Below are 53578 nucleotides of genomic sequence, written 5' to 3' on the forward strand. Positions count from 1 at the left end.
CGAATGGAGGTTGTAATGATTGATAACACAAGAGTATCCGCATTTCATTTTTCTGAATTTCTGGAGTCATTTGAACGCGTCAGTTCTGAGGTTGAAAGGCTTGTCTTTCTAATACAGAACCAATTTATTGATTACCTTAATAAGTCAGGCGATCAGTTCGTGAGAACTGAGGCAGGTGTGTCTTATCATGACATTGATAATGGATACTTAACGAATACTATATGTATATCTTTTGAGCTTATAAAAAAACCAAAAACAAAATGCCCAATCGGTTATCTTACCTTTACTATATCTTTAAGTGGTAAAGGTACTAATCAGTATGAGTCCACCATTCATGAGCCTCTAATTCATGTTGAATTTACAAGCTTTTCACCTGATGCTCTTGACGATACTTTTCACCACCCTGTCAAAAGGGAACGATATTTTGAATTTGTAGACTACTGTGATACCAAAATTTGTAACAATATTATCGTGATGCATGAGAAAGATTGTTTGGATGATAATTATAAAGTCACAGAGCTAATAGCGTTTGTTTTTTCACTGCGTCTGTTTTCAATAAATGGCCAAAATCTTGAAGAAATTCTTTTCAAACCTGCCACAGAAGCGACCTTGAAATATCTTTTAAGCGACCAATCCATCTTGGACGTTACTCTTGATGAATATGCCGTAATAGACATCCCTCCCGTCAAATCTGATTCTAATGAGATTCAACCTTACGACCTCGAACATTTAAAAATGGTCGTTGACTATATTTCGATTAATAAATCGTTTTCTTTTGGTGAGATCCAAAAGTCACTAAGAATAGGAAGACCCAAACTACAACGAATGCTAGAGATACTAATAGGGAAAAAACTGATAACTCAAATTTCTATCGAGCAATTCGAGTTATTAGAAGATATGGGCGGTCAACTAAAAATCTATGGGCTTCAACATAATTTTTATTGAGCATGATGCTAAATAGAGAGAATGTAAAAGGCAGGTGGGTGGCCTGCCTTTGTGAGGGGATCGTGTTGAGAGGGGGTTACGGCTCAGCCGGGCTATCACCTTTTTGTTCGACGGTTTCAGTTTGTTCATTGGTCGCGCCGCTAGCCGCATCTGCATTCTTGCCGTTGTTATCGTTCAGCTCTTCAACGGTGGCAGAGGCATGACGGTCGAGGAGATTGACCATATTGCGAATACTATCGCGCAGACGGGTTTTATAGTCGTCAACTTCATCCTGATTAAACAGGTTATTCAACCACAGGCGATCAAGCAAAGTGATCAGCACGTCAAATTCACGGAACAATCGCACAACACGCATAGCATCTGGTGTTCGCACACGAATATTGTAATCGCGTGGAGCAGTATAGGAGACTTCCTCGATACGAGACGTCCCTGCGGATGTGGCTTTTTCAAGCACTTTATTCAGCGCAGTAATGCCAGAGCTAATCTCTTTCTCTGGTCCTGCCAGAACTTCACCCACGGCTTTCTTCGTGCGCTCAATAGCCCCTTTTACGCCAAGGCGTTCCAGGTTGGTACTGTTAATGGTCAGATTGAACAACGCTTTGGACATTAGGTTGTAATGCCGCTGCTGCATGCGAATACCTTCTTGCGTTTGCAGCTGGAACGGTACCGTGATTTCCGGATTGGAGTATTCACGACGCTCGCGTGCTGGACCCTGCCCTTTGTTTTGCGCGGGCTCGTTATTGCGTGTACGGTTAACGCGGTTGTTCCGTTTGTTTTTATCCTGCTTTACGTTATCAGTCACTTTTGCCTTCTCTGTAGTTGCCATGATTTATCCTCACATTAGTCGCATTTAAGCCTGACTATTTAGTCATATGAAAACGGTCAAGTCATGGGAAAAGGCCAGCGTTTCGCGGAAGAAAAACAGTTCTTGATCTGACTGATTTTCTGAAGTAGGCTTCTTTTACGGCCTAGCTGATGGCTCACTCTCTTCTCAGCACAACTTCCAACGTGAACCCGTAACTTAGGCGTGAACATACCGCCACCCCCAGGTAGCCAAACCGGCTTACCTCACGGGTTTTGCACGCCTGTCATTGGCATGAGCATCTCTGACTTGTTCTTGTTCTTCGAACTTAACAGGTCAACTTGTGGCCCTTTACTAAGGGTATTTTTGGCTCTCAATCCAAACCAAAAAAATTGTTAACTTCCTCTTCTTTTTAACTCCCGCGTTTTGTCTGTGCCCGGACTTCGTTTTTTTAACGATGTCTTTCGCTTTGTTTACATCTAATGAATCCTCACGTTTCAGGATGTTTCTCTGTGGCCGGACTTCGCATATAAATTGATGGTGAATATGATGACTTCTTTCGAATTGCAAGGCTTTGTTTATATTGGCATGTTCCTTTCGCTGTTCTGGCGTCCTAAGAACGTTTCGTTCGTTCTGCCAGCGGGTATTGCTTTTTATCTTTTCACGACCGGATTTGTACAATCCACCATTCCTTTAATCGTCGCATGTGGTTGTCTGACACTGTCTGCTGTTGTTATGGCTGCCCAAATCATGTCTCGTTTCTCTTCTAAAGATGACGAACTTGATGAGTCTGACGATCACGATGAATGCCCTGCCTCAGGAGCTAAACGTCCTTCTCGCACGGTTACCACCGAGCACGAAGGTAAGTTGGTTTCTTTTGGTATGGCTCACTGGAAACACGATCGTGCAAACGATATGTCCTTCTATGTTGAAATTGAAGGTCAAAACAAAGTTTGGGCAATTGGTCTTAAAGATGCAGTCAAAAATTCTGGCGCTCAAATTGGTGACACTGTCGTTTTCTGGAAAGACTCAGAAGTACGCACTAGTAAGGCTCAGGTTCTTGATCGCAATGGTACGGTGACTGGTTATCGTGACCTTTCTACTGATAAACGTCGTGGTCTTTGGATCATGGAAGTTGTTAGCTGATATTCGCTTACCTTTCCTAAATAAGCCCAGTTTCTGGGCTTTTAACTCTTTTAAATCTATTAATTTTTGAGGTTTGCTATGACCATAGTATACGGAAATACAATTGAACCAGGCGGTATGCAACTTAATGATGACGAGTATGAGGATGTCTGCACTGAATGTGGTGCTACATGTTCTCATCGACATTACGAGACTTGTGACGGTTCAATTAATCAACGCTTTTCAATTAACTGTGACCATTGTGGTTTTCATAATTGTAATGCTGAGGTTTGTTCTTCATGTGACGATGTACCTTATCGTTCAGAACAGGATGATGCAGACTACTACTCAGAGTACATGTTGAATGTCACAACACCTATTGGTGCCTGTGCTTTCATTGCTAATGTTGAAGGTGAATTACTTGTCATTAAAGCCAAGGTTGCCCTCGGCATCAGCCATCATACGGACTTTTTCAAGGTCAAAGACCTTGTTGAAGACTGCGAACGTCTCTCATTGACCTCTATCAGAAAAACAGCATTCTATCTCCGAGTCGTACAATCGGTTGAATCGTTGTCTTCTGATCTCGCATTTGCGTTGCCTTGTGCATATGCATAATCACCTCTAATTTCCCACGAAACCCAGCCTATGCTGGGTTTTTTTTCGCCTATTGATTGACCCCACCTCCACTATCGCTTACTCTGTTCTGGCGATGAACTCGCATAACTTCCGGCAATAGCCCTTAACCAAAACACCTAATTTCGGCCACCAGCGCCTCTACGAATGAGTCCCGCATTCATTCTCACGGCTTTTTCATGCCTACAAAACAGAATTCGACAGCCCGGTGCCCTATGGCTTCGGGCTTTTTGCTGTGCGTCGAACCGGTGTTTTTCCTCACGCTGAGGAATATCAATGCGTCCAGTCATCCTACTGGTCAATGCTTTACCCTTAACTTCCTTGTATTTAAAACTTCCTAACTTCTGTCTGCCTATTGGTTTTCCAATTCATGCGACTGGCCTCTCTCGGCCATAAATCATCTAAATCTTTTAAATCATTTAAATCTATTAATTGAGGTACTAATTATGTTCTCTAAAGCTAAAGGTACTGTTGCCATTGATCCTCGTTATACCCCAGCCCGTAACGGTAAAGATTCAGTTATCTTTTTCCGCTTAGGTTGTGAAATGACGATCAATAAACAGAAAGTTACTGAGTTCTACTCTATGAAGGCTTTCGGTAACGTTGCGGACTTCCTCAACGAAACCATCAAGAAAGACTCTGAGATCTCTATCGAAGCTGTTGCTCGTTCTACTCGCTTTGTGAAAGATGGCGTTGATACTCATCGAACTGAGTTTCATGTTTTCTATGTACACGATATTGCAACCAACCTGGTTGTCGATACTCGAATCAATGAAGCAAAACCTCAGTCCTACGTTGAACCTGTAACACCCGCAATACAGCCTCAGCAACCTACTCGTTCTCCAGAAATGCAGAAACGTTTAGATGCCGAGTTGGTTTGGCAGAAAATGACTGACGACGATGTTAAATCTGTCGGCAAGAAATTCCGTGAAACCTATCAAGCTGCACTTGCTAATGCCAAAGCTAAAAGAGCCGTAAATACCCTGCCTGTTGAAGCTGCCGTTCCTGTCTCGAAAGAAACTAAAACTGCACCTCAACCACGTTCGTTTGTTAATCCAACAAGTTCGACGCACCAGCTACTTGCTGCTCGCGCCGCGATCGTAAATGGTAGCTATACGGATATGCGTGGTTAATTGACCACTTTGAAATGCCACTCTTTGAGTGGCTTTTTCATGTCTGTATTACGGAAAAAATTCTATTTAAATCTATTAAAGAGGTATTACCATGTCTTATTCGAACAGCAACCGCCGCGCTTATGACAACAATAACGCGAAAAGAGCCAGCACTGACATCACAGTCAGAGTAGACACCGTGACCCGTCATATGATGACTCTTGGAAGTCAGTTTGAACAAGCTGCAATGCACCCACATATCTCTTTCCAAAGAGAGTGTGTGTTTGCTAAGCACATCATTAACAACAGTGACTATCTCACTGGAATTGCGTTAACTAACCCGCGTTCTTTCGAGACCGCGTTTTTACAGTTAGCCAGTTCTGGTTTGACACTCGACCCTTCGCAGAAACTCGCCTATTTGGTTCCGCGAAACAACCGAGTGATCTTGGATGTCTCTTATCTCGGCCTGATCAAAATGGCTACAGATGAAGGGCTCTGCCAGGACATTGTTGCTGAATTGGTGTTTGAGAAAGACTCTGTATTTAAACCACAAGGCCGACGTAACAGTCCTATTCATGAGTTTGACCCCTTTGCTAGCAAAGGTGATTTGATTCTGACAGTGACTGATAAAGGCTCCTTAGGCGCTCGCGGTAACTTCCGTGGTGTCTATGTGGACTTTCTCATGCGTGATGGACGTAACCTCGTTTACTTCGTAACTGTTGAGGATTTGGCAGCTGCTCGTGCAGTTTCTGAATCCTGGAAAAAAGTAGATAAAAGAGCCTCCTCCCCGTGGACTAACTTCCCTTGGAAAATGGTTCTTAAATCCGCCCTTAAACAAACTGTTCATTTAATCCCAGGCAACCGAACTCGAATCAGCGCAGTGATTGATTATCTTAATACCTACGGTGAAGAAGGGTTCAAATCTTCCGCTCATGTCCCTGTCGAAGCCGCTGCTGCTGAAATGGCTCAACGTCAAGCTGCTCATGCCGCTAACAATGACGTTGCTACATCTCAGGCTAATGCTGCCGATGACAGTGTAATTGAAGGTGAAGTTGTTGCTCGTGATGACGCCGCTGCTCCTGAACAATCGGCTCAGCCCGTTGAGCAGGCATCTCAGCCTGTCACGCCGGAACCTCAGTCTGCTCCCGTTGATGTTCAATCGGAACCTACTGCTGGTGGTACTCAGCCTGAAGAACTTCAAGTTCCGATGTCTGACATTCCAGGTGTTCGTCAAAGCAGTTTCAAACGTATTGCCAAACTCGTTATCCGCGCTGAAAAAACGCTGGCTTACGAAACCATGCTCGCCGAACTGAAAGATGCTTTTTCTTTCAATGACAGCGAACTGGCTTACGCAAAACGTCAACTGGAACAGTCACGCCGTGATTTACTCAGCACGAAAGTTTCTGAGTCTGTTCATATGTGTGATTTTGGGATCGTAAATAACTTTGTTAATCGTCTCGCTGACAGTGAGTTTAAAGCCAGTGCTATTCAGTGGGTTTCTTCTGTTGAAGCTGAAACTAGCTCCATGCAACTGCTTTACTCTCAAGCTCTTCAGTCCGGTCAATTCGACGAACTTGAATCGGCCTTGAATTCCGTTAAACACAAAGGTCTCAAAGAGATGCTGTGTGACCTGATTTCAACGGCTAAAGCGGCATAAAACATAACCGGCAATTTTGCCGGTTTTTTAATTTTATAAATTTATTAATGGTGATCGTATGTCTGATTCAATCTGTGAAATTGTCGATATTGAACAAGGAACTCCTGAGTGGCTCAAATGGCGTAGAACTGGTGTTACGGCAACATGCTCCCCTATTCTTATGGGTGCGCCTGGTGCTATGAAAACGCCTTACAAGTTGTACCTCCAGTATGCGGGCTTGCTTGCCTCTGAAGATCTCTCTGCAATAAAGCAGGTAGATGCCGGTAACAAACTCGAAGCGCTTGCGCGGTCGTACTGTGAAAATGAGTTGGGGCAAATTGCTTCACCTTTTTGCGTTCGACATGCCAAGTACCCGTTCATGATAGCTTCGCTTGATGGACAGCTCGATGACCGTTCTGTTTTGGAAATCAAGAATCTCTCTGAGAAAAAACATTTAGCCATACTTGAACAAGGTTCAGCTTCGCCAGAGTTTAAGTATTACTTCTGGCAGGTTCAGCACCAGTTATTCGTAACAGGTGCCCCACAAGCTTATCTCGTTTTTTGGTCCGCTAAAGATCAGCCGAAGATTTTCCTTATCAAACCTAACCAGGTCGCTTTCAGCCGCTTGTTTGCTGCATGTAAAGCTTTCTGGGAAAGTTTAAATGATAAGGTTGCTCCGGCATTTGATAAACAGCAAGACATCCTGCTGGTCTCTGATGCTGATATATTGGCTCAAACCAGTGAGTTTACTGTTCCTGATGATCTCTCTGCTCGCATTGCTGATATCCGCCGTCAAGTCGCGAATGTCCGCAGCAAAGAAGCTGAATTTGAGGCCATGAAGACCCAGCTGTCTAATCTTGAAGAAACGCTTAAAGCGTCTATTCAAGGCCTGGCTACTGGTTTGGGTTTTAAAAGCACCGACCCTGTCCGTATCGACGGATTCGGTTTTCGCTACCTGGAAAGTAAAGTCAAAGGTCGCACTAACTGGAAAATGATCGCAGAGCGTCTTAATGCTTCTGCCGAACAATATCCGGACTGTGTAACTCAGGACTCTCTGCGCTCCAACTTGACAGTGTATGAATATGAAGCTTCCCCAGAGGACAGTGTTTATATTCCGCCTGAAGCCATTAAGCCTATTGTTGCTGAAGGTGATGGATTGGTTGATGTTGCAGATAGCGCCTTGTTGATGTTTTAACTCTCACCAACCCGACTTCGGTCGGGTTTTTTCTTGTTGACCCGAGACGCTCAATTGATTATTGTAGCGGTGCGGTACACACCGCCTAACTTCTGGCATCTCGCCCCTAAACACCTAATTTCGGCCATATCGCCCCCTTGAATGCGTTAACTCTCATTCACACGGCACACGCATATCTGTACCAAATTCGATAGCCCGTTGCTTTTTAAGCAGCGGGTTTTTTTATGCGTCGAAAACGGTGTTTCGTTCTCATGCTGAGAACTATAAGTGCCTCCAGTCACTCTACTGGAACTTTGCAATACCTTAAATCCCGCTCCTTTTCTTGCGAGCAATTAACTTTATAAATTCTATTAATTTCAGGAGTCTCTCCATGTTCATCGTTAATCTGACTGCATACAAAGCATCCGACGCACAACGCGAAATGGGTGTTATTGATATTGATCGTAACGTTTCACAAGTTATTCGTGAAAAGCTTTCGTTCAATGACTGCCCTACCGTTTCGTTAATGCAACAACGTGCCGACGACCTTGCAGATATCGCTTTGCTGCTGTGTTCCCGTCACCAAGCTGAAGGTGTTTTGGTTTATGCCAAAACATACTTTATGCCTACCCTGATCTCCGCGCTTGCTGAGCGTGGTATCAAAGCGTATGCCACCTATGCACCTAAGTCGATTGTCTGTGAACAAGGGCAAATGAGTAGCCGGTACACGCATTCCAATCTGGTTTGCTGTTCCCCAGCTGCTTAATTCGACGACTCTTCACTTTTTAAATCCCCTAAATATTTTAAATCTATATAAATCTATGAGGTTACTTTCATGACTACTTTTAATACTGCTTTATCTTCAGACGCTTTGGTTCGTAACGTTGCTATCTCTCCGGAGTTGTTCGGCGTTGTCATTCCAGACCATATGAAGGGTAAAGTTAAACCGTATGCCGGTTTCGCTCCGGATAACGCATTTAGTGCGGCTATTCCTGCTCGAAACAATAATTACGTGTTTGAACCGTCCCTGCGCTCTTCTGTCTTGATGTGGATTAATTACCCTCAGGGTCAGTCGCTTTGGATTTCTGGTCCTACAGGTTGCGGTAAAACCAGTATTGTCGAGCAAGTTGCTGCACGACTGAACTGGCCTCTTATGAAAACAACGGCTTCACAGGATTTGGACATTAATAGTCTTGTTGGTGGTCTTCGTCTCGTTTGTGATCAAATGACCGGCGATACCCGTACAGACTTCCTTTATGGTCCTCTAGCACTGGCTTACAAGTTTGGCCTTATCTTCCTTCTGGATGAATACGACCAACTTGACCCAAGTTGTGCTAACGCTTTTAACGCTATTTTGGAAGGTGGGAATCTTGTTATTCCTGAAACCAATGAAGTGATTAAAAAGCATCCTAACTTCCGTTTCGTCGCTACTGCCAACTCCATTGGTCAGGGTGATTTAACGGGTGTCTACGGTGGTGTCAAGGTGTTGAACGTTGCGAACCTCGATCGCTACATGTTCATCAACGCTAACTACATGCCGAAAGACGTTGAAACCTCGTTAATCCAGAAGTTTGTTTCTGATGAAACTCTCGCAGGTAAGTTTGTTGAACTCGCTAATATGATCCGCAAGTTGTTTGTCGGCAGTGATATCGCTGGTGATTTTAATCAGCCCGCTGGTGGCTCTACCATCAACGTACCCACTGTATCGCCTGATACTCGCTTGTCTGTTACCTGTTCTACACGCTCATTGATTGCCTGGGTTGAACGTTTCTTGCTGATGAAACAGGCCCAAATGCCTGAAGCTCTGCAACTCTCATTCGACCTGCAAATCGGTAACCGTGCTGGTGCTGACGATAAGCGTGCGCTGCATGCCATCCTCAAAGCAGTTTTCGGTTAAGCCTCACAAAAGTCTCTCTGAATACAACTCTCTAAATATTGGCCCAATTCCGGGCCTTTTTAATTTCCTAAATTTATTAAATAAGGTAACTACTATGTCTATTAACAATCAATCCAATGCTAATGTTCAAATCCTAGACCAACTGATTTTGGTTTCGCTTGATGGAACGTCGATTACAACGGGCCGTCGTAAACTGAAAAAAGAAGATCTCGGTGTTGGTGCTGATTTGCCACCTGATGTTATGGTGTCTCTCGGCTCGAAAAAGATTATTGACCCTCAGCTGATCAATCCATTCGATCGCTTTAAGAACCAGGCTATTACAGCTTGTTTGAAGGTTGGTATTCGTTTCATGGGTGGCTACGCTATCCCGACCGACAAAGTTAACGAGTTAGTTAGCGAACTGAACATCATTAAGCAAGGATTTTACGGTTACAAACAAGAGTTTTTGAAGGCTGATTTCAACGGCTGGATTAACTCTTTCGAAGAGAAGTATCGCGCTATCCTTCTTCGTGAAGCTGCGATTGACTTGGAGTACTTGGATAAACAAATTCAATTTGGCTTTTCAGTGCTTCACATCACTCCCTTCGGTAACTCCATTGTTAATGAAAACCTTATCGGACAAGTTAAAAGCATGTCTGATGAAATTTTTGAAGAAGTTGCAAGTACTGCGGAAAAATATCTGAAGAACGTTAAGTCTGACGCTATTACTCAGCATACGCTGAATCCGATCCGTGCCATTGCCAACAAACTTCAAACACTGGCTTTCATAGACTCCACAGTCGAAGGTCTCCACAAATACATTTCCGATGTGCTTAATGGTGTTCCAACGACCGGTAAAATTCGTGATAAACACTACAACGACGTTTTGTCATTACTCAATAACCTTCGCAACCCTAAGTCTGCTAAGTCCTTCGTTGAGTTGCTTTCAAATCCGCAAACTGCTTCTGGTTTAGATTCCTCTTTGGTTATCGCCGACTCTTTTGAGTTGTCGTCTACCGATTTGGTTTATTCACCTACGCAACCGGCTTTGGAATCAACACCTGCTGCTCCTGTTGACGTGGTTCCACACACTAACGCATTTGCGGTTGCTGAAACGATTGATGATAACTTCCTGGCCGATCTGCCAACTGACCTGCCTCCGGCTGGTCCTGTTGCAGACCCTGTTATACCAGCGACTGATACATCTGCCTCTGTTGAAGTTATCCAGTCCTCCGGTTCCATCGAAGTTGTTGATGACAGTGCAATGATTGGTTCGTTCATCGACCCAACTACTGAGACTGTTAATCTGAATGCACCAGCTTCTGCTACACCTGACACTCTGGTGTTTGCGGATATCGATTCAGATGATGACGGTATTATGTTGTTCTAAATTCTAAGGCCCTTTCGCGGGCCTTTTTTAATTCCTAAATCCTGGACCTTTCTCGTCCCTTTAAATCTATTAAATCTATTGTGAGGTATGTATGGGTATTTATAACTCTCTGCCTGTCGTTGCGTGTGCCCTGAGTGATCAGTTCGGTGTGAACGTAACGGTTGGTGGTTCTACGGCTTATGCTTCTCAGCAAGGTAATTCATTCACTATCAACATCCCGTTCTACCAGGATGCTGAAAAGTTGTCTGACGTCCTTCTGGGTTATTTGGTTCACGAAGCGGCGCATGTCAAATACACAGAGTTTCCGATTCTGGTAGATGGCATTCCTGCTCGCGCCAAACAAGGCTACAACCCAAGTGTGCTTCATCAATTGGTCAACATAACCGAAGACCTTCGTATTGAACGTGCGATTGGCCGTCGTTTCCCTGGTGTGCCTTCATTTCTCAAAGCGTTAAATCACTTTGTCTTTAATGAGGATACGCAACCAACTGATGATCCTGCTGTAGCGTTTATCAACGGTTTGCTCTTGTGTGGTTTCAAACGTTATCACGCGCTGAACATACCTGTTGAGCAAGCCCAAGCAGACTTCATTCGCTTGTTCGGCCAAAACATGTTTGATACAGCGATGGACATTCTCGGTTTGGCGATTAACGCGCCTTCCATTGCCGACTGTCTGGATATTTCCTGTCGTCTTTACGACCTTGCAGTAGATGCTTTTAACGATAATCAACAAGACCAACAAGATCTGCCTCCAGAGGCCGGTGGCGACTCTCAATCTGAACCAAACAGTGATAACTCACAGCCTGGCGATGATAGCGATAGCTCCAACTCCAGTGCAGATGCTGACGGTGATTCTTCTGACGGCCAACCGTCTCAAGACTCCTCCTCTCAGCCTGGTAATAAGCCTGAAAACGGTAACAACACTGCTTCTGGCAGTGATGCTTCCACCAGCGCTTCTTCCAGCCCAACGTCTTCTAAATCCGGCCATTCGGACCCTTTTGCCAATATCACTGATGATGATCTCAACGAGGTAATTAAAGGTGCAGGTGAACGTTTGAATGACTGCATTAAAGACAACGTTTCTCCAAGTGAACGTACTCCTGCTGCTACCCCATTCGGAATTGCACCGGCTAAGCGTCACGCAACCACTGAGGTTTCGGTTCTCCGAGGTGTTCAGGCTGCTTCTGGCCTTCGTCAGTCAATGCATGGGCTTCTTCAGGGAATGCAACAAACTCGTCGTACACACAAAGAAACAGGTCGCGTAATGGATACGCGTCGTCTGACTTCGGCTCTCTTAGGAGAAACTAAGTTATTTCGTCACAAATCCAAAGCGGTTGAGTTCAATTCTGCCTTTACAGTTCTGCTTGATTCAAGCAGTTCTCTGGGTTCTGACATGGTTGAAGCTGAAGCGGCTGTTGTCTCCTTGCTCTTTGCACTGGACGGCATCAAAGGCGTTACAACTTCTGCTTATCATTTCCCACATGCCACCACGAATAATGTTGGCTTGCTAAAAGCGCGTGAACAAAGCTTCAGGGCTGCGGTTAACGCAAAGCAATTTGGTATTAGCTCAAATGGTTGCACTCCACTGGAACAAGCTTTATGGCCTGCATTCAGTGATTTGTTAAACGCTCGTGCTGATCGCCATGTCATGGTCGTGGTCACTGACGGCAAGCCCGATAACTCGGAGCCGGTCATTCAGATGGTCAAGGACGCGAAAAAAGAAGGTGTGATTGTTATTGGCATTGGCTTTGGCTGTGCTAAAGCAAGCCTCATGACTTCTTTATTCGATGATACTGGTGTTGCTGTAGGTTCTGTCACTGCCCTCCGTGGAAAACTTCTCGAAGTCACCCGCAAAGCTTTAACTCGTTAATTTTAAAACTTTCCTAAACCAACCCTTCGCCTCCTGCCTTGCATGAGGTCGGGTTTTTAAATCCTAAATTTATTTTAAATCTATTAAAGGTGTTCAAAATGACTATGTCCAAAAAAGCTGTTGCTCATGAGAACCAACTGTCCTTCAACGAACTGTTTGAAGCTGATGACCGTACTTATGAAGCAATTTGCGTTGCCAAAGATGACCGCTATGAACTGCGTTATTCGCAACAGATGGCCTACGAAATTATCCGTGACTCTCTGTACATCATGACGGCTCCTAGAAGTAATGTTGAACAGCGTGTTGATGAAATTCTCTGGTTCTTCTCTGATAAAAATCAGTCAGACCTTTGTTCTTTCACCAGCTGCTGCTTCTTCGCCAAACTAGATCCCGAAGAGACTCGTATGAGTGTACTGCACCGCTGGAAGCATGACCTGGCTGAACAAGACCGTTTGATTCAGTCCAAGCACTACGATGCACCATCCAATATGGACTTCGTTGAATCACAGCGTCGCGGTTTCCAAAAATACAAGAAAGCGTTCTATCACTACTACCCGAATGAAGCGGCTCGGAAGTGTGCATAAGTGCTTTAAACATAACGCTGGCAACCGCCAGCGTTCTATTTTCTCTTGGAGATATTCATCATGGCTAAATATATTAATTTTGATACTTCTGTCGTTGAACCACAAAGCAGTTTTACTGTTGAAATGATTGATGATCTTGTTGGGTATGTGCAAGACAATTCACCTTCTGGTCGCAGTATTAGCTTGTTTGATACGCTGCCTGTATTTGAAGAGACTTTCGTGATCAATACGTATCACCCGATGGCTCCGGATTCACTGGAAATACACTTTTTCCGTGATGATGCAGGTAATTGGTGGCCGTACATGACCGTTGACGCGCTGTGTTTAGTGAACAAGTTAACGGCTTATGGTTATGGCCTGATGGACTCTGAGGGTTAAGCTATGCTGATACCTTATGTGTCTTTCACGTCAAACAAGCGTGCTTTTCTCATCCGTGAAACATCAATAGCTCAGTCCTGGCCGGATAGTCGCCACGCTGATGTTGAAACCTTTGTGCTCTCTACCGGCAAAGTGCTTCGCGCCACCGACATTAAACGTTTTAACTTCATTGATATCGCTGCACATCAGGAACCTATTCCTGTTGCAGTAAACGATAATATTAACTTCTGAAAAGCAAGGGCCCCTTAGTGGGCCTTTCGTTTTGGTGAACTGTATGAGTGCTTGTGCATTGATTGAATACAATAATGCCTCCGCAAAACTGCGTGGCGTTGTCGTTCCTGGTGATGAGGTTTGTGTCAAATACGCTTTATCCCGCTGGGCAGTGATTGCATTTCGTATCCGCAATACAGACGACAAATTCACCCGCATACCGGTTGAAGATTGGATTGAAGGCATTCAGGCAACTGTTAACCCTTCACCTTCTCGCGATCGCATCCTGTCCGCTTTGGCTCGTTGCAAGCCCGGTATTTTTTAACTTCCTAAATTTATAAATCTATTAACGAGGTACGTATGTCTCATTCTATCGAACTGAGCAATTACGGTTTTGTGTCTGAAAAAATGTCCCTTTGGCCCGTTTCTGAAATTCAGGAGCGCGCTGATTTGGCATTAATTCATGCAGACATGGTGACAGTAAGCTTGCTTAATGATCGTGGACTTGGCATTGCCAATACTGCGTTTGGTGTTAATCAAAACGAATCCCAGGTGCTAAAGCTTGCGACGCGTTTTGCGTATTGTTGTGCATGTGGCCGTTTTTCCGAACCGAGCCTTGACCATCTCAAAGATGAGATAGTTAAGATTGGCCGGAAATTGTGTTCCAAGTTTTTCGACTCAACGATGGCTGAGGCTATTCGTTTCGTGGCACATGAGCCCGAGTTCATGAAAGAACAACGTGTTTGGTAATCCTTACCCCATCACTTTTATCTACAGGAGTATTTCTCATGCGTTACGTTACCTCTGACAATAGCTACACGACTACCTTCCCTATCGCTGTCCGCAATGTCCTAATGGAAATTGTACCCGTTGATGAGGAGGATTATTCACGCGGTTCCGATTTGCGTGATGGTCATGGTGTAGTCATTAATGAAGAAACCTATATCGACATCAACCATCGTTTTGCTGATCTTGAAGGCGAGGTTCGGACATTGCTCGCAATGAACCGGAATAGTGTTGGTATTGAACAAAGTAATGACCCTGATTTCCCGTGGTTCTCGGTTAATCAAGCTTTATTGATGAACCTAGCCTTTGACCTGAACAGGGTTATTCATACTAGCCTGTACCTGGATTTGTTTAAGAAAAATGCGTTCTGCGCACAAATGCTGGTGAGCATCGTGGAAATGGCTAAAGCTGTTTTTGCTGATGATGGGAATCCCGATGTTTTCAAAGACACTATTTTTGGAGGCATCTACTCTCGTTTCAGTAATGGATTAAAAACTCGGTTGTTTAACTGATTCTTTTTATCTGTCCACAATATCTCTTTTCGGTGATGTATGAAAAACATTTTTAAATTCCTGCCGCTGCTTCCTGCGGTGATCATTGCAGCTTCAACGGTATTTTTCAGCTTTGACGTCATGACAATGGTCGTCATTCTTGTTGTCATATCTGTCATTGCTGCCGGTTGCGTTGCTCTGGCCGCGTATTTCATCGTACTCATCCTTCAGGATGTCTACGGTAAAATTGTGAAACTGTGTCACGCACTATAACTTCCCTTTAACTTCCCCTCCGCGCAGTCTCTTGTCTGTGCATAACTTCCCTCAGTGAGCCTTAAAATGAAACTTAATACCCTTCGCTTCTTCTCTCTTGTTTTTACTGTTGCTATCGCTGTTATGGTGATTGTCTTCGGTGGACATTTTGGACTCAAGATAACTGAAGACTTTGTCATCAAAGTTCTTCTGATTGTCTCAATGCCAATCGCTTTTTCTCGCGATAAGAGAAAGTCTTAATAACCGCTAAGGGTAACTACCCTAAAACCCTATCTTCGGATAGGTTTTTTTTTGCCTTAAAAACTATTATTTAATAAATGAGGTCAAATGTAACTTCAGCTTGATTTGTACGCGTTTCATCCTTTTTCCCATTTTCACCTTTGAAAAGTGTGGATGCATTTATTTCAGCTTTGGTACAGCGACCTGATTCATTCCAGCTTTTGCATGTCGTGATGCTAGTTTCAGTTGTGAAAAGTTCCTGGACAGACGTCACACTTAGATCCCTGCCCTTATCATCGTATGAAAACTCTTCAGTAGTAGATTCAGTTTGGCTTTTAATTAGACGACCATCTTCATCATAAAAATATTTTTTAACGGAATTATCCGTTGGGAGCGTGCCTAACTGGATTGTTTCCGATACCTTTCCATCTTCGTTGACCTTGTATTTAGTTATGGATGACCCTTTAGTTTCCTCGCCACTAACAACAGTATCTGAGCTGTCAATAGCTTTATTGATCTTCCCTTTCTCGTCAGTTAAAAACTGACCTTTGACTTTTTGTTGCACAAGGTCTATCTCTTTACCGTCCTTATCGATAATGGACATTTTAAACCCAAATTCATAATCCCAGTCTTTTCCTGTTTTATTCATACTAACTTGTGAGTCGCTAATCAACACATGGTCATTATTCTTGAATTTTTTTGTTTGATTGCCTTTCATCGAGAGTAGTGCGCCACATTCATCAAACTTCACTGTAGAGTCACCATTTAGATAATCGTCAATTCCTTTTATTCGCACCTTCATTTCTTTTAAAGAGTCATTAGGCCCTATTTCTTCAAATAAAATGAAATTATTAAATGCATTGGTTTGAACTACCTCTTTCATGCAATTGGCCTCATTCGCAAATGAGGTGCAGCTAGAGGTCAATAACAATAGGCATGCAAAATGTATTTTTTTCATTGAGGTTTCCCTCCCCTAAGTAAAAGTAGAAAACTACACTTATAAATAATTATTATTGAATTATGCATTACCTAATCATTTGTTTACCAGAAGAAATAGAAAAGCCCAAAACACTCTCCCACTCCGCCTTAAAAAGTAAACATAACGAACACAACAACTGATTTCATGTAAGCCCTGTATCCACGCCGTTTTTGGCCTCGTTTTGCTGGCCTTTTTTGCCGTATTCCTTTCCTGCGTATGACAAAATGACCGCTCATTGATTCATCAGATGAGGGAATTTGATGAAGCTTTTAGTTTGTGCTCACAACCGCTCGATGCTCATGCCTGTTTTTAAGTTACCTGCCCTGCTCTGCACTGATTCTAACCGACTCAGCCTGCAACGAGAACTGGAGCGCAAGTACGGCGGACGCATGACACTTGATGAAGCCTGTAAGGAGATTGGTATCAAACCTGAAAGCATCATTAAGAAAATCGGGCAGCAAAGATACCGACACTATCAACTGTGCCAACTGCTGGAAAAAGCCCGAGTGTTTAAAGGGAAAAACTCTTTTTTTTGGACAGACAGGATAGCGGAAATTCTTACCAAAGGTAATGAAGATGAAATTCCAAAATTTCAGTAAAAAAGTCATCGCTACCCTGGTGTTTGGGGTGCTCTCTGCTCATGCGGTAGCAGAGAGTGGCAAAGAAAAACCAAAAGCTACTAACGGTCAAGTCACCGCTGGTGGCACCTCATTTATTGATGGAAAAGAAGAAGGTTGGTTCTGGAAAAAGATGCATCCTGAACCACCTGAAGAAATCGAACCTGAGCCTACGGTCGCGAAAGCGGACAAAACCGAAGAACAGGACAAACAAATGCCCGTTCCTGAGCCTTCCGTTGCGATTGCAGCAGAGGAAGGGCCAGAAGCGTTTACTGTGGCCTGGTACCGTGAAAACGTTCAGAAATTGCGTGACCGTGCAATCGATGAGCCCACTCAGGAAAACGTCCGGGCCTATTACCTTGCTCAGCGTATTATGCTGGACAAAGCAAGCCGGTTCACTGATATGGCTCGTTTGGTTACGTCCACAGATCCGCTGATTGATGAAAGTAGTCGTCGCTCTACGTCCACCTTCGGCGCAATGGACCAGTCTGCTGAGGCCGAGAAAAACTCGCGACTGGTCATCAAAGACATTGCTACGCGCGCAGGGGTATTTTTCTTCTTTCGAGGCGAAGATTGCTCAATCTGTGTGAAACAAGCGGCAGTCATGAATACGTTCACCTATATGACAGGAATGAAAGTGATTCCTATTTCGATTGATGGCAAACCAATGCCTGGGAACATCATGGAGAACTGGCGTGCCGATTCTGGGCAAGCTGCTAAGTTGCAGATTACCAATACTCCCGCGCTCGCACTGGCTATTCCACCAGAGGCGACACGCATCCTTTCGTTCGGGCCTCTCAGTGCTGATCAATTGATATCCCGCACCATCATGATTTCGCATGACTCAGGGCTCATCACCAATGAGCAATACAAGAGCACGCTTCCATATAACGACAATGGATATATCGACTCAAACATTCTGAAGGACATGCCGGGCGAGTACCTAGAAAACTCTGACGACTTCATTAAATACATTCAGAAGAAATCTGGATATGCAGCGTCTACTAAGACGAAATAACAGTAGTGGGGGTAAGATCAAAATGGTAACACGTAATACCCAAATGAAAGGATTTAAACGGACAGTCTTAGCATTATCCGTTGCCTTGTCCGGCCTGTTTACGCCGCCCGTCAACGCTGCCGATATCAGTTCTCAACTGGACAGTATGTTCGGGTCGATGTCGAACAATACCAGCGCCGGTGACTATCACAGCATTACTCGGGATGGCTACACAGGTGGTGGTTTTGTACTGCGCAACAAACTGCGTACACTCACTCCTGTGGCGATTGACCTCCCTTCTGCTTCTGGTGGCTGCGGTGGTATCGACCTCTTCGGTGGTTCGTTCTCGTTTATTAACGCCGAGCAATTTGTCCAGATGCTGCGCAACATTGCAGCCAACGCTGCGGGCCTGGCCTTCCAGTTGGCCCTAAACGCGATGGATGCCGTGCTGGATAATGCTATTTCAAAAATGCAGGGTGTGATTCAGCAGATGAACGATCTGACCGTTAACTCTTGCCAGCTAGCGAAAGGTTTGCTGGTCGATACTGCCTCTGCCTTCGGTGAAAATGCCAAAGCGTCTGTTTCTTCTCAACTGTCTTCTGATGGTGTGGTCGATCAGTTTAAAGCTATGTGGGGTAACGCAGGAGGCGGACAAGCGCCTGAAATAAAAAAGCAGGAAGCCGGTCAGCGTAAACCCTGTGGCGATTACGGTAACTTGATGTGGTGCTTGCTGCAAAACGGTCAGTTCTCATCTCAATTCGAAGGCTCTGAGCAACAGCAAAAAGAACTTGTTATGTCATTGACGGGCACCATCATCATCGGCCAAGGTCTCGGTACTGATAAAGATGGATCGGTCAAAAAGTCGGTAGTCCGTTTGGCACCTTTGACATCCTCTACTGTGCTCGATGCCATCATCCAGGGGGATCCTGAATTTCAGATGTGGAGTTGCGTCGGTCAGACTGAAACCTGTGAGGGTCCTGCAATGCAAGTTGTAGGACTGAACGGGGTTGCAAACACCATCACTAAGTTCTTTGTTCATGAAGGCTACTTGGTATCAGCTAATGAAGGTGGTGCAGTCAGTGATGAGCGCCTTCGTCAGGCGGTGTATTACAACGTTGGGGGTGCTGCAAACAAAGCAACAACCTTGGCCCGTCGTGATCTAAATGCCAGCTATTCCTATATTCGCGACGTTTCCCCCGTACTTTCCTATTCGGCTGCATATCAATACCTTAGTGATTTACTGACTGCCGCTGCGACAGGTGCGCGGTACGCTCAATCAAACGATAGTTCTGCGTCAACCTATTACGAAGAAGTCCTGAAGTTGATTGAGGATGCACGCAAGAATCTTGATATCTCATACGCCACTCAAGCCACTAAGTATGGCGGTGAAGTCAAGATCCAAGAGTTCTTCCAACACTACATGCAATCATTGCCTTTAACCGAGTTCCAAGGTGAAGGCTCGGTAGACGGCTCTCTTTAAGGGGATTTGTTCAAATGACTGAATGGAACATCTATACCGTCGGTGACATTGAATTCATGTATAACGTATTCAATGCCGTGGCGATGCTCATGAATAGTGGGATGTTTTCAGACCTCTTTCGCATCGGCGCATTGCTGGGTGTGATAGGGATCGTGATTTCTTCTGCCATTTCAGCGGGCAAAACAATTTCATTCCAGAACATGGCGGTTTGCATCGTCATGTACATGGTCTTTTTCCAAGTGTCAGCCAGGGTGAATATCGAAGATGTCACCTCAGGCCGATTCCGTGCTGTCGATAACGTCCCTGCGGGTCTTGCGGCTTCTGCATCGATTATCTCGACTGTGGGTTACTCCATCACGGAGAAAATGGAGCAGGCATTCTCCACGCCCTCCATGACGGAGTATGGTGCGTTGGATCCGCTGGTGGCATTATCAACTTATTACGATGCCATGAAAAACCCGATGCGTTGGTTTCTGGCAAATGAAAGGCCAACTGTTGATTTTGCCCGAAGTGTTCAAAACTACATGAAAACCTGCGTGATGAATGACATAGCGCGTGGTGCCAAAACCTACTCCACGTTGTATCGGGGAACGGCAGGCGTGCAAGGATTGCGTTCAGGCGATGCCTTCCAGCGCGTGGTTCTATTTGACGGTAACATGGTGGGTTGGGATTCGAGTTCTCCGGACATGAAGGACAGTTCATCTCAGTACACTTGCGCTGAAGCTTATGACAAACTGTTCCTGATGCACGGTTCCGCATCTAAAATGCTCACTGCGGCATTTGACCGATCTTACAAAGCACTGGGTCGGGGTTGTGAGTCAGGCAGAGGCTGTTCGCAAAACGCTAAAATTAATGAAGTCATGAACTTCTATAATATTAGTGGTACGACAATGCGCGATTTTCAGATGACGATGATCATGTATCCCTACTTGCGTGATGTGCCTAAGTACGGTCACGAAGCTGCATTCCGTGGAGCGGCAGCGGTAACACGTACTCAGACACAAACCCAACAGGCGTTTCAATGGGCATCCTCAGGGGCATCCTTCCTATCATGGATGACGGCATTCATGCCTATCTTCCAAGGTTTGATCTACGCACTTACTCCCTTCATGGCTTTCCTCTTTGGATTAGGTATTATGGGGATCCGGTTGGTCATGAAGTATTTCTTGGTCATCATCTGGACACAAACCTGGATGCCGCTCGCTGCGATCGTTAACATGTATGTATTGGTTCACACCCAAACAAATATGTCTGCGATTTTCAGTATGCCTGCGGATCAAGTGTCATTCGATAAACTGTACATTCTGTTATATGAAACGCAAAAGAGTATCGGTCTGGCCGGTAACTTATACGCGATGATCCCTGCATTAGGTGGCTTCATCGTTTGGGGTAGTTCGGTTGCCTTTAACTCGTTAGCGAATTCTGCGGCAGCACCACACGCAGCGGACACCAAGCAAATGGCACCAGATGCATCGAATGCACCTGCAATTAGCAACCGCTCAGCGGATGTTAACTACGACCGCGCAAATGGTACTGTTTTGGGTGGCGCACAATCCGCTCTACCTAAATATGATATGAAGCAGTCTGCTTCAACTAACCTTTCCAGTGCGAAGCAGAACATGGAATCTGCCTCTGTAGAAAGATCCGCATCAGAGAGTAAAATGTTCCAAGAAGTGGCTTCGAATATGAAGAATGGAACCCAGTCACAACAAAGCCAAGATGCTTTGCAAGCCTCACTGGGCTCTCTAAGCTCATCTCAACGCTCATTTGTTCAAGACGTTGCTTCACGAAACGGAATGTCCGAGACTGAAGCGTTAACGGCTTTGAATATGGGCTCAGTGCAAGGTACTGCTCAGGCTAAAGCAGGTTTGGAGTTCGCAGGGTCTGGAGCTTCCGTTTCAGGGTCTGCGTCTTTGCAACGAAATGAGTCGGCCACAAAAGGTAAAACCCACACGGCGGATGGAAGTTATTCAAGCAGTGATAGTGCTTCAAACGCTGATGCTATGAGCGCTCAACTTAGTCAGATCAAGTCTCAGTCGTCAATGGCTTATTACAGCAGTATGCAAGCCTCAGGACAAAGTACTTCTGCTACTCAGCAGTACGGAGAGGCTTATAAAAAGCAAGAGTCAGCACAAAAATCCTATTCTGAGGCACAACAGTATTCGATGAGTTCCTCAATGGGGCAGAATATGACTGCCTCACAGATCTCCCAGGCTATTGGTGGTAATCAAGCGGCACAGTCTACATTGACTCAGGTGTTAGCTGGTCGTGAGGATTTATCGCAGCGTATCAATGACGATACCGCTCGCCTTTCCTCTCTCGGGATGACTCAGGAAGATGCGCATACCTTCGCGCAATTCAATGCCGCAGTATCTATCGGTCAAGCTGGTGAAGTGGCTAGGCTATCTGGTTTCGTCAGCGGTGGCACGAATCAGCCTGAGGTTAATGCAGAGTCCGCAAGTGCGAACAAAGGAATTGCTGGCAATGCTGAACAGGCTGGGATCCAGGTTGATAGGATTGCTGGTGGTGTTGACGGTGGTTCTGCCGCAACAAAAGGTCAGGCTGCATCTGGTATCGCGGGTAATTATGCTGAATCAGCACCAGGTACAGCTAAAGGAGGAGTCATTAATCAACACTTCGGTAACAGAGGTATGGTTGAAAATCATGAAAATCGGTCAACTCAAGAGTTGAACACACTGAGAGGGAACGCTGCTCGACACGAGTTAGTAAATAAATCCGACTATGGCATGACTGGGGCCGCTATGCCTAAGGTACAAAGCGCCTTAGACAAGGTCTCAAATGGCATTAAGCCCGGAGGTTTCTCTTATCAGGAAGGTTACGGGCAGGCGCAAGAAATGGCCTCTAAAGTGACCGGCGTTAGCGGTGAACATGGAGAGTATGCAAAGGATGCCATTTCACACTTGTACGGAACAGTTAAAGACAAAGACAATACTCCGGAGCAAATGGAGCACGCTCGTATTCAGGCCTTCCACGCTGTCACCCTAGCAACTGGTGGTGAATACGTTAACGGTAGGCTTGAAGGTGGTGATCAACAGTTAGCAATGGCGATTATTGGCAAAGTTGAATCCACGAAGAGCAACATGCATCGTACCGATGCACATATCGTAAAAGAGTCTGTCGAGTCAATCATGTCTGACCACACAAAGAAATAAAAGTATCCCGTGATACACAAAAGCCTCCAATCGGAGGCTTTTTTTCATTCGACCAAAAAAATTTAACCGGTAACCAGCATATAGGCGACTGGAATACTGAGCATCAGCCAAAACATGCAAAGCGCAATGTCTCTTTGAACCCCTGCCGGTTTAGGTGGAGTTTTTTTCGCTCTTATTGGTGTGTTATCAATCACAATAGGAGGCAGATAGTCTACGCCGTGTGCGCCGAATGTACTCATATTCAACTCCAAAATATTAGTGAAAGAAAAGCACCTCGTTTTGCTGCCCTTCTTTGTTGCCCGTATACGCCATTGAATTATGCTTGCTCAATGGCGTCTCTATGCATTGATTCTCGCACAGTTCTTTCCGGTGACGAAATTTTCAATTGAGCTCCTACTTATCAATGCCTGCAATCTCTACAAGGTGATTACGAATGATACCCCTTTTCAGGAAAAATTGGTTTTCAAAAACGGTCTGCACACTGTTCACGATGAGCCATTTGGGAGTCGCAATGTATGCCCCTTACGCTTACTCGTCGAACTCGGCATCCAGTGCTCAGTCCGCCGTTGAATTCTATAACTCTCTGCCTAGCCTATCCGCCAATAGCAACGGTACCGTACAATACGGTAACGGTGAAGCGGTCAATTTAAATAGTGTTTACCCAAGTGAAGGGTCATCCACTTCATTAGATCAGCTAAAGTCCGTTTACGGTAATGATGGTGAAACCCAAAAGCTAGGTTTTGATACAGGCTCAGCGCTGGCATCAGAATCATCCTTACGCGGTGAGGCTTATCGCGCGGTTGCAGGCTCAACTCAAACAACAGCAAAACTGAAAGCCACGGACTCTATCTTTGACAAGCACAAAGACTTCCTGGCAAATCAGGATAAATATATGCAGGATCTGGATGACTGCTCAATGACATCAGAGCTTAATACTGATGGTGTGAAACAGCATATTCCAGATTTCAAAGAGTGTACCCGCACGACAAGCGTTAGTGGTACCTATCGTATAACACACCCTTACGTGGCAGGTTTTCTGAGCCACAGTTCAGGCTCTGCAAACATCGAAAGTTGTGGTGAAGCTTGTGTCACCCTGTGGGTGGGTAGGGTCGGTGATAACTACTGGAGTGGCAGATGCAAGATTTATGAGGAATTTACAGGCGTTCGTGTTTATAACCCTCAGGCCATTTCCACCGCCAAATTAACCTATGCAACCTGGGATGACTACGTCCAAATCTATTTAGGGGACGATAAAATATTCGCAGGACCTGTAGCAGGTATGGAAGATGCGGGAACAAAGGGGGAAAAACGTCCTTGGAATTACCATAAAGGAGAGCTTTTCCCACCTGAAACTCCTGGCCCATGCGAGTTAAATACTAGTTGGCAGGTTAACCCAAATGTCGATGTAACCGAAAACTTTAGAAAAGTACAAAGCGGTGATGAGCTGATATTCAAAACACGAGTGTCAGTTTATGGTGAAGGCGAAGGTTACGCTAAGCTTGAAGTTCGATATGACCCATCTAAAGCGGTAAGCCGTGATGAATGGGTTACTGACAATCAAGATGGTTTTAATACCTTCTTAGATGCCGTTAACCAGGGTTACTGTCAGAATTACTCTGTAACCTGTAATGAAACGGTCACACCAGATGCTAATGGTTGTGCTTACATCAACGGCGTGACAATTTGCGAGAATGATCTAAAGCCTTCTCCGATTGCTGGGCTTTCGCCATTCTGTCGAAGCGCCACCGTCGTATCCAACTGTGGTACTGATGGAGGAGTGAACAATACCTGTAAGGACTTCGACAATAACAATGCGTGTCAATTCATAAAGTCCACTTGTTTAACTGGGGCTGCTGGTGGTCAAAGCGGATGCTGGCAGGCAACCGAAACTTGGGATTGCGGCCAAGATGTCACTGTACCGAGCACAACTCAATCTGAAACCTATCAGTGTGCAGGTGCCGTGCAGTGTATCAATGGTACCTGTTTGACGCCGACATCGGAGCCTAGTGGTGATTTTCAAACGGCTGTAGCCATGCTTCAGGCTGCAACCTATGCCGTGAACGAAATGACCTGTGGTGATGAAACCATCAACGTTGACCGTGCTTGCACTCTGTTTAAAGGCGAGGCGGCTACATGTAAAACAGCAATGGGAGGCTGGGTCGATTGTTGTAACCAACCTGTTGATGTTAGTTGGATTGAGTACCTTCAGTTGACCTACTACACCCTGAAAGTTTCCGATGCATTAGCGGTTAAAGCAGGTATGTTTGAGCAAGGAAAAGGTATTTTTGATATGGGCAAAGAGCTTGGTAGCAGCGCACTGGATGCGATCACTAAACCTGCTATGTCCGCGTTGGATAGCTTAACGGGAAATGCAGGCTCTGCGGTAGCTGACAAGGTTGCTGACCTCGGCATCGGACAAGTGATGGATCAGGCTGTAAGCACGCTGACAAAACAAGCAGCACAATGGACGCTGGATACATTCGGTGCGAGTGTTACTAATGCTATATTCCAGGCTGGTGGAACAGCTGCTGGATCTGAGACCGTTGCGGCTGTAGGTACAGATGGCGCATTAGCAAGTTCAGTCGAATTATCTTCGACGCTGGTTAGCGCAGTATCCGTAGTTGGCTATGCTTATATGGCCTATCAGATTGCCAATATCCTGGTGAACATCATCTGGGCATGTACCGCTGATGAGTTTAAGCTGGCCGTCAAAAAGGAGACTAAACTCGCTACCTTCATCGATAGCTGGTGTCAGAGCAAGATTTTGGGGCAATGCATTGAAAAACGCTCCAGCTATTGCACCTTCAACTCACAGATTGGCCGCATCTTCCAGGAGCAAGGTCGTGAGCAACTTGGTATTGGATGGGGTGACAGTAAAAACCCAGACTGTCGCGGATTAACTTTAGAAGAGTTTGGGCGCATCGACTTCTCTAAAGTAGACCTCTCCGAATGGATCGGTTCACTTTATTCCGCCGATTTGCTGCCAACTCCGGAATCGGTAAGTCTCGACAGCATCACTGGCTCCGGGAGTATCCTGAACGTTGATGGCACTCGCAAGAACAGCCTTGAACGCTTCCAAAGCGGCGTTGCCAGTATCGATATCAATGACCTTAAAGAGAAGGCTGGTGATTCAATCCAAGTAAGATAATTCGCTGATAGGCAATAAAAAACCCCGCTATTTGTCATTGGCGGGGTTTCTTTTTTTAACGCCGTTTCTATTTTCTAAATTCTAATGCCTGCCCATTATAGAACACGAAGGGCGCGTGCTCTTGAGAACCAGGAACGAACACTGCTCGCTTGTCTCCCAACTTGGCTGAGAGCGCTTTGAAATGCGTTAAGTTGCTTTTCTTTGCGGACAAATAGTAGAAGCAGGAAGATACAGCGGCTGCTTTGTACTTACCTGGATTTGCCATTTTAGGCGGCTTTGGTAAGTGGCTGGTATCTGACATTGAAAGGTTTGCAAGAAATGTCCAAGACTGGTCCTTACACCCTTTGTAATCGTTGTACCCATCCATACGCATCATTGCTGGTTTGTAATCTGCGTATACATCCTTCCATTCAGCCTCTTGGTCTTTGTCTGACCATGAAGCAATTCTTGCTAGCCCGTCACCTTCAGGTCGTGGTTTTTTATCTGTTACAAAACCTACGATTGCTGAAAATGGGTCGTTAATAGCTAACCCAAGAGCAACTTCCGTCAAGCCACCATCGGTGTGCTTAGTCTCACCGAGATCTCCCGCTTTGACCGGAGTCACAAGAGGTAATGCACGCCCATCTTCAGTTAACCGGTTATAAATGAGGTAGTCATCGCCAGCGTCTGTGATTTTAAATAGGTTCATGGCGCGGGCGAACTGCAACGCTTCAGATGGATTAACATCTACTGGCATCGGTTCAGGTTTAGAAGCGCAACCCGTCATTGCCATTACCAGTGTGATCAGGGATGCGGTCAAAATCTTTTTCATGTTAAGTACCTTTGTTTTGTAGGGTTTCAGGTAAGTAATTCTTCGTGTTGAGATCATAGTAACCCCGGCTCAACAGCTGACGAAGGGATCCACGCAAAAAAATCCCTTATTTTTGAAATAAGGGATCTATCACTAAACATTTAATTTAAATTGAATCTTTCCAAGCTATTAGCACTTGTTCTTTACTGCAAGATACCGTTTTTGTGCAAGGAACTCGTAGTGCTGGTTCAAAGTTCCCAGGTACAAATTCCCCTGGGCGTGGAGTGATTTCCTGTTCCAATATAGGGTCATAGAAAATAAACGGCACGTTCACTTTGTTTACTGCCCACCCCCAACCAACTGAATCTGGAATGATGAACCCCGCTGTGGAGGAAATGTCTTTCACAACAAGGCGTTTTCTGAACTCCCCAAACTTTGAGCTACAAAGTTCTGGTGTATCCAGCTTCTGACACAGATTCACACGCATGTAGCCAGGGGCCACTAATTGACTTCCTGGTAATGTGCTGAAGGTGCAACCTTGCATAACGAAGGCCGATAAGAGTAATAGCTTCAAGCAGTTACGCATTAATGAGCCTTATCTTCACAGAATGGACATTTCTGCTTTTTGTTGGAGCGGTCGCAATCGAATGGGGAAATAAAGGACATTTTACAGTGAATGCACTTTATCATTCGGATCTCATCGGAGCGAAAATCGCGGGCCAGTGTCCAGGCCTCATTAGGATGCAGCATAACATCAGCGGCAATCGAGGGACGGAATCGAATGTTGAGCTCACGATAAACCTCAAAGGAATCCACAACTTCGTTGATATCATCTTGGTTGCTGGGGTCTTTAGCCCGGCGTAAATAGATGCTCATGAAGTTAGTTGCTTCCATTTTTTTAGGCTGCGAAGCCAAGAAGGTTTCTGACAGTTTTAATCGCCCTATAGCGACCTCATCCTGTCCGAACTGCTTCTTCAGATGATCTATAAGGCGGTCGCTGGCGTTCAATGAAGTCGTGATAATGCGACGACGGAAGCCCAGTTTTACCATGCGTTGTGCCAGTGCAAAGACATCTTCATCTTTTACGAGTGCTGCTTTCATAGTTCTGTGCTCCAATGTTCATAACGTAATTGTAAGTAGGCAGGCAAAGTCATGTGCGGGTTGTCACTGCCAAATACTGAACTCCACTCTCCAGAAGCGAGCTCTCTGAGCGATCTAACTGGCTTGATATATAGTTCACCTTTGATGATGGCATCAATGGTTTGACTATCGTCAAGACGCTCAATGAAATTCAATGCTTCATCAGAGCCTAGCCAATAGAATGACTCCGCCAGCGTTCCGTTTAGAATTTTCACCCTGATACTGAACACGAGAAGCGCCAGCCGGAGGATGTAGGAGTCATGCCGGACGAAGTTATCCACCTCGGTGAGTTTACGCCCAGGCATGTAGTCAACGATGAAAACAGGTACGTTGTAAGATTTAACAGATTTTGTCAGTTGAGCCAGAAGGTCTTTGTCTTTTAGCACGGAACGATCATCTTCAGACAGTACAAATGGACTGCGGAAAAAAGATTGCGCACGAGTTTCCAAAGAAGCTGCACAGCTCAATAAAGAAATATTTTCATTAACCATTTTCAATCAGCCTCTTCCAGATCCTGAGCACATTCGTTCCGTAGTTCCGCGCCTTTTCGCGCAGTTCCGGGTTCGGTGTGTGATAACTACCAATCGCTAAAACAATGTCATCCGGGGAGTTCTTGATAGCGTTGCATAACACTTTCGCGCCCACGCGGATGTTGGTGTCTACATCCAGAAGATCTTCTGGCTTGCTGACGTACCTGCCGTTCCAGCGGTAGTTGACCTGAGAGATTCCGATATCAGTTACGGTAGACGCAGCCATATAACGCTTAAGCGCTCTTTTCGCATCTTCATAATTTTTTGGATAGTAGGCACCGTAAACTGCATTATTCAGTGCCCAAGGACTTGGAGCGACAAAACCGCCGCCACCGGCACGCTGCTTACTCTCCCACAGAGCTACAGCGTATAAGAGATGTGGATCAAGACCGCATTCATTCTTGGCATGTTTTTCCCATGCCGTTCCTCTTAAATCAACCACTCCAGCATGTGCTGGCATGATTTGAGATGAGAGGATTACTGCTGCCACACTGGCGCTTAACAGTAACTTACCCATTTTTTTTACCCCCAATCCAACCAGAGAGGCTTAGCCTAAGCGGAACCGTTTACGCGGCAGCGCTTCCTCTGTTTGAACCGACTTTTCAGCGTTTACATCGGTATCCCTCTCAGCGGATTGAGTGCCCACTGATACCGACAATGTTTTTTCGCTTCCTGCCTCGCTCTCCATCGACACCGCCCCACACGGCTCCAGAGACTCAATAATGCTTCCTGGTATAACTGATACAGCTTCTACTACTTGTGATGCCAACGACTGAGTAACATTTTGTTTCATTAACTTTGGTTGGCTTTCAGAATAAGACGATTGTAGACCGGTCCCCACCGGCGACGAAATATTCTGCCCTCTTTCTTCTCCTTTTACCAATTTTTGTGAACGCTGCTTATCGTTACCTTTGCCTTTCTTATAAATGGCGGGCGTTGCTTCACGCCCCAACCCTTCGAGATAAGCCCTGTTCGCCAGAGCTACCAGTGCGCTACTTCTTTTGCCTGGCGGACAGGATTCAAGGTACGCAGCGAGCTCGGGACAAAGAATGTCATTAATCGTCACCCGTAACTGCATGGCGCATCCTTATACGTTATGCGTCACCGTAGATGACAGTGTCAACGCCATAGTTCCAAAAACCAATTGCGTTACTGGCGACCGGATTTGGGCTCGTCACTACGCGGGCATTCTGGAAGGCTTCACGCACGGCCAACTCGTAGTAGGGAGCCCCGCCACCTGCTGTCACAATGATGTGGATAGCCCCCAGCGATCGGACATTTTTACGTAGCTCTTTCACTACGCCACCCGCAATCTGAGGAATGACTCTGCTAAGCAGCGGTTTAACTTCAATATGGCGCGCCCCATTAAAGAAAGTTGGCGCATCTTTACGTAATGCAATTTCGACCATTTCCGGCAGATCGTCCCGGCGCTCATGCGGATTTTCTTCATTCAGCGTGCGAACAATCCCTTCAATAATCGTGCTAGTGGCTTTCAAAGAAGAGCCACTGGAGCCCATTACACGACTTCCGTTACTGAAGGCGACGTAGTCCATCGAGAAAAAGCCTGGGTCAATAACCAGAATATTGGATTCTGACAGCTCATCTTCGCTGATGAAGCCTTCGCGGTTCGCAACATCGTTGATGACACCGACTCCTTGAGGGATAACCATGACCTGCTTGACCGTTACTTTCGTGGTCGGATTAATTGCGAATGTTCCCGTCAGTCTCGCGACCAATTTGGAGCGCTCGTTATCGTCGCTAGCAAGCCTTACCGGTAAACCTGTCACTAAGAGGTCAACGGTGTTCCCGACTTTTTCCGCAATCTTCGCCAGAGAACCAAAGTACAATGCCATATACATTTCAGTGGTGTGATAACTGTCGTGTAATTCACGTCCGTCTGGGCGGTCGGTAAATGCTCGCCACATGTTTCCGTTCGGGTATACGGTGACTTCGTGGGCGCGATTGCGCTTCACCAGATTCACGTCTTCCTCTTCTTCCGTCGTGGCATACGCCGGGAAGATTGAGACATCAGGTACGGAAGCAAAAGCATCGCCAGTCGCAATTTTGACGTTGCTATAACCAATATCCACACCACATACGATCGCGTTTTTCTTACTCATTTGTTAACCTTTTATTAACATAATTACAGCTTGTGACACCCTTCAGCCTCCCCTCATCCTTGCCCGCTCATGCTGTTGGCAAGGTGAGGCAGTCGTGATATCACCCCGAAAAATTCGTTCGCCCCGATACAATTGGGGCACATCATATCTATTCAAAAATCACAAAACACCCTTTTTCATCGACAAAACGAGGACAAAAAAGGCCTTAATTTACGTCTACATTTAGCCGCGTTTTAAGGCTAGATTTAGCCCTCATTCAAGGCCTGATTTATCCCTAATTTATGGCTAGTTAAGGCCGCAAATTGGGGCTATCCGTTCAGGGCCAATCCTTGTTATCGACGCAATTTAGCTCCCCTGTTTTATCATGAGCATCTCCGCTGACGAAATAACCTAACCTAAATTTCGGTCAAGTTTTCACCGGTTGGAACGAATTATTTTGATTGAAGAGACCCACCAGCGCCCACCTCCATTCGCGGATATTTTGACCGCAATCTGCGCTTTCCTGGTTGTGAGTTTTTAGACGGCAAGAAGGAAAGCGCCCCGTTTTGAGGACGAAAAACATTGAATTGAAGTGTCGTTTTAGTGCTTAGTGTGCCTGGTGATTAGAAGGTTGAACGGTTTTGAACTCTCATGCCTTTCTTTTCGCCATGAGAGTGCCAATCAAGGGAAATGCCACAAGAGAACTCTGATGCCATATCATATACGGGATTGGCTCAAAAACAGTGATTAGGCCTCTTCGGGTCCCGAAAACCGAACTTTTTGCAAAAAGGCATTTTCATGTGGCAACTCAACAACTCTGATGCCTTTCTTTTCGCCATGAGAGTGCTAAAACAGAGAAAGAGTCCATGAGATCACTCAGGCGGCGTAATAATATTACTGTTTTTTTGGTAAAACTGATTTTTTGAGCCGATTTTGGGTGTTTTTGCTTTAGCCGGAAGAGATCTCATGTGGGGTAATAATAGGGGTTCCGTTTTTTTGACCTTTTTGAATTTTTAATGTGAGGGTAACTCGATGGATGTGGAAAGCTACATCAAGCATCTGGAGGAAAGCGTTAAAGCCCTGGATAGATCGGCGGATGTTTTGACTGCCGAAGCTACAACGCTGAGAGAGGATTTTTGGAAGCTAGCAACCGCTGGCGGTGAAAAAGCGCACTACTCATTTAACGTTGTTAAGCAGGGTCCATCTGTTCGGATCCGCTGGGCAAGGATGACACCATTGCGAAAAGTGGGTGGGGAAGTTGCAAGGGTGGTTCCGAAGTATTTGAAGGTGAACAAGGGGGAGAGTTATCCGGCAAAAGTTTTCACGGATGCAACACCCCGTGAATTGACCCTCATTGTTACCTACGAACCGCAGCTTAGTTTGATCCGTTCTGAGATGAAAAAGAACCGAGCAATTCGGCAGCTGTTATCTCGGCGGATAACGGAGAGCAGGAAGCAGCTTTAGCGTGGGGCTTTAGTTGTGTGAACAAAACGACTGGTATGGTTAAAATTAACTTTAGGAGAAATTTGAGTATGTCTCACGAAATCGTTAACACCCATGCAACAACTGCGATTGGTGAAATCTGCGCCAACTTCACTCGCAATCTGGGCACCAAACACGAAGAGTTGCTTTGGGGGATTAAGGCGACTCGTAACATTCTGACTGGGACAGTGGAAACCGTTAATGCTATCGCGAATCACAAGAAGGTCGCGGCAGTGAAGGTTCTGACTCAGGCCGATAGCGATCAGGCTGCACTGGACGTATTTGCGAAGGGACTTCAACGCAACACTCTGGTATATATCCCTCATGCTGATGATTGGGATCAGGATGTGCTCTTGAAGGTGATGTCGCTTTTCGGGGCGCGTCAGTCGAAATGTATGCTGGGCTTCACTGAGCCATCCCGCTTGTGTTTCGGGATCTACATGTTCCTGGTCAGTTATCAGATTGATGCTGAGTACAAGGTCTCACGCTGGTCTCTCAACATGAGCGCACCAATCCACGAGCTTGCTTCCCTTAATTAATTTAACGCATCGTCTTAGCACATCTGAAACCGGGCACCGTCCCGGTTTTTTGCACCTAAATTTAACCACATCTACTTTTCTCAAGTGAGCCTTCAGGCGATCAGTTAGTGAGCCTTAGGCGACCCTCGGGCTTTCAACGGACCCTGTGGTATCAGGAATGAATTCGGGATAACCGGGTTTGTTTTTTTGCGGAGTCTGTTAGCGAACGGGAAAGGTGGGGAAGTAAACGAAACGAGAAGGCGCGCGTTTGTTTTTGTTTTGTGCATCGTATGGTGGGCTGTGGCGGGTAAGCAAAGAGAGAGCACGGGCGTGATTTGTTGTTTTGTTTTTGTTGTTTCTGGTGTGGATATTACGGGCGCTAGATTGGGTGGGAATATTTCTAGGGCGTAAGGCAATCACTTCGCGGGTCGCGGATGGTGGGTTCAGTATGAAGTTTATTGGAGCAGGATGCCTCGATAGAACTTCCTCCGGGGGTTGTTGGTGGGTGTGATGTCATTTTGGATTTTGGGAAGGGATTTCCTCCGGGGGTTTTTGTGTTTTTTGGTTTTCCTCTGGGGGTATTTGGCGATCTGGTTTTATGTCCGACCAAAAACGGGCGCAAAACGAGGTGGAAAACCTTTGCCTGAATATTACCCCTGCCATATTCTGCGCTTTGTTTTTCCTCATGCTGTTTTACGGTGCCAAAACTATGCTGCTTATGGGTTGCCTGGCACTCATGGTGGGAAAGAATGGATAGCTTTACGTTGCGGTTGGTTGGCTATCATGCAGTTAGTTTTCCAGATTTCACGTAGCGCAATCAGGGTGGGATGGATGCTTTTTCGGAAGATGACCTACTGAGGTGGGATAAAGCGCCTTCCTGTTTTGTTGTTGTGAATGAGTCGTAAGAGTGGTTTGCCAACAAGAGTATTGCTTACGTTATCCGTGGGGGATGACGCAAGCGCAACGCGATCGGGACTACCGGTCTGAATTTCAAAACATGGGGGTAAGATGAATATCGAAACGCAGAAGGTGCAATCTGAACCAGGTATGTTTGGTAGTTCACTTCCAGCGCCAGGGTCACTGTACTGGTTTAACGTCTCGTTACTGTTTCTGGTTGTAGCGGGTATGAATGCTCTGGCTGATGGGGCATTTCCGAGCCTGTTTATTTGTTTCGCTTTGTTTGGTTGTGCTGCGTATGGTTGGGTTCGGCCATTGACGAACGGAGAACGACGTTTGGTATCCGTACCTGGTTTTTTGTTTTATGCCGGTTGCATGTGGGCGATCATGAATATTCAGCAACATGTGTTACATGAGCCGATTGGGTTTACTGGGACCCTATGTGTTGTGTTGAGTTCATTCGTCGGATTCTATTTGGGTCGCTATACCCGAATTGGGCGTTTCTCGCTGAAACCTCCGACCGTGGAATAATGCGAGCGATAAGCTGGAATAGAAACCGCCTTCATCTGGGCGGTTTTGTCATTTTGGGAACCGAGAACAGGAAAAGAACGTGTTGTTATCCTGTGAGGGGTTGGCCGAGAGAATCGCTGGCAAGTTTGTTTGTCAGAGGATGGCTGGTGGTAGGATTAACCCCAGACAAAAACTCAACAAGGGAGATTCGAATGGAGTTGGTAGGTAAGGTGAAAACAGCAAATGGTTATGCGAGTGCATCGGTGGAGGCTACATTTAGCCGATCGGTGCATGGTGAGCAAGTTGAGTTTCTGGTCACCCGGTCTATGACAGACCATCATCTGGTGGTGACGCATAAGGTTTCTGGCCGGATGGTTTGCCCGATCGACTTCCTGGCAACGGCGTTGGAAGGGGCCGAGTCGGCAGGCCGTAAAGCGCTGGATGCGTTTTTGTTCAGTGTAGGGGAAAAGCGTTTTATGGACGCGGTGGGTCGTTCGGTGGCTGCATAATGTGGATCGGAGGAGGATCAAGATCCCCTCTAATTTGCCCTCAGGGCGACTCAGGGCGATTTATGGATTTAAATCTATATACGATTGCACTGGAATCAATAAAATGCGTCTGAGAGCCTCTGAGGCGTTTTTAGCGTCTCGCGAGTGCTGTTAGATCTGAATTCAAATTTGGATGGTGCTATGCCTGGGTGTATTCATGCCATACAGAGCGAAAAGCGGATTGAGGCCACCAGCGATGGGAGCACTATCCTGGAGCGTTTGGAGTCGGTGGGTATTGTGGTTGAGTACCAATGTCGCGAAGGCTACTGCGGTTCGTGTCGAGTACCTTTGCTGGCCGGTACTGTTGAGTACGTGACTCAGCCCCTGGCTTTTGTTAATCCGGGTGAGGTGTTGCCTTGTTGTAGTCGTCCCCGAACTGACGTGAAGTTGGATATCTGATCGGTTTCGCTTTATGCTCGGTGTGTCGGTTAGCCCCCTGCTTCAACCGATAATTCATACCCGGTATGATTAAGCGCCACCTGCCTCGGTGGCGTTTTTGTTTCTGACATTTCGCATGCGAAATCAGATGTTATCCCTTCCCCGAAAAATGATACTTTTTTGTGCCCGTTCGCTATTCGTCAGCTAAATGCCCCGTGATAGTTTGAGTTCAAGTTAATCAATCACGGAGCTACCAATATGGCACTTTACCAACCTCATCAAGTCTTGATGGCATTTAGCGATGACTGCTTCAGTACCATCCAGGGGGCATGGCGTCCCTTCATCATGATGGCAATTGTGATGATTGAGTTGGCGCTGGTGGTTTGGATCCATGATGGCAGCGAAGAGCTTCCGATAACGTCCTTCCCAGCATTGGCCTTTTCTCTCATCAGTAGCGGAGTTTTAGTTTACGCCCTTCACCTATTGCAGGTTAAGCGCCGGACTAATTACCGTGTCTATCTTTCTTCCGTACCAGCGGAGCTCATTACATTAAGCGCGGAAAAAATGGATACAGTTTCCCGCAAAGAAATTGCCGATTGGCTAGTTGCTCAAAAGGTGACGCTATGACTTTTCTGGGGATGCAGATAACCGGACAGCAAGCTGAATTCATGCAGCATGCGTTAGGCATCCATGAAAATAACCGAGTCAGCAATCGTAACTACTTTCTCGCCAGTGGTCGTGATGTGGAAATTTGGACGGCGCTGGTGGATGTTGGTTATGCCACTGGGCAACCAGCTCCGTCTTGGGTGGGTGGCGGTACCCTGTTCACGGTGACTGAATCCGGTATAGCGATCGCCTTAGCGATGTTGCCGAAGCCCAAAAAAGTGAAACGCAATAATCACTATCCTCAGTACCTGAATGCGGATTGTGGTGACACCTTCAGTGAGTTTCTGCTGGGGCGTCGCGCTCCCCTGGTTGAGCATCGAACCAACGGCGAACGGTACGAATATCGGATGTACCGCGAAAAGTATTGCGAATACTACTCGTATCTCGGTCGGGACGTAGAAGGTGATTGGTCTCCTACCCAGAAAGCGGCCAAAGCAAGTTACAAACTGGCATTAAAATCAGCGCAAGAAAAGCGCAAACAAAATCGGAGCGTTCATGACACTGCCCAAATACACTAAAGAGCAACTCAAAGTCCTTCAGGCCGATACGTCGGGTAATCTGACCGTGTTAGAGCGATCGCTGGTGGCACAGTTGTTGTCCTCCATGCACCTGCCGGTAAAGCAAAGCTTCGCACCTGATTGGATACTCACTTACAGCGGTAAACGCTTTTCCTTCCTGGACATCGACCCGGAGGCAATCGACATTGGAGACATTGCGACGGCGTTGTCTAATATCTGTCGGTTTACCGGCCACCTGGATCAGCATTACAGTGTGGCGCAACACTGTGTACTGGTCAGTCATTTAGTTGAGCCTCATCTTGCGTTTGAGGGGTTGATGCATGATGCCAGTGAAGCATATTGCGGTGACGTGAGTAGCCCCCTTAAGGCACGGTTACCAGATTATCGGGAAATCGAAGGTCGCGTCGATCGCGCTATCCGGGCAAAGTACGGATTACCGCTGGTGGAAACGCCGGACGTCAAGGTTGCCGACCTACGAATGCTCGCGAGTGAGATGGGTATGTTTGGCCGTCATAGCGCGCAGGCGATGCCAGACCCCGATAAATATCCACCAGCTGACATCATGGGTTTGCGCCTTCTCCCTGCGGAGGAAGCCCGGCTTGCATTCCTTCAGCGATTCGAATTGCTGTATCAGTATTGATTCCAAAAAATAGAGCCGAAATATTATGAATGCGATATGCTTCGGCTGATTATAATTCAAAGAGGTTGATACCAGATGAAGAAGCTAATTTTAGTATTATCACTGTTTCTCGCGTTACCTGTGCTTGCACAAACCGAGACGCCATCTCCTGAAGGTGACTTTCCTAAACTTCATCTGAACGAAGAAAACGAACAGATCGCTCGCAAGGTTGCATTTGATTATCTGGCTAACGCTAAGATTTTCATTTCCCAGGGTGTGGTCTCTAAAGACACGGTGACTTATGAAGCTATCATCGCTGATCAGCGGTGTACCATTGAAATGGAGTTAAACAACCTACCGATTGAGCGATGGCTCGTGAAAAAACTCGACTGTAAGAACTGATCCCCATCGCCCATCCTTAACGGCAGACTTAACCATGATGAGGTTTGCCGTTACCCTGTCCCAAAATCCGCATCAATCTATCGTACCAAAATTTTGTTGCCCTTTTGGCTTCGTCAGCTGCTGAGGTCATGGTTAACTATTCACACAAGAATAATTAACAAATGGAGTAACAATGTTAAATCTAATTGCCCGCCTGGCGGAGACTGGTCATCAAGTTTGGTTCGGTGAAAGTGACACGGTGACGGTAACGCAAGTTAGTGGTGAATCGCGGGTGGTTCTCGAAAGTATCATCGCTACCGATCCGGCAGCTGTCCTGAACCTACTATCTCGTTATGGAGCCAGCGTTAAGGCCGTAGATGATAAGCTGCTAATCTGGCGTGACGAGAACGGCGATGACTGGGCCTGCGATCGAGGTAATCTCTATCGTGGTGTACGTGATGAATATGGCGTTCGCTGGGAAGTGAAGCTGATACATGGCATCACTATCCATTCCCCGTTCGATGCCGTGTTCTGGTTTGCATTACCCTGGGCTTCCCGCGTTGATGTGAATGTCCATTTCATCGTGGGTGATCCGCTGGTGGTTTCCGCCCCGGCCTACATCACGCTGAATGGTCAATTGGATAAAAATCAGGTTATGGCCTGGGTGAAACTTTCCGGCATGCAAAATGCCACCCGCATTTCCGAACTGTAATACGCCATCTTAACTATGGGGGAAGCTCCCCCATTTTGTACCGCCCTCCCCTATTCAAAAAAATATCTTTTTTTATGCTGATTCACTTCGTCAGCGGTTAACCGTGGGTGATACTGTTTACAGAGGAAGTAAACAAAACGAATAATACTATCGAGGTCACCACTATGAATATGAACGCTATCAGCCAAACAGCAAAACGTCCGAGCCAGACTCCAGCCCAATTCATGCGTATCGCTAACGAATCAGACCTGTTCAAGAAGGGTCGCACCTTGTGGTATCACTACAGCCGTAGTTTCGGTTTTGAGCGCGATCTGGTTCGCACCAATACCCTGCGCCTGGCACAAGGCAGCGGTCTGTCGGTCTCGTTCGTTGAGCGTGCCATCAATCACTATCTGACCCACTGATCCACCAGCATAAGGACAAATGCGATGAGCGCTATCAACGGTACTTATTGGGTTAAGAACGGCCACACCTTTGGTTATACCTTCCCAGAGCAACCAAACATCTTGGGTGTTCTGGCAAGCAAACCGCAATTGGGTGCGTGCTTGTCTATGGAGCCGCAGCTGATCACACCTTCGGATGACATGCACAAAGCCACCGTGCAGGACTTCGATTTCTTTCGCGTTGTCGTCCCTTCAGACTTCAAGCCTGAGTAATTCCTTGGTGCTCTTCAGAGCGCCTTCCAATTTGAGAGGCCGTCATGAACAACGAACGGAAAGAACTGATCGCCATGCTCCTGGAAGATGCAAGGCGTATCCAGCAGCTGGAACCAAATGCCGGAACTGCGGCGCGAATTGTAGCGGCACAAAAAGTGCTTGCACGCGGTGATGATGAATATGCGCTGCCCGTGCTGGTGGCTACATCTTACCGTCTGGCTCTGGCTGAGGCGGGCTACGATTACTCGGTCAATATTGACGGCTCTTTGGTGGTTAAGGATCCGATTGCGTGCAGTAACGGTGCTTGCAAGTGGGTGGGGCACAAAGACGTTGTTCTACGTAGCAACAACGATGTTACCCGTTTCATTGAGAACAGGAACTAGGAGGCCTTATGTTCCCTCAGGATGTCGAAGTACGCGCACACCGTTACACTCAGGCAGGTGGAAAGCGCATGGTGCAATACAGTACCCCTGGTAATAACGGTTGGTTGATCACCAATGGCGATGCAACTGACTTACCCGATGTGCAAGCTCGACATATTGCGTTGCTCAACTATGCGCGCGATAACGGTACGTTAGTCAAAACCAACGCCTAAAAATCGGTTTCAAAATAACGCTTTCCATACCCTGCTCGGCAATCTGTCGGGTGGGGCGCTTGCGTTTTAATCTCCAGATTTCGCATGCGAAATGTTGAACTGACTCCTTCTGATTTCGCATGCGAAATATTGCTCATTTTCCGGAACGCTTTTCCCTGAATAGCCGGTTTTCGTTCCCCTATTCTGGCGCTGAAATGACAGTAAATTAATTATTCAAATCAGCAATAATTGTGCCCCAATCGCTTCGTTGGCGGTGAGCCTCATGGGAGAATTTAGGCAGTGAACAAAACAAATAACATGAGGAAATATGATGCATACTTTATCCGACCTTCTCCACTACGCTGGCGTTACCTCTCATAAACTGACTCTGCTTTCCATCCGCGATTATAACGCCTGTTGGGGTCGCACTGGTCGCGCCATACGTCCTTTTCCTCGTTACACGGTTTGGTATGACACTGAAGATCAGAATGACCGCATCGTATTCACCTTTGAAGCCGTCCTTAACACTAAGCGCACTGCACCAGAAAAGTTGGCAGACATCAGTATTCAAATCAGCCATCACAGTGACTGGGATCCTGGGAAGCGCAAGCTGACTGTCTCTCACCCTGAGCGCTTCCTGAAGGTCGATGGTATGGCAGTAGGTGCTGCTGAGAAAACTAAGTCATTGTGGAAAGAAATCACTGCACTGACTGAAGGCCTTCAACGACATGAAAAACTCAGTTCTTATGAAGTGACATTCCTTGCACCGTAAACTTTCAACTCAGACCGCTTCGGCGGTCGCTTACCCTATTCCGTTACTTACAGTGAGGTTCCGATTATGGCTCATATTCAATTCAATAACGCGCAGGAACAAGCGCTCTTCGATGCTCTACTGGCAAGCGCCCTTAATGGGGTATCTACTTCGATTTGGGATCAAAATAGACCCAACGCCCCGCGACAAGAAGACGTGGCGAACGTGGCTTTTGCTCTGGCCGCTGATGCGTTTGAACTGAGAAGGAAATACTGCAAGGTTACAGGGGAGTAGTTCTGAAAAGAGAGGCCACGGGAACCCGTGGTCTCTGAAGCGCAATTAACCCTTAATGACGCCTTGAACAATGAGGCTGGCTGCATCCACAGATACATCACCTTCCACTGTTCTGACCCATACCTTGTGATCTGCATCTGGTGCGCGGTCTGTCACTATCGTACCGACCTGACCGTCGAACTGAACTTGCACACTCCAAACTGGACTTGCGTTTGCCGCTTTTTTCTTGTTTTTGCTGGTGGATTTCGCATGCGAAATTTTACCGTTCTTTTTGCTCTTCAGCCTATCCAACTCGCCTTTCGCGTCTGTGCGGGTAAGCCCTGAAGTGCGTGCCTGGGACGTTAGCTTGTCGGTGACTTGCGGGCTAAGCTCACTTATCTGAGTTAGCGTATACGCGAGATCAATATCAGAAGTGACCCCGTCACGTAATAACTTGATCACGGATTCCGGAGCGTCAACCAAGCGCAGGTGTTTGCTGACGTATGAGGTTGGCTTCCCCACGGTCTTAGCGATGTCCTCTCCTGACATATTGTGAAGGCGTTTCAGCTCGTCAAAGGCCAGTGCAGTCGCCAGTGGTTTAAGGCCAGACTGCTGAAGGTTTTCTATCAGCTGACCAATGATGCGCATCTTGTCGTCTTTGGGTGGAGTACCGACATAGATATCAATGTGTGAATCACCTCGCTTCTTAGCGCTTCTCCAGCGTGTTTCCCCCATCCAGATACGGTAACCATTTCGGTCGCGAGGAAAGCAGCGCGGCGGTGTGAGGATACCTACTGTTACAAACGAATCGGCCATGCCATCAATCACTTCATCATCAAAATCCTGATCTGGACGAACCTGAGTTTCTGCGTAGACTTCGGTTATCGGGACACGGACGATTTGACCTTCAGCCTCAATTTCTGGCCGAGCTATATCACTCATGATCTGGTGAGCCATCCCGTCCCGTTTATCAAATTCAGGGGACTTGTTCTCAATTACCTGATTCACGCCCTCAACGGCAGCTGAGTTCTGCTTATTCTTCATGAGTGCTTTGAATGATTTTTTCGCCATCTGAATTACCCTACCAATTGAACTATTTTTTCTGCTAATGCTTGATACTGGATCGCAGGTCTAGATTTCGAGTCGTATTCGCGGAATGTCAGGCCAAGCTCTATAGCCTCTTTCGCGGTTGCCTGTGCGAAGGAGATATAGGCAAGGATGTAGTCCTTGTTGTAGCCCTTCGATTCGAGTATCTCCACCAGCATGTTTAGGTTATGCGTATCTACTGCGCCTAGGTAACCGTCAAATAACGGTTTACTGTAGTTGGAGACTGTGGCTTGTGTAATGTACGTGCCGAGAAAATGCAACTTCGGGTTGTAGTTCTTTTTGATTTTCTGCATGTAAGTGATCTGCTTCGCCACAGCGTTACGGGATTGTTTCTCCAGTAGCGTTGGGATCAGCAAGTAGTCTGCTGCCATGTGGCTGGCAACCATCACGTTTGAATACGAAGGCGCGGAGTCGATAAGGATGTAGTCGTAATACTCTTTCAACTGCAACATACGATCACGAAAATCGAACATACAATCTGAGTGACGATAGTTAATTTCATTCAGTTCGCTGGTGGAGCCGAGGAAGTGACGGCCGTCTTTAAGCTCTATGGGCTGTATTGTGGAATCAGGGATAAACAACTGGTAGGTATTGGCCTCTCCAGGAGTGAACTCATTCTTCAGCGGTTCGCGTTCAATCTCAAGAGGAAGCTCATCAGGAAAGGTTCTTTCTGTCAGGCCGGTCGTCCAGTCTGCGTCTATCATTAGCACTTTCTTGCCTGCCATTTGAAGGTCATAGGCAATTTCATTTGTCGATTGGGATTTGACCACGCCACCTTTTTGACTGCATACAACGATTAGTTTACCCAACGGCTTATCAGCTTTTTTTTCCATCTTCTTTCCTTTAAATTTCGCATGCGAAATTCGGTATAGAAAAATAACGCGTCCCCAGCTCTGTCGAGGTTTAGGCTGGTGCTAAAAAACCACCTCACGCAGGGATTTGCTCGCTATACCGATAATCGTTATTCTTGAAATTATTCATCTTCTTCCTTAATCATACCATGCTCGTAATAAATATTAACCAGTGCGGTAGATATATTTGACTCCTCAGAATCTACAATGCTCTGAAGGTGATATTTCGCATGCGAAATATTGGGCTGAAAACAGTTTTTGGGGTGACGCTCTGAATAGATTTCGCATGCGAAATAATTAAATCCACCAGCTATGTCGTGACTTGAAAAGATTATTTACTTTGAGCTATTTGTCGGCGGACTGTGTTGGTTGATACTGATATCAGATACCCTTTGCGGAGATGCACATGATTATCGGTTCACGATCCTTCCTGATAAACCACCTGCTGAAAAACTTCACAGATGACCAATTAATCGCGCTCGACACGCTGACCATTGAAAATGTAGGAGAGATAGAAACTGACCTATCCCTGGAACGCCTATTAACTGAAGGTGAGCGAGTTCACGTTCTGTGTTCGGTAGTGGAAAACTACGATGTGAATACCGGAGCAGGCTTTAACCACGTCCGCAATGAGAACGCTTCTCTACGCATCCCACAAAAGGAAGCCACGCAATGAATACTGGTTTGAAAACCTATTACTGCATGTTGCCCAACGGAAAGGTGCAATCTCATCAATCTCCGTGGAAACCAACCCATGCAGTGGCTGCGCGAAACGAGTCGCGAGACTGGTATGCGCATTCGTGGTGTTCATCTCAATCGGCAGCTGAGCGCTGTTATGAATTGACCCAGCAAGAGCAGGGCGTAAAAGTGGAAATTCTACGCGTTACTGATGAGGTGCCTGAGAAGTTGCCGTTTTAATTCTTTCTAAATTTGGCAATTTCTTTGTTCTTTTTGCTTCGTCAGCGGTTAATGCTGGGTGATACTGGATTCAGAAGAGGTAAACAAAACGAATAACTTAAACGGAGAAATACTATGTCACTGAATCCAACTCTCGTCGCGATGTTCATCTTCAGTAGTTTCAACGAAACCCGTGTTCCTCTCATTAAGCAGGACGATGATGCTCAAGAGCGCATCGACTTCAACGTAGCTGGTGGCGGTGAAATTGAGTGCGCGGATTGGATCCGTGAGCTGGCAATCGACATCGTTGAAGAGTGCGACGAAACCTTCACCAGCAAAGAAGGTCCGGGTATCTGGTATTACGAAGTAGCTGAAGTCATCGGAGCCAAAATCGCTAACGATGCAAACGAGGGGCACGTTTACCAATGTGACATCGTTAAGTTTGCACTGGAGCAAACCACCAGCTGGGTCAACTCCTAGCCTCCTTCCACCAGCCGCCTACGGGCGGCTCTACTTCACTCACTGAGAACTGAACAATGGTCATTAGCAAGCTGAACGCCGGTGATACCGTTTGGTCTATCACTCGCCACAAACTGGGTAACACAAATATCCCCACCGTTTCCGTTCACCCTGTCCAGATCATCGAGGTCAACGAGACCAGCGTTGTTGCGAGCTGGAATCACAATGCGCCAAAACGGTTCGGCCTGAATACGATTAAGGGCTGGAAGAAAGATAAGCCTGTACTCATCAAACAACTGTTCGGTAGTCAACGACTGGCTACCAAGACCGAGATAGCTGAACTGAAATCCAAGGGGTGACCACCCTGCTTTCACTTCCCTCATAAAGCCGCCTAAATTGGCGGTTTTTTGTTGCCAAACGCTTTGTCAGACGTGCTGTGGGAGGATAATGAATACATGGATGCAGCCAAGGTGGCGTGAGCGAAATGTATGTCGTGAATTTGGCGATATTTCGCATGCGAAATCACTCAAACAACAATGATAGGGTACTCATGCAGATCACGAAGACTTCTCACAACTTTGCCAAGCGTCGCGGCCTTGCGCTCACCACTGAACGAATAGACGGTGCCGACTTACTTTGTATCTGGGAAGAAAACAACGACAGCGAATGGTTGTGTAGTTATGACGTACACACCACTCGCCTAACCTACCGGGGAAATGTCTATCTGTCCCTGGAATGTGTGAACGCCCTGCCGAAAATCATTATCGACGAGAACCAGCTGCGTGCGGTGATCACCTTGATTGCCAATACATTGAAAACAACAGCCTGAAACAGGAAATGAAAATCATGAAGACGTGGACGCCGAACGAAAACATTACTCAGGTCATGCTGGCATTTGGCCCTCCTGACATTGAGAAGTTTTTACCGAAGTGGGATCTCATCCCGGACGAATTCAAGCACAGTAAAAATCCCTGGGTTGCCTTCGTTGAGCGTTGGTTTTACCAAGGGCTTGAATGTCCACCAGCGGCAAAGGAAGGTGTAGACCTGAAGTATGCATTAGCGCATATCATGGTGATCCTGAAAAGCTTCGACCCAAAGCAAGAGCGCAAAATTGCCGGGTGCGCATACCTCGCTTCGCTGTGGTTTGTCGGCTGAGTTAGTCATCCAGATTTCGCATGCGAAATGTTTGCTTTATCCTTAGAGTGAACACACGATTTCGCATGCGAAATATTTCAATTCCACTCTCCGATTTCGCATGCGAAATGTCAGCTGAAATGCCATCTGTTTATTTCCCATAATCCCTTTGTCGTTGCTGGTGGTACGGTAAAATTAACCCAGTAAATAAAAATCTATGGGATATCGTCATGAGCAACAAAAACAAACTGACCGCTGAGCAACAGACATCCATCGCGTACAGCAACTTCCTCACCTCGAAGGGGCTGAAGCCGCGTGCAGGTCAGCAAGAGATGATCCACTTTTGCTCATCCCTGATTAACGATATCCCGAAGGATAACGACAAGCCCGTTGTCGGTGTGGTCGAAGCAGGTACTGGTACAGGTAAAACGCTGGGTTACTGTCTGCCGCTGATCCCGCTGGCGAAAGAAAAGGGCAAGACCCTCATCCTGTCCACGGCAACCGTAGCGCTCCAGGAGCAGGTGGTTGTCAAAGACCTGCCGGAAATCCAAAGCCAAGGCGGTTTGAAGTTCACTTATGCAATGGCAAAAGGTCGAGGTCGTTACTTCTGCCGGTTGCGTTACGATGCACACGTAGATGCAGAGTTGAATGCCTATGGGGATGTCCGCGATGACATGAACAGTCTGGGTGCTGAATTTCAAAGCGGTGAATGGACAGGGGAGCGTGACACATATCCACTGGAACTGACTGACAAGTCATGGAACAAAGTCAACGCGGTCGCCAGCCAGTGCCCTAAGGTTAAATGCCCTCATTACAAATCATGCCCCTTCTTTGCCGCGCGCAGCCGACTGGAAGAAGTGGATGTGGTGATAGCTAACCACGATATCGTCCTGAGCGATCTGTCTTTGGGTGGTGGTGTTATCCTGCCAGTACCGAAAGAAGCCATCTACATATTTGACGAAGGGCATCACCTGACCAGTAAAGCCATTGAACATTTTGCCGCTAACGCCTCGTTGGATAATACCGCGCGCTGGTTGGGCGAAGTCAGTGACATGGTCATGGACATGCAGACCCCTTATGGCGAGAAGATGAATGACCACGTTTACAAGCTGGTGGGGTTGGCCTCGGATACGGCCACTGAGCTGATGTCAGTTCGGGGTACCCTTTTATCTTCTCTGAGCTTCCGGAACGACCACGGTAGCATTGACGTCTATCGTTTCCCTGAAGGCGATGTCCCTGCTGATGTACGCAGCCTATTCAAAAACGGCATCTATCTGGCAAACCAAATGCAGATCTTGGTTGAGAAAATGACGACCATTATCGACGAGGCAGGGGATAAAGTGCAGGCCGATGAGAATGCCAGGCACAAGATGGCAATTGGTGATTTGAAAAACCGGCTGGAAAACTTGTTGGATGCCCTGAAACGATTCTCTGCACCCACAAGAAAGGGTGATAGCACCGTGCCCGTTGCTCGCTGGGTAAACATTAAGCGTGATAACAAATCTGAGGTCATCATTCACAGCAGCCCGGTACATGCCGGTGAGCATCTGAACAGAGAGTTGTGGCAAGAAGCGCATGGCGTGATCATCACGTCAGCGACGCTACGGACGATGGGTAACTTCGATGCCTACCTGAATGAAGCGGGTTTGGAAAAAGACACGCCGACCTTACTGGCTAAAAGCCCGTTTGATTATGAGAACAACGGTGTGCTGTTCGTACCGAAGATGCGCAGCACGCCGAAGAATGCAGAAGCACACACAAACGAACTGATCGAGTTGTTGCCTAAATTAGTGCTGCGACGTAAAGGATGCCTGGTGCTCTTCTCGTCTCGCAAGCAAATGACCGAAGTGTGTGCCGGTATGCCGGAGGATGTGAAAGAATGCATCCTGATGCAAACAACAATGCCTAAATCAGAAATCGTGTCACGTCACAAGTTACGTATTGATCGCGGTGAGCCGAGCATTATTTTCGGGATGGCGTCCTTCAGTGAGGGTGTGGACTTGCCAGGGGATTATTGTGACAACGTGATTATTGCCAAGCTGCCTTTTAGCGTGCCAAGTGACCCGGTAAGCCAGACGATGACGGAGTGGATGGAAAAGGCGGGGCGAAACACCTTTGAGGAAATCACGGTGCCGCAGGCATGCATCAAACTTATCCAGGCAGTAGGGCGTCTTATCCGAACTGAGTCCGATACCGGTGCGGTAACCATTCTGGACTCTCGTATCAAGAATACGCGATACGGTCAGAGCATTCTGGATTCACTTCCGCCGTTTCGTCGTGTGATCCGTTAATGGTATGATGGTAAACAAAACGAATGCATGGGTGTGTCATGGAAAAATACGAAAGCGTCATCACGGTGGTATTTCAGTTCGTCGGGAAGGTCCCTGCACCCTTCGCCACCAGCAACCTGTTTGCCGAAAACTTACTGAAAGGTGAGAAGTTATGGAATGACCCAGGTACGGCTGGCAACCTGATGCTTCAAAAAATTCTGGCTGAACAGGGCGCGGCTGATCCCGATGATGGCAAGATTCACACCCGAACTGCGGAATTGAAAACGCACAGTGAACGCATGGCCTTCCAGAAGCTGGTGGGTTTGCCTCCGTACAGTGATTTAACTAATGCTGTGGCTATCCTGATCGGCGGGTTAGAGAGGGCAGGGCGGTTGATGAGTGTTAAGACAACGTCCGCGACTCCATTACCCAATGGGGAAACCATCATTTCAACCCGTGATGCTCAGCGCCGTTTATTCTTCATGAACCAGCACGGGATTTGCTTCACGGTAGATAGCCAATTGCTGATCGCCGTCGATAAACTGGAAGACGCAAAATTCTTCGCCACTGAAGAAGATTTGGATGCGGCTGGAGTCGCACGCTGGGGAGAGAACGGCACAGGCCGTTGGCGTGTGCTGGTGGCTCCGATCGGTGAAGAGATTTGCGGTCTCTTCGAGTTCGGTGAAATGACCTCCCTGGGTAAGAGACCGGAAGGGCGGATTAACGAACTGTCGATGTGAGGTAAACTCCATCATGTTTAGAAAGCACCTTTTTTGGTGCTTTTTTCGTTTTTGCTATTCGTCGGTGGAGAGGGTGGGGTGATACTGGTTGCAAGTAAACAAAACAAACACAAAGGGTCACAATGAACAATCATCTTTCTGCTCTGCGAGCAACTGCTCAGGTTCAGCCTGATATCGCAATCCCATCTTCAGGCAAAGTAACAGGCTTCCTGTTCGATGCGTCAAAGATTGGTGGTTTCCGGGGTGAGCACATCGCCGTCTATCCTGCCTGGTCAAAAGCTAACTCACACGGAGTGGCTGGCAATGATGTCCCTCTTAGTGGTGGACGCTCTCTTTTTTCATCCCGACTTCTGGCACTTCAAGCCCTGCGCTCTGAAATTGAGTCACGCTTCGCTACCCAGCTTCAGGCCATTGATAACGTGATCGCTGAGGCGGAGAGTCGCCCGTAATCATCCAACATTTCGCATGCGAAATAATACCCAATAACAGAGCAGGAATAGGCTATGCAAACTCATGAATTAGTCACCAAAGCAGAACAGCTGATCCAACGCAAAGATGGGTCTCAGGCAAAAATCGTTGCTACCGCGATGTTCGGTGCTGGCCTGCATATGTCTGTTGATGTCTTCGTGTTGCGCCGTGACAGCGCAGATCAGAATTGGCAACTGTGCAATGACCGCCCGCATCCAGACTTTAAAACGATGTCTCGTGAGGACTATGTTAAGTTTGGGCGTTCAGAAATGCTGCGAACGGTAACCGCTGGTGAGCTGTTGAAAGTCACTGGGATGATTGGTCAACCCATTGCTAACTACCAATAAACGTCAACCCGAAACGGTGTCGTGAAATCCTTCAAAAAAGCATCTTAAAAGGTGCTTTTTTTATGCCAAATGCTTCGTCAGCCGTTGAGGGCAGGGGATACTGGTTGCAGGTAAACAAACAAACCAATAACAGAGGTCACCATGAAAGTCATTGTCTTCAGTCTGCCGAATTGCCAGCCTTGCCGAATGACCAAAGAGCGCCTTACTGCGAACGGAATTGAATTCGTGGAAGGCAGCATCGAAAAGCATCGTGAGCTGTTTCGTAGCATGGGTTTCAAATCGGCTCCTGTGGTGCTGGTGGAGCCTGATACGGGTATGGCGGTTTCCTGGTCTGGGTACCAGCCTGAATTTATCAAGGCGTTGGTTGAAGGTAAGCCAGAAGGCTATGGCATTACGGGTTATGCCCGGATGCGTATCTCTATCGAAATGCGTGAGCCGGAACTGTTTGCGGCTCCTGGTGAACCGAAGTAGGAAGGGGTAGAACGTGAGCCATCAAACTATCGCAATCCCACCAGCATTAGGTCTGCAACCACCAAGCGGTGCAGATGTCGTTTTGCTGTCGGAGCTGACTGAAGCCCTGCTGGTTGCAGAGATTAATGTCGCTGTGACGCTGGAGCCGATCGCCTGGACTCCGCCTTCTGGCCGCGCGGTGATGTATCGTCAGGATGCAATCGACGCTTTGTTTAAAGCAGGGATCCCAGTTGACGCTGGTGAGGTTTTGTCGGCCACCAGCAATGACACTCAGCCGATCGACGATGCAGAGCTGGAAGCGTTGTTGGATATGCGTGAAGACATGGGTGGCACTGACTCGTTTTACAAGGCGCTGGATGGCGCACTGGATGGCATTTTGTCACGGTTATATGCGGCTGAGCGAAACGCTAAGCATTAACAGCAAATTGGGGTAAAGCATGTTGTATGGGCCAAGTGGTATCTCCAAGTTAGTTTCATCGCAGGTATTCGGGACGGATGGAGGTTCCTTGTCTGTAGCTAACCTGACCATCCTGGGTTTGTTGCTGGTGTTAATGCTGTGGTTTGTCTACCAGATAGTGCGTGACAAAATCATTCCCGTTTGGGTGCGCGTCATGCTGACGCTGTCCGTTTCCTGTATGTGGGTGACCGTTGCCCGCATCCTGTATCGTAATGTTTGAGGGTTGAGCATGTCACCTGTACTGATGAACAGCTATTTTTGCGGTGCCGGGCTGATGGACATTGGCCTGATGAATGCCGGTATTCAGATTGCCCAGTCGTTCGAACTGGACAAAGACGCGGTTAAAACTTATCGCCACAACTTGGGCGACCATATCAAGCACTGCGATATCACGCAGGAGCAAGTGTTGGAGCAGAATGGCTGTCATGGTATGTCGTTCACGTATCCCTGTACGAAATACTCTACCATCGGGGATATTCACGGTACGCGAACCGGTGATGATCTGTTTCTGCATGCTCTGCGTCACCTGGCTGTCGCTCGACCTGAGTTTTACGTGATTGAAAACGTGCCGGGTATGCAAGCTTTCCCGATCGTCATGGAAGCGATGACCAAGCTGGCGGGCTATTTCATTCAGGTATTCTGCCCCGTGAAATCTGAATTATGGGTGCCGCAACGTCGGCATCGCCTGATCATCATCGGAACGCGTCGGCCTTTTGATATCAGACCGCCCGAAAATGCTCGCCTAATCCCCCTTAGTGCGATTTTAGAGGATAACCCGACCGTTCGTATCCCTAAGTCGGTAGAAACGCGCCTACGTGGCGGATATCGCGATGCACCTATCATTAGCGACCCGGCAAAGGGTGATATTGCACCGACCTGCGTTGCGCATTACTCCCGCGACCGCTCAACACGGCTCGTGGTCGATAAACGCTTCCCGTTAGGTGTGCGTCCGTACTCGGTGCGTGAATACGCACGTTTGCAGGGTGTGCCTGACTGGTTTGAGTTCCCAGTGTGCGATACCTCAGCGTATAAGCAAATCGGGAACGGGGTGAGCACATACGTCGGCGAATGGGTGGGCAATGAAATGATCCGCTACATGGCGCAGGTGCGTGACAAGTTATCCAGGGGTATCTATCGACCGGGGAGGCTGCTTCAGTAATGAAAAGCTATGACCTGAAGTTCTATCGTGAATTACGTGCTGATGGCTATGTCGCTATCGCGGCGCTGTATTATGCCCGCAAAGCAAATTACGGGTACTGAAATCCACCATACACTGGAAAAACAAAGCCATGACTACTGAGCAGAAACCGTCGCTCGCTACCGGCGCACCTCTGAACGCAGAAACCTGGGCAGACTTTGTGTCCCGCCTGAAATATCACTGTGTCGGCAAAGGCGTTGATGAGCACTGCACCGCCGACCCGTTATTCGTCGTTCAAAAGAAACGCCTGATCACGGGTCTGGATATGGACTACATCGAAGACTGGCTGGTGGCCGTGGACGATGCTCGCTGGTTTAGCCCTCAGGAATACTGGGATGACCTGGATTCAGAAGAGCGGGAAGCGCTTAATCAAAAATGCCAGACCGAGTACCGGGCTGATTTTCTGTCTATTCGCCTCGATCAGCAATGGGATGTGCTCGGCGAGTTACCTGACCACACGGTAACTGGGTACGTCTGGGAGTGGGAGTACGTCAACGCGCACTTCACTCGCGAAGCGGCGGACGCCTTCATTCAACGCAAAAAGCACGACTACACCAAGTTGGAAATCTTCGTCGATTCGCAGTATTGGGCGAAGGAGTTCAACACCATCCGCGACGCCATTTTGACTGGCAAACTGGTATATCAGGAGAAGAAAGATGACAGCAATTGAGATCCAAGGCCTGCTGGACGGCAAATGCATCCCACGCGATATGCGGGTCAACGAAACGCTGGTCAATTACCTGGCGCGTAGACTGGCTGAAGGTGAGCGACTGCGCACTGAGAACATCCAGCTGGTGGAAGAGCTCAAACGCGTGACCGACGGTTTGGAGTTCTTCTCGTACAGCACCGACGGCGGTTACGATGAGCACAACAGCGCTGAAAAAGCCCGGCAGACCGCAGAAGACCACATCGACTACTACCGGGGAGAGGCCTGTGACGGCTGGTCTGATGAAACTGATCAGGTGGTATGGGGTATCGTCGTGCAACGCGCCTGTCAAACCGAACTGCGCGATGTAGGTCCAGAGGACAGCGTAGGTAGTCACATTTCTCAGATCTGTGACTACGCTCTGATGCCATCGCTGGAAAACAGCCCAACCAAAGGCTATATCCCGACGTCTGAGGTGGAACAACTGGTTGCTGAAGGCAAGATGATGAAAGATGCCCACGCAGCCATCCTTGAGCACATAGACGTGACGAACAAGGGGTCTGCGGGCACTGCGGCCATGATCGCCAACGACGCACTCCACAATACAGACTGCCCGGCAATTGAGCGTGGCCTGCGGAAAATCAAGAAAGATGCTGTCGTTGCAGCGGCTAACCTGACCGGGGAAATCGCGCAGAAGATGACGAGCGAAAGTAAGCAAGAGCTGGTCAAAGCGGTTGGCCGTCGCATTCTGGTGCTGGCGGAGCACGTTGGGAGTGGGGAATGACCCAGCTGAAGGCGAAGCTACGCCGGATTCTTGACGGCGATGATATGGACTGCGTTCGCGACCGTACTGGTAAAAGCGATGACTACTGCGAAGGTTTCGTGGATGGCATGAACGATGCGCTGAGCCAATTGGCTGAAGGTGTTGCACCTTTGCTGACTGAGGCTGAAATCACCGGACTGGAGAGCTTTGTTGCTCGCATGTACCAGCGGGCTAATCAGCTGGTGGATGACGGGCTGAGCACCGCCCTGATTAACCAGGCGCGTTCTGCGGCGGTATTGGCCGAGCAGATGATCACCGAACTGAAAGGTGAAGGTGCTCCGTCATAACAAAGTCCAAAGCCGTGACCTGAAAAGCAATAGGGGCGCAAGCCCCTTTTGCATTGTACTCGTATAAATAAAAACACTTGTAGAAGTATTTGGCGCAGCTATTTAGGTTAAGGGAATATACGACCTTGTTGGATCTTAAACCTTTCTGTATAACAATGCATCATCAGATCTCTATGTGTTTGATAGGGCTCTCCTGCATTTTTACTTACCAAGGCAATATCCTTAAATGATGTTCCATTTAAAAAACCATCATCTAATCGTGATGAAAAATTAATGAATTTAGCAATATATTTATATTCATATGATTGTTGTATTTCTGCCTTTGCCAGACACTCAATATATTCACCACAACCATTTAAAAACTCTTCCTTCTCCGATTCATTAAAATCAGGAAACATATCAAAATCCACTTTCCAATCGCCATATATTCGAATCTGATTCCAAGAATGATGTTCCATTCCATGAGCCATTAGGAAAAATTTAAATGAATCTGTGAATGTTGATGCTGGAAGGACATAATATTCAAGGTCCTCATGGATCGTTATTTCAACAAACTCATTATATTCACTATCAGGTACAATTATGAATGCTATATCTTCAAAATCAAATTTAACGTTTTTGTTTATACGCCATTCTTTTTCCCAACGCATATCATAACTAGGCCCGTAAGCCTCTAATGTAAAGGGCTCGTTAAAAACTAATCGACGAATAGAAATTTTATCTTCTTCATTGATGTACCTAACGGGCCTCATTCCCAATGATTGAAGAAAATCATGATAGAAAACAATTCCATACTCAGAGCTTCTAGCCTTAAAGTGTTGAGCCACTTCCCCTTGGGTACAATGCGCGAAACTTACAGACTTTATCTCATGAGGAAAGTCCTTTCCCTTTTTAAATTTGTTAGCGTAAAAGCCCTTTGGATTTGCAGTTAGTTCTTTTTCTCTCAGTAGGCTTAAGAATCTTTCTTTAGCAGATAAATCAACAATATCCTTAAACACTCGTTCTGAACCAACGCCCTTCTCATACCTACAAGAGGGATCACTAACTACATGTAAAAAAAATTCAACTTGATAGTCACGGTAACGTTCTAAAATCCCTTCGAACGTTTCTATTTTAGGTTCGAAAAGATGCTTCTCTACAAAAGATATCTTACCGTCATTAATAGTGATCATGTTATTTCCAATAAATTTAAACTCTAGAGACTATGCAGATAGACACAAGCTTCATGTTTTGACAAAAGCTGCCACCTTGTACATCTTGTGTTGGTTCATTGTGGTCTATCAAATAAGACTTTGTTTTTAGTTATGCAATATTAGACCATATTTAAGTTTATGTACGTTTCTAATTCATAAGATAACCGGCTTCTTTGGAAGATGATTTCACTATATTTTCTACAGCTAGCCTAAAAGAAAAAGGAATTTTATCGGTTATTGAAAAATGTACCCAGTAGCAAAGGTGTGATGCCCAAGTATCGCCGTTTTGT

At 46.8% G+C, this 53578-nt stretch carries 72 protein-coding genes (2 of these 72 only partly in view); 57 read left to right on the plus strand and 15 right to left on the minus strand.

Annotated features, from left to right (window positions below):
• Positions 1–16, plus strand: the 3' portion of a protein-coding gene (locus MNY66_RS16095) for a hypothetical protein (RefSeq protein WP_067421662.1). The gene continues 698 nt to the left of window position 1, outside the view; the window shows 16 of its 714 coding nt (coding positions 699–714); the start codon falls outside the window, past its left edge; the stop codon is at positions 14–16.
• Entirely contained in the window at positions 16–945 is a 930-nt protein-coding gene (locus tag MNY66_RS16100) for a hypothetical protein (RefSeq protein ID WP_067421664.1), read from the plus strand. The genes MNY66_RS16095 and MNY66_RS16100 overlap by 1 nt, the downstream gene beginning before the upstream one ends.
• Positions 946–1021: 76 nt before the next feature.
• Here MNY66_RS16100 and MNY66_RS16105 read toward each other — a convergent pair whose 3' ends face one another.
• Complete coding sequence (locus MNY66_RS16105) at positions 1022–1771, minus strand: AcaB family transcriptional regulator (RefSeq protein WP_067421666.1); 750 nt, start codon at positions 1769–1771, stop codon at positions 1022–1024.
• A 525-nt stretch (positions 1772–2296) separates the two neighbouring features.
• Here MNY66_RS16105 and MNY66_RS16110 point away from each other — a divergent pair.
• Positions 2297–2893 (plus strand): hypothetical protein, encoded by a 597-nt coding sequence (locus MNY66_RS16110; RefSeq protein WP_241501990.1) that lies wholly within the window; start codon positions 2297–2299, stop codon positions 2891–2893.
• 78 nt (positions 2894–2971) lie between these two features.
• Entirely contained in the window at positions 2972–3487 is a 516-nt protein-coding gene (locus tag MNY66_RS16115) for a hypothetical protein (RefSeq protein ID WP_156656637.1), read from the plus strand.
• A gap of 137 nt (positions 3488–3624) precedes the next feature.
• Here MNY66_RS16115 and MNY66_RS16120 read toward each other — a convergent pair whose 3' ends face one another.
• A complete protein-coding gene (locus tag MNY66_RS16120) occupies positions 3625–3807 on the minus strand; it encodes a hypothetical protein (RefSeq protein ID WP_241501991.1) in 183 nt (60 codons plus the stop codon).
• A gap of 144 nt (positions 3808–3951) precedes the next feature.
• Between MNY66_RS16120 and MNY66_RS16125 the strand changes: the two genes are divergently transcribed.
• From MNY66_RS16125 to MNY66_RS16195, 15 genes are all read left to right on the plus strand, one after another.
• The gene (locus MNY66_RS16125) at positions 3952–4638 is read left to right on the plus strand and encodes a single-stranded DNA-binding protein (protein ID WP_067421674.1); all 687 of its coding nucleotides are present in this window, start codon (positions 3952–3954) and stop codon (positions 4636–4638) included.
• 91 nt (positions 4639–4729) lie between these two features.
• The gene (locus MNY66_RS16130; protein WP_241501992.1) at positions 4730–6274 is read left to right on the plus strand and encodes a recombinase RecT; all 1545 of its coding nucleotides are present in this window, start codon (positions 4730–4732) and stop codon (positions 6272–6274) included.
• Between the two features lie 58 nt (positions 6275–6332).
• Positions 6333–7448 carry a lambda-exonuclease family protein gene (locus MNY66_RS16135; RefSeq protein ID WP_241501993.1) on the plus strand — a complete coding sequence of 372 codons (1116 nt, stop codon included), beginning with the start codon at positions 6333–6335 and terminating at the stop codon, positions 7446–7448.
• Between the two features lie 370 nt (positions 7449–7818).
• Complete coding sequence (locus MNY66_RS16140; protein ID WP_067421680.1) at positions 7819–8193, plus strand: hypothetical protein; 375 nt, start codon at positions 7819–7821, stop codon at positions 8191–8193.
• A gap of 69 nt (positions 8194–8262) precedes the next feature.
• On the plus strand, positions 8263–9324 hold the full coding sequence (locus MNY66_RS16145) for an AAA family ATPase (protein WP_067421682.1): 1062 nt from the start codon (positions 8263–8265) through the stop codon (positions 9322–9324).
• Between the two features lie 94 nt (positions 9325–9418).
• Positions 9419–10693, plus strand: a complete 1275-nt coding sequence (locus tag MNY66_RS16150; protein ID WP_241501994.1) for a DUF3150 domain-containing protein — start codon at positions 9419–9421, stop codon at positions 10691–10693.
• A gap of 91 nt (positions 10694–10784) precedes the next feature.
• The gene (locus tag MNY66_RS16155) at positions 10785–12563 is read left to right on the plus strand and encodes a VWA domain-containing protein (protein WP_067421686.1); all 1779 of its coding nucleotides are present in this window, start codon (positions 10785–10787) and stop codon (positions 12561–12563) included.
• Between the two features lie 98 nt (positions 12564–12661).
• Positions 12662–13147, plus strand: coding sequence for a hypothetical protein (locus tag MNY66_RS16160; protein ID WP_067421688.1), 486 nt, complete (start codon positions 12662–12664; stop codon positions 13145–13147).
• A gap of 60 nt (positions 13148–13207) precedes the next feature.
• A complete protein-coding gene (locus MNY66_RS16165) occupies positions 13208–13525 on the plus strand; it encodes a hypothetical protein (protein WP_067421690.1) in 318 nt (105 codons plus the stop codon).
• 18 nt (positions 13526–13543) lie between these two features.
• Positions 13544–13756 (plus strand): hypothetical protein, encoded by a 213-nt coding sequence (locus tag MNY66_RS16170; protein ID WP_241501995.1) that lies wholly within the window; start codon positions 13544–13546, stop codon positions 13754–13756.
• Positions 13757–13790: 34 nt separating this feature from the next.
• Positions 13791–14060: a hypothetical protein gene (locus tag MNY66_RS16175; RefSeq protein ID WP_241501996.1), complete on the plus strand. Its 270-nt coding sequence runs from the start codon at positions 13791–13793 to the stop codon at positions 14058–14060.
• 35 nt (positions 14061–14095) lie between these two features.
• On the plus strand, positions 14096–14485 hold the full coding sequence (locus MNY66_RS16180; protein ID WP_067421696.1) for a hypothetical protein: 390 nt from the start codon (positions 14096–14098) through the stop codon (positions 14483–14485).
• A gap of 38 nt (positions 14486–14523) precedes the next feature.
• The gene (locus tag MNY66_RS16185) at positions 14524–15033 is read left to right on the plus strand and encodes a hypothetical protein (protein WP_067421698.1); all 510 of its coding nucleotides are present in this window, start codon (positions 14524–14526) and stop codon (positions 15031–15033) included.
• 39 nt (positions 15034–15072) lie between these two features.
• A complete protein-coding gene (locus MNY66_RS16190; RefSeq protein WP_067421700.1) occupies positions 15073–15285 on the plus strand; it encodes a hypothetical protein in 213 nt (70 codons plus the stop codon).
• Positions 15286–15351: 66 nt separating this feature from the next.
• A complete protein-coding gene (locus MNY66_RS16195; protein ID WP_156656638.1) occupies positions 15352–15525 on the plus strand; it encodes a hypothetical protein in 174 nt (57 codons plus the stop codon).
• A gap of 70 nt (positions 15526–15595) precedes the next feature.
• Here the strand turns inward: MNY66_RS16195 and MNY66_RS16200 are convergent, their stop codons facing one another.
• Positions 15596–16387, minus strand: a complete 792-nt coding sequence (locus tag MNY66_RS16200; RefSeq protein ID WP_162271097.1) for a hypothetical protein — start codon at positions 16385–16387, stop codon at positions 15596–15598.
• A gap of 356 nt (positions 16388–16743) precedes the next feature.
• Here MNY66_RS16200 and MNY66_RS16205 point away from each other — a divergent pair, with 356 nt between their 5' ends.
• From MNY66_RS16205 to MNY66_RS16220, 4 genes are all read left to right on the plus strand, one after another.
• Positions 16744–17082 (plus strand): hypothetical protein, encoded by a 339-nt coding sequence (locus MNY66_RS16205; RefSeq protein ID WP_082981278.1) that lies wholly within the window; start codon positions 16744–16746, stop codon positions 17080–17082.
• Positions 17060–18118, plus strand: coding sequence for a conjugal transfer protein TraF (traF, locus tag MNY66_RS16210; RefSeq protein ID WP_067421704.1), 1059 nt, complete (start codon positions 17060–17062; stop codon positions 18116–18118). The genes MNY66_RS16205 and traF overlap by 23 nt, the downstream gene beginning before the upstream one ends.
• A gap of 22 nt (positions 18119–18140) precedes the next feature.
• Positions 18141–19577, plus strand: a complete 1437-nt coding sequence (locus MNY66_RS16215; protein ID WP_067421897.1) for a conjugal transfer protein TraH — start codon at positions 18141–18143, stop codon at positions 19575–19577.
• Between the two features lie 89 nt (positions 19578–19666).
• Entirely contained in the window at positions 19667–22750 is a 3084-nt protein-coding gene (locus MNY66_RS16220; RefSeq protein ID WP_241502040.1) for a conjugal transfer protein TraG N-terminal domain-containing protein, read from the plus strand.
• 62 nt (positions 22751–22812) lie between these two features.
• Here the strand turns inward: MNY66_RS16220 and MNY66_RS16225 are convergent, their stop codons facing one another.
• Complete coding sequence (locus tag MNY66_RS16225) at positions 22813–22989, minus strand: hypothetical protein (RefSeq protein WP_175403199.1); 177 nt, start codon at positions 22987–22989, stop codon at positions 22813–22815.
• A gap of 251 nt (positions 22990–23240) precedes the next feature.
• On the opposite strand from MNY66_RS16225, the gene traN reads away from it, so the two are divergent.
• The gene (traN, locus tag MNY66_RS16230) at positions 23241–25898 is read left to right on the plus strand and encodes a conjugal transfer mating pair stabilization protein TraN (protein WP_241501997.1); all 2658 of its coding nucleotides are present in this window, start codon (positions 23241–23243) and stop codon (positions 25896–25898) included.
• 67 nt (positions 25899–25965) lie between these two features.
• Here the strand turns inward: traN and MNY66_RS16235 are convergent, their stop codons facing one another.
• The 6 genes from MNY66_RS16235 to MNY66_RS16260 form a co-directional block, all read right to left on the minus strand.
• Positions 25966–26709, minus strand: coding sequence for a hypothetical protein (locus MNY66_RS16235; RefSeq protein ID WP_156656639.1), 744 nt, complete (start codon positions 26707–26709; stop codon positions 25966–25968).
• 564 nt (positions 26710–27273) lie between these two features.
• Entirely contained in the window at positions 27274–27789 is a 516-nt protein-coding gene (locus MNY66_RS16240) for a FlhC family transcriptional regulator (protein ID WP_067421714.1), read from the minus strand.
• Positions 27786–28319, minus strand: coding sequence for a hypothetical protein (locus MNY66_RS16245; RefSeq protein ID WP_137022497.1), 534 nt, complete (start codon positions 28317–28319; stop codon positions 27786–27788). The genes MNY66_RS16240 and MNY66_RS16245 overlap by 4 nt, the downstream gene beginning before the upstream one ends.
• Entirely contained in the window at positions 28312–28875 is a 564-nt protein-coding gene (locus tag MNY66_RS16250; RefSeq protein WP_067421718.1) for a transglycosylase SLT domain-containing protein, read from the minus strand. The genes MNY66_RS16245 and MNY66_RS16250 overlap by 8 nt, the downstream gene beginning before the upstream one ends.
• A 30-nt stretch (positions 28876–28905) precedes the next feature.
• Positions 28906–29436 (minus strand): hypothetical protein, encoded by a 531-nt coding sequence (locus tag MNY66_RS16255; RefSeq protein WP_067421721.1) that lies wholly within the window; start codon positions 29434–29436, stop codon positions 28906–28908.
• Positions 29437–29452: 16 nt separating this feature from the next.
• Positions 29453–30478, minus strand: a complete 1026-nt coding sequence (locus MNY66_RS16260) for a ParM/StbA family protein (protein ID WP_067421722.1) — start codon at positions 30476–30478, stop codon at positions 29453–29455.
• A gap of 1011 nt (positions 30479–31489) precedes the next feature.
• On the opposite strand from MNY66_RS16260, the gene mobI reads away from it, so the two are divergent.
• From mobI to MNY66_RS16345, 17 genes are all read left to right on the plus strand, one after another.
• The gene (gene mobI, locus MNY66_RS16265; protein WP_241501998.1) at positions 31490–31921 is read left to right on the plus strand and encodes a conjugative transfer protein MobI(A/C); all 432 of its coding nucleotides are present in this window, start codon (positions 31490–31492) and stop codon (positions 31919–31921) included.
• Positions 31922–31989: 68 nt separating this feature from the next.
• A complete protein-coding gene (locus tag MNY66_RS16270) occupies positions 31990–32478 on the plus strand; it encodes a hypothetical protein (RefSeq protein ID WP_241501999.1) in 489 nt (162 codons plus the stop codon).
• A gap of 561 nt (positions 32479–33039) precedes the next feature.
• Entirely contained in the window at positions 33040–33315 is a 276-nt protein-coding gene (locus MNY66_RS16275; protein WP_137022500.1) for a hypothetical protein, read from the plus strand.
• 171 nt (positions 33316–33486) lie between these two features.
• Entirely contained in the window at positions 33487–33885 is a 399-nt protein-coding gene (locus tag MNY66_RS16280; RefSeq protein ID WP_241502000.1) for a hypothetical protein, read from the plus strand.
• 191 nt (positions 33886–34076) lie between these two features.
• On the plus strand, positions 34077–34373 hold the full coding sequence (locus tag MNY66_RS16285; protein WP_241502001.1) for a hypothetical protein: 297 nt from the start codon (positions 34077–34079) through the stop codon (positions 34371–34373).
• A gap of 180 nt (positions 34374–34553) precedes the next feature.
• A complete protein-coding gene (gene yfaE / locus MNY66_RS16290) occupies positions 34554–34811 on the plus strand; it encodes a class I ribonucleotide reductase maintenance protein YfaE (RefSeq protein WP_241502002.1) in 258 nt (85 codons plus the stop codon).
• Between the two features lie 237 nt (positions 34812–35048).
• Positions 35049–35417, plus strand: a complete 369-nt coding sequence (locus MNY66_RS16295) for a hypothetical protein (RefSeq protein ID WP_241502003.1) — start codon at positions 35049–35051, stop codon at positions 35415–35417.
• Entirely contained in the window at positions 35414–35974 is a 561-nt protein-coding gene (locus MNY66_RS16300; protein WP_241502004.1) for a hypothetical protein, read from the plus strand. Before MNY66_RS16295 ends, MNY66_RS16300 begins: the two co-directional genes overlap by 4 nt.
• Positions 35952–36614, plus strand: coding sequence for an HD family hydrolase (locus tag MNY66_RS16305; RefSeq protein WP_409274736.1), 663 nt, complete (start codon positions 35952–35954; stop codon positions 36612–36614). Before MNY66_RS16300 ends, MNY66_RS16305 begins: the two co-directional genes overlap by 23 nt.
• A 75-nt stretch (positions 36615–36689) precedes the next feature.
• Complete coding sequence (locus MNY66_RS16310) at positions 36690–36995, plus strand: hypothetical protein (RefSeq protein ID WP_067421737.1); 306 nt, start codon at positions 36690–36692, stop codon at positions 36993–36995.
• A gap of 172 nt (positions 36996–37167) precedes the next feature.
• Positions 37168–37686, plus strand: coding sequence for a hypothetical protein (locus MNY66_RS16315; RefSeq protein ID WP_241502005.1), 519 nt, complete (start codon positions 37168–37170; stop codon positions 37684–37686).
• 164 nt (positions 37687–37850) lie between these two features.
• Positions 37851–38090, plus strand: a complete 240-nt coding sequence (locus tag MNY66_RS16320; protein WP_137022504.1) for a hypothetical protein — start codon at positions 37851–37853, stop codon at positions 38088–38090.
• Positions 38091–38114: 24 nt separating this feature from the next.
• On the plus strand, positions 38115–38342 hold the full coding sequence (locus MNY66_RS16325) for a hypothetical protein (RefSeq protein WP_241502006.1): 228 nt from the start codon (positions 38115–38117) through the stop codon (positions 38340–38342).
• 44 nt (positions 38343–38386) lie between these two features.
• A complete protein-coding gene (locus tag MNY66_RS16330; RefSeq protein ID WP_241502007.1) occupies positions 38387–38725 on the plus strand; it encodes a hypothetical protein in 339 nt (112 codons plus the stop codon).
• A gap of 8 nt (positions 38726–38733) precedes the next feature.
• Positions 38734–38937, plus strand: a complete 204-nt coding sequence (locus tag MNY66_RS16335) for a hypothetical protein (protein WP_137022507.1) — start codon at positions 38734–38736, stop codon at positions 38935–38937.
• A gap of 307 nt (positions 38938–39244) precedes the next feature.
• Positions 39245–39688 carry a hypothetical protein gene (locus tag MNY66_RS16340; RefSeq protein WP_241502008.1) on the plus strand — a complete coding sequence of 148 codons (444 nt, stop codon included), beginning with the start codon at positions 39245–39247 and terminating at the stop codon, positions 39686–39688.
• 66 nt (positions 39689–39754) lie between these two features.
• The gene (locus MNY66_RS16345) at positions 39755–39961 is read left to right on the plus strand and encodes a hypothetical protein (RefSeq protein ID WP_067421750.1); all 207 of its coding nucleotides are present in this window, start codon (positions 39755–39757) and stop codon (positions 39959–39961) included.
• 45 nt (positions 39962–40006) lie between these two features.
• On the opposite strand, the gene MNY66_RS16350 is transcribed toward MNY66_RS16345, so the two are convergent.
• Both MNY66_RS16350 and MNY66_RS16355 read right to left on the minus strand, forming a co-directional pair.
• The gene (locus tag MNY66_RS16350; protein WP_137022509.1) at positions 40007–41011 is read right to left on the minus strand and encodes a ParB/RepB/Spo0J family partition protein; all 1005 of its coding nucleotides are present in this window, start codon (positions 41009–41011) and stop codon (positions 40007–40009) included.
• Positions 41012–41016: 5 nt separating this feature from the next.
• Positions 41017–41880, minus strand: coding sequence for a ParA family protein (locus MNY66_RS16355; protein WP_067421754.1), 864 nt, complete (start codon positions 41878–41880; stop codon positions 41017–41019).
• Positions 41881–42304: 424 nt separating this feature from the next.
• Between MNY66_RS16355 and MNY66_RS16360 the strand changes: the two genes are divergently transcribed.
• From MNY66_RS16360 to MNY66_RS16370, 3 genes are all read left to right on the plus strand, one after another.
• The gene (locus tag MNY66_RS16360) at positions 42305–42574 is read left to right on the plus strand and encodes a hypothetical protein (protein WP_137022510.1); all 270 of its coding nucleotides are present in this window, start codon (positions 42305–42307) and stop codon (positions 42572–42574) included.
• Complete coding sequence (locus tag MNY66_RS16365) at positions 42571–42816, plus strand: hypothetical protein (protein ID WP_241502009.1); 246 nt, start codon at positions 42571–42573, stop codon at positions 42814–42816. The genes MNY66_RS16360 and MNY66_RS16365 overlap by 4 nt, the downstream gene beginning before the upstream one ends.
• A 114-nt stretch (positions 42817–42930) precedes the next feature.
• Positions 42931–43275 (plus strand): hypothetical protein, encoded by a 345-nt coding sequence (locus tag MNY66_RS16370; RefSeq protein WP_137022512.1) that lies wholly within the window; start codon positions 42931–42933, stop codon positions 43273–43275.
• 35 nt (positions 43276–43310) lie between these two features.
• Here the strand turns inward: MNY66_RS16370 and MNY66_RS17970 are convergent, their stop codons facing one another.
• On the minus strand, positions 43311–43637 hold the full coding sequence (locus MNY66_RS17970; RefSeq protein ID WP_175403201.1) for a hypothetical protein: 327 nt from the start codon (positions 43635–43637) through the stop codon (positions 43311–43313).
• Between the two features lie 167 nt (positions 43638–43804).
• Between MNY66_RS17970 and MNY66_RS16380 the strand changes: the two genes are divergently transcribed.
• The 13 genes from MNY66_RS16380 (at position 43805) to MNY66_RS16440 (ending at position 52095) form a co-directional block, all read left to right on the plus strand.
• Positions 43805–44083, plus strand: coding sequence for a hypothetical protein (locus MNY66_RS16380; protein ID WP_137022514.1), 279 nt, complete (start codon positions 43805–43807; stop codon positions 44081–44083).
• Between the two features lie 17 nt (positions 44084–44100).
• The gene (locus tag MNY66_RS16385; protein ID WP_137022515.1) at positions 44101–44409 is read left to right on the plus strand and encodes a hypothetical protein; all 309 of its coding nucleotides are present in this window, start codon (positions 44101–44103) and stop codon (positions 44407–44409) included.
• Between the two features lie 209 nt (positions 44410–44618).
• Positions 44619–46679, plus strand: coding sequence for an ATP-dependent DNA helicase DinG (gene dinG, locus MNY66_RS16390; RefSeq protein ID WP_137022516.1), 2061 nt, complete (start codon positions 44619–44621; stop codon positions 46677–46679).
• Positions 46680–46717: 38 nt separating this feature from the next.
• Complete coding sequence (locus tag MNY66_RS16395; protein WP_241502010.1) at positions 46718–47398, plus strand: hypothetical protein; 681 nt, start codon at positions 46718–46720, stop codon at positions 47396–47398.
• Positions 47399–47520: 122 nt separating this feature from the next.
• Positions 47521–47847: a hypothetical protein gene (locus MNY66_RS16400; RefSeq protein ID WP_137022518.1), complete on the plus strand. Its 327-nt coding sequence runs from the start codon at positions 47521–47523 to the stop codon at positions 47845–47847.
• A 54-nt stretch (positions 47848–47901) separates the two neighbouring features.
• The gene (locus tag MNY66_RS16405) at positions 47902–48213 is read left to right on the plus strand and encodes a hypothetical protein (protein WP_175403202.1); all 312 of its coding nucleotides are present in this window, start codon (positions 47902–47904) and stop codon (positions 48211–48213) included.
• Between the two features lie 141 nt (positions 48214–48354).
• Positions 48355–48684 (plus strand): glutaredoxin domain-containing protein, encoded by a 330-nt coding sequence (locus tag MNY66_RS16410; protein ID WP_137022519.1) that lies wholly within the window; start codon positions 48355–48357, stop codon positions 48682–48684.
• A 13-nt stretch (positions 48685–48697) separates the two neighbouring features.
• Positions 48698–49102: a hypothetical protein gene (locus MNY66_RS16415; RefSeq protein WP_241502011.1), complete on the plus strand. Its 405-nt coding sequence runs from the start codon at positions 48698–48700 to the stop codon at positions 49100–49102.
• Positions 49103–49190: 88 nt separating this feature from the next.
• Positions 49191–49361 carry a hypothetical protein gene (locus MNY66_RS16420; RefSeq protein WP_175403203.1) on the plus strand — a complete coding sequence of 57 codons (171 nt, stop codon included), beginning with the start codon at positions 49191–49193 and terminating at the stop codon, positions 49359–49361.
• A 9-nt stretch (positions 49362–49370) separates the two neighbouring features.
• Entirely contained in the window at positions 49371–50300 is a 930-nt protein-coding gene (locus MNY66_RS16425; RefSeq protein ID WP_241502012.1) for a DNA cytosine methyltransferase, read from the plus strand.
• A gap of 130 nt (positions 50301–50430) precedes the next feature.
• On the plus strand, positions 50431–51009 hold the full coding sequence (locus MNY66_RS16430; protein WP_137022522.1) for a hypothetical protein: 579 nt from the start codon (positions 50431–50433) through the stop codon (positions 51007–51009).
• Positions 50996–51769, plus strand: coding sequence for a hypothetical protein (locus tag MNY66_RS16435; protein ID WP_137022523.1), 774 nt, complete (start codon positions 50996–50998; stop codon positions 51767–51769). Before MNY66_RS16430 ends, MNY66_RS16435 begins: the two co-directional genes overlap by 14 nt.
• Positions 51766–52095, plus strand: a complete 330-nt coding sequence (locus MNY66_RS16440; protein WP_137022524.1) for a hypothetical protein — start codon at positions 51766–51768, stop codon at positions 52093–52095. The genes MNY66_RS16435 and MNY66_RS16440 overlap by 4 nt, the downstream gene beginning before the upstream one ends.
• Before the next feature lie 107 nt (positions 52096–52202).
• Here the strand turns inward: MNY66_RS16440 and MNY66_RS16445 are convergent, their stop codons facing one another.
• Together MNY66_RS16445 and MNY66_RS16450 are read right to left on the minus strand one after the other, a co-directional pair.
• Positions 52203–53267, minus strand: coding sequence for a hypothetical protein (locus MNY66_RS16445; RefSeq protein WP_241502013.1), 1065 nt, complete (start codon positions 53265–53267; stop codon positions 52203–52205).
• Positions 53268–53436: 169 nt separating this feature from the next.
• Positions 53437–53578, minus strand: partial view of a hypothetical protein gene (locus tag MNY66_RS16450; RefSeq protein WP_137022526.1) — the 3' end only. It continues 230 nt past the right edge of the window; the window shows 142 of its 372 coding nt (coding positions 231–372); the start codon falls outside the window, past its right edge; it ends in the stop codon at positions 53437–53439.

The organism is Moellerella wisconsensis (assembly GCF_022592395.1).
Lineage (GTDB): Bacteria > Pseudomonadota > Gammaproteobacteria > Enterobacterales > Enterobacteriaceae > Moellerella > Moellerella wisconsensis.

Coding starts and splice junctions, on each gene's coding strand:
- MNY66_RS16100 (WP_067421664.1), top strand. CDS start 16: ATGATTGATAACACAAGAGTATCCGCATTTCATTTTTCTGAATTTCTG.
- MNY66_RS16105 (WP_067421666.1), bottom strand. CDS start 1,771: ATGGCAACTACAGAGAAGGCAAAAGTGACTGATAACGTAAAGCAGGAT.
- MNY66_RS16110 (WP_241501990.1), top strand. CDS start 2,297: ATGACTTCTTTCGAATTGCAAGGCTTTGTTTATATTGGCATGTTCCTT.
- MNY66_RS16115 (WP_156656637.1), top strand. CDS start 2,972: ATGACCATAGTATACGGAAATACAATTGAACCAGGCGGTATGCAACTT.
- MNY66_RS16125 (WP_067421674.1), top strand. CDS start 3,952: ATGTTCTCTAAAGCTAAAGGTACTGTTGCCATTGATCCTCGTTATACC.
- MNY66_RS16130 (WP_241501992.1), top strand. CDS start 4,730: ATGTCTTATTCGAACAGCAACCGCCGCGCTTATGACAACAATAACGCG.
- MNY66_RS16135 (WP_241501993.1), top strand. CDS start 6,333: ATGTCTGATTCAATCTGTGAAATTGTCGATATTGAACAAGGAACTCCT.
- MNY66_RS16140 (WP_067421680.1), top strand. CDS start 7,819: ATGTTCATCGTTAATCTGACTGCATACAAAGCATCCGACGCACAACGC.
- MNY66_RS16145 (WP_067421682.1), top strand. CDS start 8,263: ATGACTACTTTTAATACTGCTTTATCTTCAGACGCTTTGGTTCGTAAC.
- MNY66_RS16150 (WP_241501994.1), top strand. CDS start 9,419: ATGTCTATTAACAATCAATCCAATGCTAATGTTCAAATCCTAGACCAA.
- MNY66_RS16155 (WP_067421686.1), top strand. CDS start 10,785: ATGGGTATTTATAACTCTCTGCCTGTCGTTGCGTGTGCCCTGAGTGAT.
- MNY66_RS16160 (WP_067421688.1), top strand. CDS start 12,662: ATGACTATGTCCAAAAAAGCTGTTGCTCATGAGAACCAACTGTCCTTC.
- MNY66_RS16165 (WP_067421690.1), top strand. CDS start 13,208: ATGGCTAAATATATTAATTTTGATACTTCTGTCGTTGAACCACAAAGC.
- MNY66_RS16180 (WP_067421696.1), top strand. CDS start 14,096: ATGTCTCATTCTATCGAACTGAGCAATTACGGTTTTGTGTCTGAAAAA.
- MNY66_RS16185 (WP_067421698.1), top strand. CDS start 14,524: ATGCGTTACGTTACCTCTGACAATAGCTACACGACTACCTTCCCTATC.
- MNY66_RS16190 (WP_067421700.1), top strand. CDS start 15,073: ATGAAAAACATTTTTAAATTCCTGCCGCTGCTTCCTGCGGTGATCATT.
- MNY66_RS16195 (WP_156656638.1), top strand. CDS start 15,352: ATGAAACTTAATACCCTTCGCTTCTTCTCTCTTGTTTTTACTGTTGCT.
- MNY66_RS16200 (WP_162271097.1), bottom strand. CDS start 16,387: ATGAAAGAGGTAGTTCAAACCAATGCATTTAATAATTTCATTTTATTT.
- MNY66_RS16205 (WP_082981278.1), top strand. CDS start 16,744: ATGAAGCTTTTAGTTTGTGCTCACAACCGCTCGATGCTCATGCCTGTT.
- traF (WP_067421704.1), top strand. CDS start 17,060: ATGAAATTCCAAAATTTCAGTAAAAAAGTCATCGCTACCCTGGTGTTT.
- MNY66_RS16215 (WP_067421897.1), top strand. CDS start 18,141: ATGGTAACACGTAATACCCAAATGAAAGGATTTAAACGGACAGTCTTA.
- MNY66_RS16220 (WP_241502040.1), top strand. CDS start 19,667: ATGAATAGTGGGATGTTTTCAGACCTCTTTCGCATCGGCGCATTGCTG.
- MNY66_RS16225 (WP_175403199.1), bottom strand. CDS start 22,989: ATGAGTACATTCGGCGCACACGGCGTAGACTATCTGCCTCCTATTGTG.
- traN (WP_241501997.1), top strand. CDS start 23,241: ATGAGCCATTTGGGAGTCGCAATGTATGCCCCTTACGCTTACTCGTCG.
- MNY66_RS16235 (WP_156656639.1), bottom strand. CDS start 26,709: ATGAAAAAGATTTTGACCGCATCCCTGATCACACTGGTAATGGCAATG.
- MNY66_RS16240 (WP_067421714.1), bottom strand. CDS start 27,789: ATGAAAGCAGCACTCGTAAAAGATGAAGATGTCTTTGCACTGGCACAA.
- MNY66_RS16245 (WP_137022497.1), bottom strand. CDS start 28,319: ATGGTTAATGAAAATATTTCTTTATTGAGCTGTGCAGCTTCTTTGGAA.
- MNY66_RS16250 (WP_067421718.1), bottom strand. CDS start 28,875: ATGGGTAAGTTACTGTTAAGCGCCAGTGTGGCAGCAGTAATCCTCTCA.
- MNY66_RS16255 (WP_067421721.1), bottom strand. CDS start 29,436: ATGCAGTTACGGGTGACGATTAATGACATTCTTTGTCCCGAGCTCGCT.
- MNY66_RS16260 (WP_067421722.1), bottom strand. CDS start 30,478: ATGAGTAAGAAAAACGCGATCGTATGTGGTGTGGATATTGGTTATAGC.
- mobI (WP_241501998.1), top strand. CDS start 31,490: ATGGATGTGGAAAGCTACATCAAGCATCTGGAGGAAAGCGTTAAAGCC.
- MNY66_RS16270 (WP_241501999.1), top strand. CDS start 31,990: ATGTCTCACGAAATCGTTAACACCCATGCAACAACTGCGATTGGTGAA.
- MNY66_RS16285 (WP_241502001.1), top strand. CDS start 34,077: ATGGAGTTGGTAGGTAAGGTGAAAACAGCAAATGGTTATGCGAGTGCA.
- yfaE (WP_241502002.1), top strand. CDS start 34,554: ATGCCTGGGTGTATTCATGCCATACAGAGCGAAAAGCGGATTGAGGCC.
- MNY66_RS16295 (WP_241502003.1), top strand. CDS start 35,049: ATGGCACTTTACCAACCTCATCAAGTCTTGATGGCATTTAGCGATGAC.
- MNY66_RS16300 (WP_241502004.1), top strand. CDS start 35,414: ATGACTTTTCTGGGGATGCAGATAACCGGACAGCAAGCTGAATTCATG.
- MNY66_RS16305 (WP_409274736.1), top strand. CDS start 35,952: ATGACACTGCCCAAATACACTAAAGAGCAACTCAAAGTCCTTCAGGCC.
- MNY66_RS16310 (WP_067421737.1), top strand. CDS start 36,690: ATGAAGAAGCTAATTTTAGTATTATCACTGTTTCTCGCGTTACCTGTG.
- MNY66_RS16315 (WP_241502005.1), top strand. CDS start 37,168: ATGTTAAATCTAATTGCCCGCCTGGCGGAGACTGGTCATCAAGTTTGG.
- MNY66_RS16320 (WP_137022504.1), top strand. CDS start 37,851: ATGAATATGAACGCTATCAGCCAAACAGCAAAACGTCCGAGCCAGACT.
- MNY66_RS16325 (WP_241502006.1), top strand. CDS start 38,115: ATGAGCGCTATCAACGGTACTTATTGGGTTAAGAACGGCCACACCTTT.
- MNY66_RS16330 (WP_241502007.1), top strand. CDS start 38,387: ATGAACAACGAACGGAAAGAACTGATCGCCATGCTCCTGGAAGATGCA.
- MNY66_RS16335 (WP_137022507.1), top strand. CDS start 38,734: ATGTTCCCTCAGGATGTCGAAGTACGCGCACACCGTTACACTCAGGCA.
- MNY66_RS16340 (WP_241502008.1), top strand. CDS start 39,245: ATGATGCATACTTTATCCGACCTTCTCCACTACGCTGGCGTTACCTCT.
- MNY66_RS16345 (WP_067421750.1), top strand. CDS start 39,755: ATGGCTCATATTCAATTCAATAACGCGCAGGAACAAGCGCTCTTCGAT.
- MNY66_RS16350 (WP_137022509.1), bottom strand. CDS start 41,011: ATGGCGAAAAAATCATTCAAAGCACTCATGAAGAATAAGCAGAACTCA.
- MNY66_RS16355 (WP_067421754.1), bottom strand. CDS start 41,880: ATGGAAAAAAAAGCTGATAAGCCGTTGGGTAAACTAATCGTTGTATGC.
- MNY66_RS16360 (WP_137022510.1), top strand. CDS start 42,305: ATGATTATCGGTTCACGATCCTTCCTGATAAACCACCTGCTGAAAAAC.
- MNY66_RS16365 (WP_241502009.1), top strand. CDS start 42,571: ATGAATACTGGTTTGAAAACCTATTACTGCATGTTGCCCAACGGAAAG.
- MNY66_RS16370 (WP_137022512.1), top strand. CDS start 42,931: ATGTCACTGAATCCAACTCTCGTCGCGATGTTCATCTTCAGTAGTTTC.
- MNY66_RS17970 (WP_175403201.1), bottom strand. CDS start 43,637: ATGAGGGAAGTGAAAGCAGGGTGGTCACCCCTTGGATTTCAGTTCAGC.
- MNY66_RS16380 (WP_137022514.1), top strand. CDS start 43,805: ATGCAGATCACGAAGACTTCTCACAACTTTGCCAAGCGTCGCGGCCTT.
- MNY66_RS16385 (WP_137022515.1), top strand. CDS start 44,101: ATGAAGACGTGGACGCCGAACGAAAACATTACTCAGGTCATGCTGGCA.
- dinG (WP_137022516.1), top strand. CDS start 44,619: ATGAGCAACAAAAACAAACTGACCGCTGAGCAACAGACATCCATCGCG.
- MNY66_RS16395 (WP_241502010.1), top strand. CDS start 46,718: ATGGAAAAATACGAAAGCGTCATCACGGTGGTATTTCAGTTCGTCGGG.
- MNY66_RS16400 (WP_137022518.1), top strand. CDS start 47,521: ATGAACAATCATCTTTCTGCTCTGCGAGCAACTGCTCAGGTTCAGCCT.
- MNY66_RS16405 (WP_175403202.1), top strand. CDS start 47,902: ATGCAAACTCATGAATTAGTCACCAAAGCAGAACAGCTGATCCAACGC.
- MNY66_RS16410 (WP_137022519.1), top strand. CDS start 48,355: ATGAAAGTCATTGTCTTCAGTCTGCCGAATTGCCAGCCTTGCCGAATG.
- MNY66_RS16425 (WP_241502012.1), top strand. CDS start 49,371: ATGTCACCTGTACTGATGAACAGCTATTTTTGCGGTGCCGGGCTGATG.
- MNY66_RS16430 (WP_137022522.1), top strand. CDS start 50,431: ATGACTACTGAGCAGAAACCGTCGCTCGCTACCGGCGCACCTCTGAAC.
- MNY66_RS16435 (WP_137022523.1), top strand. CDS start 50,996: ATGACAGCAATTGAGATCCAAGGCCTGCTGGACGGCAAATGCATCCCA.
- MNY66_RS16440 (WP_137022524.1), top strand. CDS start 51,766: ATGACCCAGCTGAAGGCGAAGCTACGCCGGATTCTTGACGGCGATGAT.
- MNY66_RS16445 (WP_241502013.1), bottom strand. CDS start 53,267: ATGATCACTATTAATGACGGTAAGATATCTTTTGTAGAGAAGCATCTT.